The sequence below is a fragment of the Staphylococcus sp. McC-251-APC-3A2 genome, from assembly GCF_009695665.1.
Lineage (GTDB): Bacteria > Bacillota > Bacilli > Staphylococcales > Staphylococcaceae > Staphylococcus > Staphylococcus cohnii.
This window is the reverse complement of the sequence record NZ_VUNO01000002.1, coordinates 519,043-576,713: the sequence shown is the minus strand read 5'-3', so window position 1 is coordinate 576,713 and position 57,671 is coordinate 519,043. Positions and strand designations below refer to the sequence as shown.

Annotated in this window: 48 protein-coding genes and 1 pseudogene (2 of these 49 only partly in view); 32 read left to right on the top strand and 17 right to left on the bottom strand. The window is 32.9% G+C overall.

The genetic code is table 11. From position 1 onward, the window contains the following. Nucleotides 1-258, top strand: partial view of a tRNA dihydrouridine synthase gene (locus FYJ81_RS07570; RefSeq protein WP_107386335.1) — the 3' end only. Its footprint begins 720 nt before the window's first position; the window shows 258 of its 978 coding nt (coding positions 721-978); its start codon lies beyond the left edge, outside the window; its stop codon occupies nt 256-258. A gap of 56 nt (nt 259-314) precedes the next feature. Here FYJ81_RS07570 and FYJ81_RS07565 read toward each other — a convergent pair whose 3' ends face one another. Then, nucleotides 315-1,505, bottom strand: a complete 1,191-nt coding sequence (locus tag FYJ81_RS07565; RefSeq protein WP_019469153.1) for an MFS transporter — start codon at nt 1,503-1,505, stop codon at nt 315-317. A gap of 366 nt (nt 1,506-1,871) precedes the next feature. Here FYJ81_RS07565 and FYJ81_RS07560 point away from each other — a divergent pair, with 366 nt between their 5' ends. The 8 genes from FYJ81_RS07560 to FYJ81_RS07525 all read left to right on the top strand — a co-directional run bounded on the left by FYJ81_RS07560 (nt 1,872) and on the right by FYJ81_RS07525 (nt 10,921). Further along, nucleotides 1,872-2,984: a M23 family metallopeptidase gene (locus FYJ81_RS07560; RefSeq protein WP_119517542.1), complete on the top strand. Its 1,113-nt coding sequence runs from the start codon at nt 1,872-1,874 to the stop codon at nt 2,982-2,984. 173 nt (nt 2,985-3,157) lie between these two features. After that, the gene (locus FYJ81_RS07555) at nt 3,158-3,913 is read left to right on the top strand and encodes a glycerophosphoryl diester phosphodiesterase (protein ID WP_107385756.1); all 756 of its coding nucleotides are present in this window, start codon (nt 3,158-3,160) and stop codon (nt 3,911-3,913) included. Nucleotides 3,914-4,202: 289 nt separating this feature from the next. After that, nucleotides 4,203-4,631 (top strand): NAD(+)--rifampin ADP-ribosyltransferase, encoded by a 429-nt coding sequence (gene arr / locus FYJ81_RS07550; RefSeq protein ID WP_107385757.1) that lies wholly within the window; start codon nt 4,203-4,205, stop codon nt 4,629-4,631. 181 nt (nt 4,632-4,812) lie between these two features. Continuing rightward, nucleotides 4,813-5,760, top strand: coding sequence for a permease (locus FYJ81_RS07545; RefSeq protein ID WP_107504449.1), 948 nt, complete (start codon nt 4,813-4,815; stop codon nt 5,758-5,760). Between the two features lie 18 nt (nt 5,761-5,778). Beyond that, nucleotides 5,779-6,963 carry a MalY/PatB family protein gene (locus FYJ81_RS07540; RefSeq protein ID WP_119517543.1) on the top strand — a complete coding sequence of 395 codons (1,185 nt, stop codon included), beginning with the start codon at nt 5,779-5,781 and terminating at the stop codon, nt 6,961-6,963. Between the two features lie 47 nt (nt 6,964-7,010). Beyond that, nucleotides 7,011-7,463 (top strand): MarR family winged helix-turn-helix transcriptional regulator, encoded by a 453-nt coding sequence (locus FYJ81_RS07535; RefSeq protein WP_019469146.1) that lies wholly within the window; start codon nt 7,011-7,013, stop codon nt 7,461-7,463. Nucleotides 7,464-7,671: 208 nt separating this feature from the next. Beyond that, a complete protein-coding gene (locus FYJ81_RS07530) occupies nt 7,672-9,315 on the top strand; it encodes an alpha-keto acid decarboxylase family protein (protein ID WP_119517544.1) in 1,644 nt (547 codons plus the stop codon). A gap of 118 nt (nt 9,316-9,433) precedes the next feature. Continuing rightward, nucleotides 9,434-10,921, top strand: coding sequence for an aldehyde dehydrogenase family protein (locus FYJ81_RS07525; protein WP_019469144.1), 1,488 nt, complete (start codon nt 9,434-9,436; stop codon nt 10,919-10,921). 236 nt (nt 10,922-11,157) lie between these two features. On the opposite strand, the gene FYJ81_RS07520 is transcribed toward FYJ81_RS07525, so the two are convergent. After that, nucleotides 11,158-12,387 carry an NADH-dependent flavin oxidoreductase gene (locus tag FYJ81_RS07520; RefSeq protein ID WP_119517545.1) on the bottom strand — a complete coding sequence of 410 codons (1,230 nt, stop codon included), beginning with the start codon at nt 12,385-12,387 and terminating at the stop codon, nt 11,158-11,160. Nucleotides 12,388-12,691: 304 nt separating this feature from the next. Between FYJ81_RS07520 and FYJ81_RS07515 the strand changes: the two genes are divergently transcribed. The 7 genes from FYJ81_RS07515 to FYJ81_RS07485 all read left to right on the top strand — a co-directional run bounded on the left by FYJ81_RS07515 (nt 12,692) and on the right by FYJ81_RS07485 (nt 19,508). Further along, the gene (locus FYJ81_RS07515; protein WP_107385761.1) at nt 12,692-13,696 is read left to right on the top strand and encodes an LLM class flavin-dependent oxidoreductase; all 1,005 of its coding nucleotides are present in this window, start codon (nt 12,692-12,694) and stop codon (nt 13,694-13,696) included. Between the two features lie 26 nt (nt 13,697-13,722). Then, nucleotides 13,723-14,055, top strand: coding sequence for a glycine cleavage system protein H (locus FYJ81_RS07510; RefSeq protein ID WP_019469141.1), 333 nt, complete (start codon nt 13,723-13,725; stop codon nt 14,053-14,055). 3 nt (nt 14,056-14,058) lie between these two features. After that, on the top strand, nt 14,059-14,847 hold the full coding sequence (locus tag FYJ81_RS07505) for a protein-ADP-ribose hydrolase (protein WP_119517546.1): 789 nt from the start codon (nt 14,059-14,061) through the stop codon (nt 14,845-14,847). After that, nucleotides 14,840-15,724: an SIR2 family NAD-dependent protein deacylase gene (locus FYJ81_RS07500; RefSeq protein WP_107385762.1), complete on the top strand. Its 885-nt coding sequence runs from the start codon at nt 14,840-14,842 to the stop codon at nt 15,722-15,724. Before FYJ81_RS07505 ends, FYJ81_RS07500 begins: the two co-directional genes overlap by 8 nt. 9 nt (nt 15,725-15,733) lie before the next feature. Next, nucleotides 15,734-16,756 carry a lipoate--protein ligase gene (locus FYJ81_RS07495; protein WP_103211410.1) on the top strand — a complete coding sequence of 341 codons (1,023 nt, stop codon included), beginning with the start codon at nt 15,734-15,736 and terminating at the stop codon, nt 16,754-16,756. A 319-nt stretch (nt 16,757-17,075) separates the two neighbouring features. Next, entirely contained in the window at nt 17,076-18,065 is a 990-nt protein-coding gene (locus tag FYJ81_RS07490; RefSeq protein ID WP_119517547.1) for a Gfo/Idh/MocA family protein, read from the top strand. Between the two features lie 222 nt (nt 18,066-18,287). Continuing rightward, nucleotides 18,288-19,508, top strand: a complete 1,221-nt coding sequence (locus FYJ81_RS07485; RefSeq protein WP_119517548.1) for a putative glycoside hydrolase — start codon at nt 18,288-18,290, stop codon at nt 19,506-19,508. A gap of 104 nt (nt 19,509-19,612) precedes the next feature. Here FYJ81_RS07485 and larC read toward each other — a convergent pair whose 3' ends face one another. The 6 genes from larC to FYJ81_RS07455 are packed head-to-tail and all read right to left on the bottom strand — an operon-like array spanning nt 19,613 to nt 26,023. After that, nucleotides 19,613-20,788 (bottom strand): nickel pincer cofactor biosynthesis protein LarC, encoded by a 1,176-nt coding sequence (gene larC, locus FYJ81_RS07480; RefSeq protein ID WP_107385764.1) that lies wholly within the window; start codon nt 20,786-20,788, stop codon nt 19,613-19,615. Nucleotides 20,789-20,793: 5 nt separating this feature from the next. Beyond that, nucleotides 20,794-21,564 (bottom strand): nickel pincer cofactor biosynthesis protein LarB, encoded by a 771-nt coding sequence (larB, locus tag FYJ81_RS07475; protein WP_107385765.1) that lies wholly within the window; start codon nt 21,562-21,564, stop codon nt 20,794-20,796. A gap of 32 nt (nt 21,565-21,596) precedes the next feature. Further along, nucleotides 21,597-22,406 carry an ATP-dependent sacrificial sulfur transferase LarE gene (gene larE, locus FYJ81_RS07470; protein ID WP_154409512.1) on the bottom strand — a complete coding sequence of 270 codons (810 nt, stop codon included), beginning with the start codon at nt 22,404-22,406 and terminating at the stop codon, nt 21,597-21,599. 42 nt (nt 22,407-22,448) lie between these two features. Next, entirely contained in the window at nt 22,449-23,711 is a 1,263-nt protein-coding gene (gene larA, locus FYJ81_RS07465; RefSeq protein ID WP_119535399.1) for a nickel-dependent lactate racemase, read from the bottom strand. Beyond that, on the bottom strand, nt 23,708-24,871 hold the full coding sequence (locus FYJ81_RS07460) for a 2-keto-3-deoxygluconate permease (protein WP_119517550.1): 1,164 nt from the start codon (nt 24,869-24,871) through the stop codon (nt 23,708-23,710). Before FYJ81_RS07460 ends, larA begins: the two co-directional genes overlap by 4 nt. A gap of 21 nt (nt 24,872-24,892) precedes the next feature. Then, nucleotides 24,893-26,023, bottom strand: a complete 1,131-nt coding sequence (locus tag FYJ81_RS07455) for a glycerate kinase (protein WP_107504456.1) — start codon at nt 26,021-26,023, stop codon at nt 24,893-24,895. Between the two features lie 138 nt (nt 26,024-26,161). Between FYJ81_RS07455 and FYJ81_RS07450 the strand changes: the two genes are divergently transcribed. From FYJ81_RS07450 to FYJ81_RS07435, 4 genes are all read left to right on the top strand, one after another. Beyond that, nucleotides 26,162-27,241, top strand: coding sequence for a CdaR family transcriptional regulator (locus FYJ81_RS07450; protein ID WP_107385769.1), 1,080 nt, complete (start codon nt 26,162-26,164; stop codon nt 27,239-27,241). Between the two features lie 311 nt (nt 27,242-27,552). Next, nucleotides 27,553-30,189: a pyruvate, phosphate dikinase gene (ppdK, locus tag FYJ81_RS07445; RefSeq protein WP_107504458.1), complete on the top strand. Its 2,637-nt coding sequence runs from the start codon at nt 27,553-27,555 to the stop codon at nt 30,187-30,189. Then, nucleotides 30,179-30,994 carry a pyruvate, water dikinase regulatory protein gene (locus FYJ81_RS07440; protein WP_107383819.1) on the top strand — a complete coding sequence of 272 codons (816 nt, stop codon included), beginning with the start codon at nt 30,179-30,181 and terminating at the stop codon, nt 30,992-30,994. The genes ppdK and FYJ81_RS07440 overlap by 11 nt, the downstream gene beginning before the upstream one ends. 119 nt (nt 30,995-31,113) lie before the next feature. Next, on the top strand, nt 31,114-31,527 hold the full coding sequence (locus tag FYJ81_RS07435; RefSeq protein ID WP_107383820.1) for a VOC family protein: 414 nt from the start codon (nt 31,114-31,116) through the stop codon (nt 31,525-31,527). A 571-nt stretch (nt 31,528-32,098) separates the two neighbouring features. Here FYJ81_RS07435 and FYJ81_RS07430 read toward each other — a convergent pair. Further along, nucleotides 32,099-32,650: a helix-turn-helix domain-containing protein gene (locus tag FYJ81_RS07430; RefSeq protein ID WP_107385772.1), complete on the bottom strand. Its 552-nt coding sequence runs from the start codon at nt 32,648-32,650 to the stop codon at nt 32,099-32,101. Nucleotides 32,651-32,736: 86 nt separating this feature from the next. Here FYJ81_RS07430 and FYJ81_RS07425 point away from each other — a divergent pair, with 86 nt between their 5' ends. The 3 genes from FYJ81_RS07425 to gabR all read left to right on the top strand — a co-directional run bounded on the left by FYJ81_RS07425 (nt 32,737) and on the right by gabR (nt 37,193). Continuing rightward, nucleotides 32,737-33,921, top strand: a complete 1,185-nt coding sequence (locus FYJ81_RS07425) for a CynX/NimT family MFS transporter (RefSeq protein WP_119517551.1) — start codon at nt 32,737-32,739, stop codon at nt 33,919-33,921. Between the two features lie 157 nt (nt 33,922-34,078). Further along, a complete protein-coding gene (gene cls / locus FYJ81_RS07420; RefSeq protein ID WP_107385773.1) occupies nt 34,079-35,563 on the top strand; it encodes a cardiolipin synthase in 1,485 nt (494 codons plus the stop codon). Between the two features lie 238 nt (nt 35,564-35,801). Further along, entirely contained in the window at nt 35,802-37,193 is a 1,392-nt protein-coding gene (gene gabR, locus FYJ81_RS07415) for a MocR-like transcriptional regulator GabR (RefSeq protein ID WP_154409511.1), read from the top strand. On the opposite strand, the pseudogene FYJ81_RS07410 reads toward gabR, so the two are convergent. From FYJ81_RS07410 to FYJ81_RS07395, 4 genes and pseudogenes are all read right to left on the bottom strand, one after another. Further along, nucleotides 37,100-37,486, bottom strand: a pseudogene (locus tag FYJ81_RS07410) (PTS sugar transporter subunit IIC); the annotation flags it as partial. The gene gabR and the pseudogene FYJ81_RS07410 sit on opposite strands and share 94 nt — an antisense overlap. Nucleotides 37,487-37,871: 385 nt before the next feature. Next, entirely contained in the window at nt 37,872-38,762 is an 891-nt protein-coding gene (locus FYJ81_RS07405; RefSeq protein WP_107383828.1) for a fructose bisphosphate aldolase, read from the bottom strand. 136 nt (nt 38,763-38,898) lie between these two features. Next, nucleotides 38,899-39,615: a class I SAM-dependent methyltransferase gene (locus tag FYJ81_RS07400; RefSeq protein ID WP_107504461.1), complete on the bottom strand. Its 717-nt coding sequence runs from the start codon at nt 39,613-39,615 to the stop codon at nt 38,899-38,901. Between the two features lie 157 nt (nt 39,616-39,772). After that, entirely contained in the window at nt 39,773-40,228 is a 456-nt protein-coding gene (locus tag FYJ81_RS07395; protein ID WP_119517555.1) for a DUF805 domain-containing protein, read from the bottom strand. A gap of 424 nt (nt 40,229-40,652) precedes the next feature. On the opposite strand from FYJ81_RS07395, the gene FYJ81_RS07390 reads away from it, so the two are divergent. Continuing rightward, on the top strand, nt 40,653-42,275 hold the full coding sequence (locus FYJ81_RS07390; protein ID WP_107383831.1) for a BCCT family transporter: 1,623 nt from the start codon (nt 40,653-40,655) through the stop codon (nt 42,273-42,275). A 201-nt stretch (nt 42,276-42,476) separates the two neighbouring features. On the opposite strand, the gene cudC is transcribed toward FYJ81_RS07390, so the two are convergent. Then, nucleotides 42,477-43,028, bottom strand: a complete 552-nt coding sequence (cudC, locus tag FYJ81_RS07385; protein WP_107383832.1) for a choline uptake/conversion transcriptional regulator CudC — start codon at nt 43,026-43,028, stop codon at nt 42,477-42,479. Between the two features lie 204 nt (nt 43,029-43,232). On the opposite strand from cudC, the gene betB reads away from it, so the two are divergent. Beyond that, nucleotides 43,233-44,726 carry a betaine-aldehyde dehydrogenase gene (betB, locus tag FYJ81_RS07380; protein WP_107385780.1) on the top strand — a complete coding sequence of 498 codons (1,494 nt, stop codon included), beginning with the start codon at nt 43,233-43,235 and terminating at the stop codon, nt 44,724-44,726. A gap of 57 nt (nt 44,727-44,783) precedes the next feature. After that, nucleotides 44,784-46,466: a choline dehydrogenase gene (gene betA, locus FYJ81_RS07375; RefSeq protein WP_107383834.1), complete on the top strand. Its 1,683-nt coding sequence runs from the start codon at nt 44,784-44,786 to the stop codon at nt 46,464-46,466. 164 nt (nt 46,467-46,630) lie between these two features. Here the strand turns inward: betA and FYJ81_RS07370 are convergent, their stop codons facing one another. Then, on the bottom strand, nt 46,631-46,777 hold the full coding sequence (locus FYJ81_RS07370; RefSeq protein WP_154409510.1) for a hypothetical protein: 147 nt from the start codon (nt 46,775-46,777) through the stop codon (nt 46,631-46,633). 25 nt (nt 46,778-46,802) lie between these two features. Then, nucleotides 46,803-48,959 (bottom strand): bifunctional glycosyltransferase family 2 protein/CDP-glycerol:glycerophosphate glycerophosphotransferase, encoded by a 2,157-nt coding sequence (locus FYJ81_RS07365; protein WP_119517883.1) that lies wholly within the window; start codon nt 48,957-48,959, stop codon nt 46,803-46,805. A 391-nt stretch (nt 48,960-49,350) separates the two neighbouring features. On the opposite strand from FYJ81_RS07365, the gene FYJ81_RS07360 reads away from it, so the two are divergent. Further along, on the top strand, nt 49,351-49,977 hold the full coding sequence (locus tag FYJ81_RS07360) for a nitroreductase family protein (protein ID WP_107385389.1): 627 nt from the start codon (nt 49,351-49,353) through the stop codon (nt 49,975-49,977). A gap of 376 nt (nt 49,978-50,353) precedes the next feature. After that, the gene (locus FYJ81_RS07355; RefSeq protein WP_119517845.1) at nt 50,354-51,493 is read left to right on the top strand and encodes a CapA family protein; all 1,140 of its coding nucleotides are present in this window, start codon (nt 50,354-50,356) and stop codon (nt 51,491-51,493) included. 105 nt (nt 51,494-51,598) lie between these two features. Here the strand turns inward: FYJ81_RS07355 and FYJ81_RS07350 are convergent, their stop codons facing one another. After that, nucleotides 51,599-52,537 carry a nucleoside hydrolase gene (locus FYJ81_RS07350; RefSeq protein ID WP_107504465.1) on the bottom strand — a complete coding sequence of 313 codons (939 nt, stop codon included), beginning with the start codon at nt 52,535-52,537 and terminating at the stop codon, nt 51,599-51,601. A 212-nt stretch (nt 52,538-52,749) separates the two neighbouring features. Here FYJ81_RS07350 and FYJ81_RS07345 point away from each other — a divergent pair, with 212 nt between their 5' ends. The 4 genes from FYJ81_RS07345 to FYJ81_RS07330 all read left to right on the top strand — a co-directional run. After that, nucleotides 52,750-54,162 (top strand): MFS transporter, encoded by a 1,413-nt coding sequence (locus FYJ81_RS07345; RefSeq protein ID WP_119517844.1) that lies wholly within the window; start codon nt 52,750-52,752, stop codon nt 54,160-54,162. Nucleotides 54,163-54,508: 346 nt separating this feature from the next. Beyond that, nucleotides 54,509-56,005, top strand: a complete 1,497-nt coding sequence (locus FYJ81_RS07340) for a DUF6583 family protein (protein WP_107504466.1) — start codon at nt 54,509-54,511, stop codon at nt 56,003-56,005. A gap of 19 nt (nt 56,006-56,024) precedes the next feature. After that, complete coding sequence (locus FYJ81_RS07335) at nt 56,025-57,191, top strand: ABC transporter permease (protein WP_107504467.1); 1,167 nt, start codon at nt 56,025-56,027, stop codon at nt 57,189-57,191. Next, on the top strand, nt 57,188-57,671 hold the 5' portion of the coding sequence (locus tag FYJ81_RS07330) for an ABC transporter permease (protein ID WP_119517843.1). Its footprint extends 440 nt past the window's final position; the window shows 484 of its 924 coding nt (coding positions 1-484); the start codon lies at nt 57,188-57,190; its stop codon lies beyond the right edge, outside the window. The genes FYJ81_RS07335 and FYJ81_RS07330 overlap by 4 nt, the downstream gene beginning before the upstream one ends.

The following is a 57,671-nucleotide window of genomic DNA, read 5'->3' as shown; positions in this document are numbered from 1 at the left end:
GCCTTTGAAAAAGAACCAAGAGAACATACGAGTGCGGAACTTTTAGACTTGCTAAGACTTCATCTTGATTTGTTCGACAAATATTCACAAGAAGAAACACGCTTGTTTAAACCGTTGCGCAGATTCTTTAAAATATATGTGCGTGGTATCAGGGGTGCAAGTGAGTTAAGACATCAACTGATGAGCACAAATACGACTGACGAAGCACGTGAATTACTAGATGAATTTGAATCTAATATGGAAACAACAATACAATAGTAAAAGTTTGAATATATAAATAGGCTTGAAAATCTTAAAATTTTAGATTTTCAAGCCTATTTTTGCTTAATGGTAAGCGAAATAACGAATGCAATAATCATAAAACTAGTAATCATTAAAACGACACCTGGCCATTGAATATAGTTATAAAACACACCGGCTAAAGTACCTCCTACAGAAGACCCCATATAATAAAACAATAAGTAGAGGCTAGAAGCCTGTGCTTTATGATCTTCCGCACGACTGGTAACTACTGCACTTGCGATTGCATGACCACTAAAAAAAGCATAAACACTAAAGGCTAAGCCAATAATTTTGAATGTTAGCGGTGGTAATAAAGTGATGTTAATACCAAAAATTAACAATAAAACACTAAATTTCAAAGCATTTAAAGTACCTAATTTAGTACGTAATTTTGCATTTAGTATTGAGGAAATCATACCTATTAAAAACAATAAATATATAAAACTAATGATACTATCATGTAAATTGTATGGCTTTTCTGATAACACGAAACCAATATAGTTAAAGGCAGCTATGTTACAACCAAGTAGCAGAAAGCCAATCATAAAAGGTTTGAGTAATCGAATATTTGTTAGATGTTTATAATAACTAATTAATAATGCTTTGACAGAAAAACGCTGTTTATCAAAATGTTTAGATGATGGTAATAAAAATGTAAATAAAATGGCTGCAATGACACTGATAACACCTATGCAAATTAGGCCAGTTTGGTATCCATAAATACTTGAAATAAAGCCGGTGAATATTCTTCCAAAGGCACCACCAAAAGCGTTTCCACTAATATAAATGCCCATCGCTTCAGGTAGATTGTGCGAAGAAATTTCCTCACCAATATATGCCATTGCGATTGATGGTAAACCAGCTAAACATATGCCTTGTATCAATCGTACAATTAAAAAGGTATTGAAATCTGTTAAAAATGGTTGGATTAAGGCGAGTAAGGATACAGAAAGAACGGAAAAAATCATTATAGGTTTACGGCCTAACACTTCAGATATGGCTCCGAAAAATAGCATGGCAAAGGCAAGTGTTAAAGTTGCTGATGATAAAGCTAAACTTGCCTTTGTTTCGCTCACATTAAAAGATTTTGTGAAATGAGGGATTAATGGTTGAACACTATAAAGTATTGAAAATATGGTGAATCCAGAAATAAAAAGAGCCACAATTACTTTAATATATGTCTTTGATCCTTTTACTGCATAATTATTATGAACTTCATACATGTTGAATCCCTCACTTTTAATTAATAGTTCTATGTTAGCACGTAATATAGCATACCAAAAAGACACTGCTTTTAATTTTTGATAAAGTAATTTGTAATATTTAAGAAAAAAATGGATATGAAATTAGGAGGTTAAGTGTAAAAAGTTAACTGTTATAGTCGATTTACAACAACTGTAATATAGATGTATAGGGTTCAATTAAAAGTAATGGAAACGCTATCTGCTTATCTAGAAGGAATTTTCAAAAAATTTACGTTACATCACAAACAAATTACTAACAAATTAAAAAACAGTTTCTGCTATTCTCTTTATACAGTTTCTCTGATACTATTATGTATGTAAAAATTTTGGGAGGACTTATTAATTATGAAAAAAATGGTTACAGCAACAATTGCTACGTTATCTTTAGGTGCAATTGGTGTCGCACAGGGAGAAGCACACGCTTCAGAAAACAATCAATCAAATACACAATATACAAGCAATCACGCGAATAGTGATATTTTTAACTATGGTTATATCGATCAAGATGATAATGGGAACTATCATCACACATTAGATGGAAACTGGGATCAATCTATGTTTGATCAACAACAATATTATTTCTATTTAATAGATAATGAAGGGAATTATCATTACTATTATTTCCCAATGAATAATCAAAGTGCTAACACTTCAAACGTTGAAAATGTAAATGCTTCAGATGATAATAACTACACTGATGACCAAAGTCATGAAGAAGTACAATCAGAAGGTTATGACATTAACCAACCATCACAAAACAATGATGTTGATAATAGTGCAACAACGAACCAAAGCACTGAATCTGAACAAACAGCACAAAGTAATTCTAATAACGTAAACAATACAGCAAATAATGCACAAAATAATGTAGAAAATAATACACAAAATAACGCATCAACAAATAACAATTATGAAACGAATTACACACAAAATAATGGTACTAATGATGTACAACAAAACGCTACATCAAGTAATGATTCAACACCACAACAACAAGCTGCACCACAACAAAACAATACACAATCAGAAGCAGCGTCAAACAGTAGTAGTAATAATAGTACGCATTCATCCAATTGGTTAACTAAAAACCGTCAATTACAACCTTATGGTAGCTACCATGGCGGTGGTGCACACTATGGCGTTGACTATGCTATGGATGAAAATACACCTGTTTATTCACTAGCAGATGGTACTGTAATTCAAAGTGGTTGGAGTAATTATGGTGGTGGTAACCAAGTTACAATCCAAGAGAAAAACAGTGATAACTATCAATGGTATATGCATATGAATTCTTTAAATGTTAAATCTGGCCAAGAAGTTAAAGAAGGACAACAAATTGGTTTATCAGGAAGCACAGGAAATTCTACTGCACCTCATCTACATTTCCAACGTATGTCAGGTGGCGTGGGTAACGGATATTCTGTTGATCCAACTTCATATGTAAATTCAAAATCATAATATACGACACATATTGGTCGCCTTTGAAATCCTTTTAAGGATGTAGAAGGCGACTTTTTGTTTGATTTTCGACTGTAAACTATGATTTTTTGTCGATAATAACTTAGATAATTTGAATTATGGTTCATGACATATCATAATTACACTAAAATCACATTGAAAGGGAAGATGATATGTTTACAGTTTATGCTCATAGAGGATTATCAAGTAAAGCTCCTGAAAATACGTTGGCAGCATTTGAAGCAGCAGCAAATGTGACTGGATTAAAATGGATTGAGCTTGATGTTGCAATTACAAAAGATGAACAGCTGGTCATTATTCATGACGATTTTTTAGATCGAACAACAGATATGATAGGTGAAATTACACAATTAAATTATGATGCAATCAAAAATGTATCTGCTGGTAATTGGTTTAATGCAAAGTATGCAGAAGAAAAATTACCGACTTTTGATGATGTGATTGCATTTGCTAATAAATATAAAATGAATTTAAATATAGAATTAAAGGGTGTAACTGGTGGAAATGGCAGTGCTTTATCAGAAAGTATGGTTAAACAAATTGCAGAAAAATTAAAAGCATTAAATTCAAGCTCGGACGTTTTATTATCTAGTTTTAATATTGTTTTATTGAAATTATCACAGCAATTAATGCCACAATTTAAGCGGGCAGTTCTTTTTAAAGCAGCAGCTTTTACAGGTGATTGGAGAACACTTTTAGATTATTGTGGATCAACGATTGTCAATATAGAAGATGCAAAACTGAGTCAAGCACGCGTGCGTTCAATTAAAAATGCAGGTTATGAGTTAAATGTATGGACTGTAAATAGTAAAATGAGGGCAAATCAATTGTCAAATTGGGGCGTAGACGGCGTCTTTACAGATAAAGCAGATGAGTTAGTCCATTTAAATAGTGGGTTTAATGCTTAGTAAGTTAAATATCATTATCGTATATAAAACGGGGCTATCTAAACGAATTGAAGTTTAGTAGCCCCGCTTTTGTTTAGATATAAAAAAGGAGAAGTTTTTTAAATACCGCTATGTTATTCATTATTTTTTATAATTAGCAATTGTTCAAAAATGATATAAAGTTATAAAAATTTAAAATGTCCTTTGCTTTAATTATACTATGAGAATTTCAGATATTATAGTCTGTATTTTCCAATAGATATTGCATATAATAATTTAACAGCTTAATGATTATGAAGGGGGCTACACGATGAACAGTACAAAAGCGCAGTTTGGGCAAAATTTATATTTACATGGGACGAAAGCTGAATTGGAGATTGGTGATTTATTATATCCTTTGTATAAATCTAATTATCAGGACCGAATTATGAATCATATATATTTCACTGGTACATTAGAAGCAGCAAAATGGGGAGCTGAACTTGCAGTTGCTTTGTCTAAAGATATAGCAGAAGAGCATATTTATGTTGTTGAACCATTAGGAGAGTTCGAAGACGATCCGAATGTCACAGATAAAAAATTTCCTGGCAATCCAACGCTTTCTTATCGCTCTAGTGAACCACTGAAAATTGTCGCGGAATTAAGCGCATGGGAAAGACATTCGGATGACGAAATTAATCAAATGCTCAAAGGCATAAAGGAATTGCGAGACAAAGGACTAGACGTTATTGAAGATTAATATACTGATATAAATGAGACATTCAACTATGCGTACCAATTGAATCAATGTACAGATAAAGGCATAGTAAATTAAGTCAAATGAAAAAACGATTATGAAATAATAATCTTATTTTACACATAAATAGTATGGACATAGTATAGTAATCATATAACTATATAATATAAAAGGATTAAAAATTATGTTTTATAAATTGATAAAAGTATTACCAACAGCTATTTGTGGATTAGCATTAGGGATCGCGTCACTTAGTAATTTGCTGTTTAATATGACTTGGCATGGCTTAGCGGTGTTATTTTTTATATTGAGTTGTATCATTTTATTGTTATTTATACAAAAATGCATATTATATCCCAATACAGTACGGGATGAATTGAGCGATCGTAATATCTGTGCTACTTTCCCAACTTTTCCAATGGCTCTAATGACAATCATTTACATCATAAAGCATCACTTAAACGTCAATCTAGGTATACTAATATGGTTATGGTGGTTAACCATTATCATCCAATTCATCATTATCGCAGGTTTCATTTACTATCATCTAATATTACATAACAAAGGTAGTGTTTTGCCGAATACGAGTTGGTTTGTCACATTTGTAGGAATAGGTGTAATATCTGAAACTGCAAAAGAATTTAATCCAGTTTTAGGTGAATTCACGGTATATATAGCAACTTTTTGTTTTATAATATTAATAGCGATTATTTTAATCAAAAAAACTTGGCGCTTATATAACGAAAACCAATTTCCAATGGCAGTCATCATAGCGGCTCCAGCAGCACTTTGTTTTAATGGCTTTTTAATTAGTGCAAAATTTGATGACTTCATATTGACGATATTTGGCTTTATCATATCCCAATTACTTTTTGTAGTTTCATTAACGTTTATTCCTAAGTTAATGGCTATCAATTTTAAATTTTCATTTGCTGCTTTAACGTTTCCATGGGTAACAACAGCGACTGCTTATTTTAATTTTATGTATCATATGCGTTTTCCGAGCCCAATACAAACCTTATTACAATTCATGTTGATATGTGAAATTATTTTTGTGTCATTGGCCGTGGTATATGTCATTTTGGGTTATATTGTTTTTTTGAGAAAAAGAATCAACAGTAAAGTGATTTAAGATAAAGGAGTGGTTGTAATGACTTATAATTTTAATGAAGTTGTTAATAGAAAACAGACGAGATCAGTTAAATGGGATACGATGGAGGATGTGTATCATATTGATGATGCTTCAGACATACTGCCAATGTGGATTGCAGATATGGATTTTAAGGCACCTCAACCAGTAATTGATGCATTAAAAAATTGTGTCGATCACGGCGTGTTTGGCTATTCTTATTTAGATGAACACTGTAAAAATGCAATTCAATCTTGGTTTAACAAACGTCATGAGTGGCATGTTGGGAAAGATTGGATTCTTGCGCATTCTGGCGTAGTTCCTGCGATAGCGTCAATTATTGAGACATTTACAGCTCCAAAAGACAGTGTTTTAATCACGCCTCCAGTTTACCCACCTTTTTCCAATTTACCTTCAGGTATGAATCGACAATTAATTACGTGTGCTTTGATAGAAGATGATAGAAATTACTCAATTGACTTTGAAGACTTTGAAGAAAAGTTGAAGCAAGGCGTGAAAATGTTTATCTTATGCAACCCACATAATCCAGGCGGGATTGTTTGGTCTAAAGACACTTTAAAAAAAGTGATTGAACTTTGTGTTAAATATGACGTGTTAATATTATCAGATGAAATCCACGCCGATTTGGTATTTCCAGGTTATCAACATATTCCTCTTGATAAATTAGCGTCTGATAAAGAAGCACAAAAAATCATTACATGCACTGCACCTACAAAAACATTTAATCTAGCAGGTATTCATGCTGCTCTGATTATTTCGCCTGATAAAGATGTTAGACAAGCATTAGCGGCTAATTTTACGACACATGGTTTAGGTATTAACCGCATTAGTCCATTTGGAGCAGTTGCACTAGAATCTGCTTACAACCATGGAGAAGATTGGCTTAATGAGCTCATAAATATTGTTTCTTCAAATATGGATTATGTTATTTCAGAAATTACCAAAGCTATACCACAAATAAAGATTAAAAAGCCTCAAGCAACCTATTTGTTATGGATTGATTATAGAGAAACTGGCTTGACTGAAGAAGAAATAATGACAAAATTACTAGAAAAAGGTAAAGTCGCGCTTGAACCTGGGACAAAGTATGGTGAAGAAGGCAGAGGGTTTTTAAGAATGAATGTGGCTTGCGCACCCCAAACTGCTAAAGACGGCGTTGAACGTTTTATTAAAGCGTTGAAATAAATTTACCTCCCAAAATTTTAAGACATATTTAAAAAGGATTGTGACTTATGGAAATAAAAAATAATGACTATGAAAATTTGCTATTTTACTTTGCATATAAAACATTTATTACGACAGCGGATGAAATCATTAAAGATTATGGTTTGAATCGCCAACACCATAGATTTTTATTTTTTATTGAAAAAGTCCCTGGTATCTCGATTAAAGATTTATTGAAAAATCTAGAAATTTCAAAACAAGGTAGCCATGCAACTTTAAAAAAACTAAGAGATGAGGCATTCATTGTAGAAAAACAAGCGCCAGAGGACAAGCGTATTAAAACGTTGTATCCAACAGAAAAAGGCCGGAACTTAGTTCGTAAATTAAATAAAGCGCAAAATGATATGTTTAAAGAAATTCAAGAAAAAGTAGGCAATGATTGGTATGCAATTATGGAAGAATTTGCTTCGTATAGAGAAGGATTTCAATCAGTAAAATATTTGAAAGGCGACCAAGAATAATTTTTTAAGTATTTTTGTCAATAGTATAGCGAAGTTACATTTACTGAATACAATTATTTATATCAGAGGTTTGTTTTCTAGATTTTAGAAAGCAAGTCTCTTTATTTTGTTTGGAGGTATAAATAAGTCAACAAACTTGACCTAATTTATTTAACAAGTTATATTTAATGTGTAATGAAAATGAAACACATTAAAGGAGAAATGATGTATGCAAAAAAGAGTAGGACAATATTTGATGGATGCAATTCGCTCAGTTGGTGTTGATAAAGTATTTGGCGTGCCTGGTGATTTTAATCTTACATTTTTAGATGATATTATCAATCGAGATGATATGGAATGGATTGGTAACACAAATGAACTTAACGCTAGTTATGCAGCAGACGGCTATGCAAGAATCAAAGGCATTAGTGCTATGGTAACAACATTTGGTGTGGGAGAGCTAAGTGCGGTTAACGGTATAGTAGGTGCTTATGCAGAACGTGTACCAGTCATAGCAATCACAGGAGCACCAACTCGTGAAGTTGAACGTGCTGGTAAATATGTTCACCATTCATTAGGTGAAGGCACATTTGATGATTATCGAAAAATGTATAAACCTATCACGACAGCACAAGGATATATTACTCCAGAAAATGCACAAACTGAAATTCCAAGATTAATCAATGCAGCAATTAATGAAAAACGTCCCGTGCATATACACTTACCTATCGATGTAGCTGCTGTAAATATTGAAGTACAAACACCGTATCAATATACGGCGCCAGTCAAACAAGATGTTGACAGTTATATAGACATAATAGAAAACAAATTGAAAAATGCGAAGCAGCCTTTAATTATTACTGGTCATGAAATCAATAGTTTTGGGCTGCATGACAAACTAGAACAATTTGTTAACCAAACACATATACCAGTTGCTCAATTGTCCTTAGGTAAAGGGGCTTTCAATGAAGAAAATCAATATTATATGGGTATTTATGATGGAAAGATCGCAGATGAACAAATTAAAGCTTATGTAGATCATAGTGATGTAATTTTGAATATTGGAGCAAAACTTACGGATTCTGCTACAGCTGGATTTTCTTATAAATTCAATTTAGAAAATGTAATCATGATTAATCATCATCATTTCAAAGTAGATGAATTACGCGATGAAGAAGTAAGACTTGCAGATTTACTAGATAGTTTATTGGGAATTGATTATACGGCTGACGTAAGCTATCCGCGTTATCAATTAACCAACGAAACAGTTGAATTAAGTGATGAGCCATTAAAACAGTCAACATATTTCAAATTAATGCAACAATTTATTCAACCCAAGGACGTTATACTTGCTGAACAAGGAACATCATTCTTTGGTGCTTATGACTTACTTTTCTCTAAAGATAATACATTTATAGGACAACCATTATGGGGCTCAATCGGTTATACTTTACCTGCGACTTTAGGAACACAAATTGCAGACAAACAACGTAGAAATGTGCTGTTGATTGGTGATGGTTCACTACAGTTAACTGTTCAAGCATTATCAACAATCATACGTGAGGATTTAAAACCAGTTATTTTTGTAATAAATAACGATGGTTATACAGTGGAACGTAAAATTCATGGTGAAAGCGCACCATACAACGATATCAAAATGTGGGACTACAAGCAGTTACCGTTCGTGTTTGGTATGAAAGATACGGAAGTTAAGATACATGATGTTACAACAAGTAATGCGTTAGCAACAGCATTAAATGAAATCAATCAAACTCCTAACATGATGCATTTTGTAGAAGTGCACATGGATGTACATGATGCACCAGAAAAATTAGATGCGATAGGCAAAGCTTTTGCCCAACAAAACGGGTGATAATTGGAAATTTTTTAAAAACAGCACATATTCGTTTACAATGGAATTGTGACGTTAGGTTAACTATAGGTTTAAATAAAGTTATTATCAATAACACCAAAACAAAGGAGAGATTGTCATGACAGTAAATATAAAAGATTATGTTGATGAGAATTATGGATTGTTAATTGATGGTGAATTTGTAAAAAGTAATAGTGGAGAAACATTAGAAGTTGTTAATCCAGCTACAGGGGAGATACTATCAAATATTTCCAAAGCTGACGAAACGGATATCGACAAAGCTGTATCATCAGCCCAAAGCGCCTTTGAATCATGGAGTTTAACTTCTAAAACAGAGCGTGCGAATTTATTAAGAAAAATCAGTGAAAAATTGATGGCAAATAAAGATAAACTTGCAACAGTGGAAACCTTGAATAATGGTAAACCGATTCGTGAAACTTCAACGATTGATATACCATACGCTGCAAGACATTTTAACTATTTTGCAAGTGTTATTGAAACACATGAAGGTTCGGTTAATGATATTGATAAAGATACTATGAGTATCGTACGTCATGAACCTATTGGCGTTGTTGGTGCTGTAGTAGCTTGGAATTTCCCAATGCTCTTAGCAGCATGGAAAATTGCACCAGCCATTGCTGCAGGGAATACAATTGTTATTCAGCCATCTTCCTCAACGCCTTTAAGTTTATTAGAAGCAGGAAAGATTTTTCAAGAAGTATTGCCACAAGGTGTGGTTAATATTGTAACTGGTAAAGGTTCAGAATCAGGTAATGCTATTTTTAATCATGAAGGTGTAGATAAATTATCATTTACAGGTTCAACAGATGTCGGCTATCAAGTTGCCGATGCAGGTGCAAAACGTATTGTCCCTGCCACATTAGAACTTGGTGGTAAAAGTGCCAATATTATTTTGGATGATGCAAATTTAGATTTAGCTGTTGAAGGTATCCAACTCGGTATATTATTTAATCAAGGTGAAGTATGTAGTGCAGGCTCACGTTTATTGGTTCAAGAAGGTATATACGACACGTTAATTTCTAGATTAAAAGAGGCATTTTCAAATATTAAGGTTGGTGATCCATTAGATGAAGATACTCAAATGGGCAGCCAAACGAGTGATGAACAGATGAATAAAATATTGTCATATATCGATTATGCTGAACAATCAAATGCTGAGGTGTTAACTGGAGGCAAACGTATTGTTGAAAATGGATTAGATAAAGGATACTTTATAGAACCAACGCTGATTGCAGTTAGTGATAACCAAAATAAATTAGCGCAAGAAGAAATATTTGGTCCAGTTTTAACAGTAATTAAAGTGAAAGACGATCAAGAAGCGATTAAAATTGCTAATGATTCTGACTATGGTTTAGCAGGTGGGGTATTCTCACAAGATATTACTCGCGCATTGAATATTGCTAAAGCAGTTAGAACAGGCAGAATTTGGATAAATACGTATAACCAAGTGCCTGAAGGCGCACCATTTGGTGGTTATAAAAAATCAGGTATTGGTCGTGAAACGTATAAAGCAGCATTGAGTAACTATCAACAAGTTAAAAATATATTTATTGACACAAGTAATGAATTAAAAGGTTTATATTAAACATTTGCCAATACACTTTGTGAAAATAGTATAAATAAGCAGGCTCGAAAATTCGAACATTAATTTTCGAGCCTGCTTTTTTAAAAAATGTTTAACAAAACATGATTGAAATAAATATCAAAGCGCATTTTAGTGCATTTTGTAACTAGTTATTAAGTATTGAATTTGTTGAATACATGCATGATGATTTTCATCGTGTGTGCTTTTAGAATCATAATTTTTATATCGTGGAAGCCTTATGTCCCATTTTTATGATCTACTTCTTTATAATTTACTTCATCATAATTTGTTTCAAGTTTACGCAATTCATCTCGAGTTTCTTTCTTTAAACCTTCACCATAATCCATCATTTTTACAATATCTTTAAAAGCAGCATAAGGGATAGCTAATTCATCTATATCTTCCAGAGTTACATGTAAACCAATGTCATTTGGTCTTTGTTCTTTTAATTTAGTAACGAAGTCTGGTTCAGTGACGAATGGTGATGACATGCCCACCATATCCGCATTTTGTAAGGCGTCCAAAGCACTATCAGGAGAATTAATACCTCCGCTAGCAATGAGAGGAATGCGTCCGTTGAGATATTTATAAACGACCGCATTGACATATTCTCCGTTATATTTTCCTTCAGAACGTACTTTATTTTGATAGATTTGACGTCCCCAACTTGCAATCGCTAAATATTGAATATTGGCTGTTTCTAACACCCAGTCTAAGTGACGGTTAAACTCATCAACAGTGTAACCTACATCACTACCACGTGTTTCTTCGGGTGTGGCACGATAACCTAAAATAAACTGTGAAGGTGCTTCTCGATCAATAACATTTTGAACAGCTTTTAATATTTCTAATTCAAAGCGTGATCTATTCTCTAAATTTTGGCTACCATATTCATCGGTCCTTAAGTTAGAGAAAGTCGAGAAAAAAGTTTGGATTAATAAACGTTGTGCAGCTGAAATTTCAACACCATCAAACCCTGCTTTAATTGCACGTGATGTTGCATCTGCATATTGCTGTATAACGGATTTGATTTTGTCTGTAGTCATAGATAAAACTTCATGCTTAATTGGAGAATTTAAGGTCATCGCACTTGGACCAAATACTTGACCAAAGTTTAAAATAGCTTGATTTGAAAAACGACCGGCATGCGTAAGTTGTAGTATTGCTTTGTTGCCATTTTGTTTCATAGCATTAGCTAAAGTTGTTAAGCCAGGGATACAACTATCATCAGTAATGCTAAAACCATATTCAAATAATTGTCCATAAGGTTCAATATAAGCGGCGCCAGTAACTTGAAGTGGTGCTGAGTGTGCACGACGTCGTGCATAATTAATATCTGCTTCTGTGATATGTCCGTCTTGTGTAGAAGAATTAGTTGTCATTGGAGATAAAACAAAACGGTTGTTTAAGACAATACCATTTGGCAATGTTAGTGGCTTTAATAATGCATTGTAATTCATATTCATAATTATAACCTCTATCTTCGTTGTTATTAATAATTTTAAAGTAACACTTAAATATAAAAGGGTCAAAACGATTAAAAAGTAGAAATTTTTTAAGCAAAATCTAACAAAAATTCTCTATATCCGTTATCCTATAAGGTGTAGACAATTTAAAGTGGACGCATGTTGTATTAAGTAGAGTGTATAGTGATGTTACGTTGCATTTATCTTAACTGAAAGTCATAAGATACTCAAATATACTTGCTTTAAGAACAATCGTTAACAAAGCGTATTGTATAATGTATGATTGGTGGAGGTGGTAATTCACGTGGTTCAATTTAATGTGTTAGATTATGCTGTGATTGACGAAGGCAAATCTGCCGAAGAAGCTTTACAAGACACTGTTCGATTAGCACAGTTAGCTGACAAACTCGGCTATAAACGTTTTTGGTTAACAGAACATCATAATGTACCAGCATTTGCATGTAGTAGTCCTGAATTATTAATGATGCAAATTTTAAATAAAACAAAAAACATTTCTCTGGGGTCAGGTGGGGTGATGTTACCTCATTACAGCCCATATAAAGTTGCTGAAAACTTCCGTATGTTAGAAGCACTTCATCCTGGACGTGTCGATTTAGGTATTGGCAATAATGCAGGTACTGCTCAAGTGAAATCGGCGATGAATGAAACAAAATCACACTTTTTAGACTACGGGCAGTCTATTGAAGATGTGAGACATTATTTAACAGAACAACAGACGCAGCAGCGACATCATCGCGTTGTAGCACAACCAAGTACGAAATTCATGCCCAGCATGTGGTTGCTGAGCACCAGTGTAGCATCGGCTAAAAAGGCGGGGGCACAAGGTATAGGTTATACATTAGGTACTTTTCTATTACCTAATGCTAAAGCAATAGCTAAAGCAAAAGATAGTGTGAAAATGTATAGAGACGCATTTCAACCATCGTCATTAAATATGGCGCCATCTGTGATGATTACTGTCTTTATTGCATTAGCTGATACAGTAGAAGAAGCAGAAACTTTGGGCCAAAGTCTAGATATATGGTTATTAGGTAAGGAACAGTTTGCTGAATTTGAACGTATGCCCTCGCCTGAAACAGCACAATCTTATCATTGTACAGAGAAAGATGAGCGACAAATAGCTCAAAGTCGTGCACGCATCATTGTTGGCACCAAAGAAAGTGCGAAGCCACAAATAGATCGCATGATACAAGATTTTAATGCAGATGAAGTCATGGTGGTGCCTTTGATACCGAGTATTGAAGCACGTTGTCGAGCTATTGAATTGCTTGCAGAAATATATTTATAAATTATTTATGAAGGGAAGTATTTATTATGAAAAAATTAGCGAATTATTTATGGGTAGAAAAAGTAGGCGCACAATATGTTTATAGTATGACGCCAGAGTTACAAGACGATATAGGTACAGTTGGGTACGTAGAATTTATAGGTAACGATGAAGTGAAAGTAGATGACGAAATAGTAAGTATTGAGGCTTCTAAGACAGTGTTAGATGTTCAATCTCCATTAGCTGGTACGATTGTAGAACGAAATACAAAAGCAGAAGATGAACCAACAATTTTGAATTCAGAAAAACCAGAAGAGAATTGGTTAGTTAAATTAGAAAATGTTGATGAAGCAGCATTTAACGCACTACCAGAGGCATAATATATGCAACAACAAGAGCGCTTATCTTATTTAATTGAATATTTATGGCGTGAAGCAAATGGTGAAACAACTTTAAATTTACCGGAAGATGAAACATCACGTTGGGAAATGTATAGAGGGCTCGCCAATGTAAGATTACCTCGACCTATTGCTGACACTTATTTAGATGTACAAGATGCATTTTTACAAACGATGAATCGTCAACATGTTACTCATATTGATACATTGTCGCCAATGATTGGTGATGATGTATTTTTATGGCAAGGAGATATCACTCAACTCAAAGTAGATGGGATAGTGAATGCAGCAAACAGTCAATTATTAGGTTGTTTTGAAGCTAATCATAATTGTATTGATAACATCATTCATACTAAAGCTGGGGTACAGTTACGTTTGGCATGTCATGAAATTATGGAAGCACAAGGGAAAAAAGAAGGTATAGGAAAAGCTAAAATAACATCAGCATATAATTTGCCAGCCCAATATGTAATTCATACAGTAGGGCCACAAGTTCGCAAATTACCTGTATCTGATATGAATAAAGATTTGTTGGCACGCGCATATCGAAGTTGTTTAGAAATTGCAAAACAACATTCGCTAAAAAGTATAGCGTTTTGCTGTATTTCTACAGGTGTGTTTGGCTTTCCTCAAGCAGAAGCTGCAAAGATAGCCATTAACACTGTATTGGATTATAAAAAAGAGCATCATATGGATGATACGAAGATTATTTTTAACGTGTTCACTGATACAGATGCACAATTATATAAGGAGGAGCTAAAACGTTATGACTGAAACAACATGGCGTGTTATGTCAACAAATCAAAGTAGTCAATCTGATGTATTAGCACAAGCTATAGATGAAGCAGATGCAGTAGTTGTAGGCATAGGAGCAGGTATGTCTGCTTCAGATGGGTTTACGTATATAGGAAAAAGATTTACCCAAAATTTTCCGGATTTTATAGAAAAATATGGATTTTTTGATATGTTGCAAGCAAGTCTTCATACATTTGAAAGTTGGCAAGAATACTGGGCATTTCAAAGTAGATTTGTTGCATTGAATTATTTAGATCAACCAGTAGGTGCATCCTATGTTGCGCTGAAAGAAATACTAAAAAACAAAGCGCATCATATTATTACCACTAATGCAGATAATGCGTTTGCAGTTGCTGGTTATGATTTGGACAAAGTATTTCATATCCAAGGTGAATATATTCTATGGCAGTGTAGTCAACATTGTCATCCACAAACCTATAGAGACGATGAGGCAATCCGTCAAATGATCCAAGAGCAATCAAATATGGAAGTGCCGCGCGAACTTGTACCACATTGTCCCAAATGTGATGCACCTATGGAAATTAATAAGCGAAAAGCACAAGTCGGTATGGTAGAAGATGCAGATTTTGAGGCACAATTATCTCGTTACAATCAGTTTCTTGAAAATCATAAGGAAGGAAAAGTTCTATATTTAGAAATCGGTATTGGTTATACTACACCTCAGTTTGTGAAACATCCTTTTCAACGTATGACAAGACAGAATTCTGATGCATTATTTATGACATTAAATAAAAAAGCATATAGGATACCTCAAAATATACGTGAACGAACAATACATTTAACGGATGATATTTCGACATTAGTTTTAGAAGCAAATAATAAATTAGCAAAGTAGGAGAAAACTATGTATTTAATTGAACCGATTCGAAATGGTGAATATATAACAGACGGTGCAGTTAATACTGCAATGCAAGTCTATGTAAGTCAAAATATTTTTTTAGATGATGATATTTTATTACCTTATTATTGCGATCCAAAAGTAGAAATAGGTCGTTTTCAAAATACAGCAGTAGAGATTAATCAAGATTATATAGATGAACACGGTATACAAGTGATGCGTCGTGAAACTGGAGGTGGCGCAGTTTATGTAGATCGTGGTGCTGTGAATATGTGCTGTCTTTTACAAAATGATAATTCGATATATGGTGATTTTCAAAAGTTTTATGAGCCAGCAATTAAGGCGTTACATAATTTAGGTGCTACTGAAGTCGTTCAAAGTGGGCGTAATGATTTAGAGATTAATGGAAAGAAAATTTCTGGTGCTGCAATGACTTTGATCAATGGACGTATCTATGGTGGTTACTCACTCTTATTAGATGTTGATTACGAAGCAATGATTAAAGTGTTGAAACCGAACCGTAAAAAAATTGAATCTAAAGGAATTAAATCTGTTAGGTCGAGAGTTGGAAGTATTCGTGACAATTTAGCAATTGAATATCAAAATATTACTATACATGAGTTTAAAGACTTAATGATTAAACAATTATTGGGCTTAGACGATATCAATGACGTTAAACGTTACGAATTAAGTGAAGCAGACTGGCATGTAATAGATGAAATGGTGGCAAAAAAATACAAGAATTGGGAATGGAACTATGGACGTTCTCCACGTTATGAATATAATAGAGATGCGAAATTAGCTGCAGGCACCATTGATATCACACTAGCCGTTGAACAAGGTCGTATTGTTGCATGTCGTATTTATGGTGATTTTTTCGGACAAGGTGAGATTAAAGAAGTTGAACAGCAACTTATTGGTGTTCGAGTTGTTAAAGCAGATTTGCTTGATGCTTTAAGTGAAATTGATATTCCTTACTATTTCGGTAAAACGTCAGCAGAAGAACTCGTTGAATTAATTTTAAGTTAATAACAAGAGTGAACATTTGCTAAAATCAATGTAGTGGTAAATGATTTGTACACAAGCAGTTATTTCTTGGGAAATAGTACAAGACCACGTAATAAAGTGATATTAACTCAACATTTAAAATTGTCCTGAAACATTCAAATATAATTATATACAGATGATAAAATGGACAAACAAACTATGACGTATTATGCATTATAAGGCTGAACAGATAAATATTACAGCCTTTATGATCGTAATGGATGATTTGATTTTTGATTCGAAAAAGTCATAGTTATTTCAATATAGACAATAAATTTTTATGATAAAAAAGGGGAAATTTATGAATATAGGTATAGTTGGAGCCGGAAAAATTGTAAAAGAAGCGTTGCCAGTGATGTCAGAGGTACCTGAAATTCATATACAAAGCATAGTGACTACTGGACGTAATCCTGAGAATGTAGCTCAATTGCAAAAGCAATTTGATATTAAACAAGTCTATGAAGATTATCAAGCGTTTATAGAAGATGAAAAGATAGATACTGTTTATTTGGCTGTTCCCAATCATCTTCACTTTGAATACGCACGTAAAGCAATAGCGCAAAATAAGCATGTGATTTGTGAAAAACCATTTACATTAACTGCAGAAGAGCTCATCACACTAAAAGATTTAGCCGAGCAACAACATGTGATTATAATTGAAGCTATTACAAATTTGTATTTAAGTAATTATGACGTACTAAAGCAAAGCATACCAGAAATTGGGAATTGCAAAATTGCTCAGTTTAACTATTCTCAGTATTCTTCAAGATTTGATGATTTTAAAAATGACATTATTCAACCAGCATTTGACCCAAGTAAGGGCGGAGGCGCATTAATGGATATAAATGTTTACAATATCCATTTAGCAGTAGGCTTATTTGGTAAACCTAATAAAGTGACATACTTTGCAAATATTGAAAAAAATATCGATACTTCTGGAATCTTACAATTAGAATATGAAGATATGAAAGTGGTTTGTATCGGAGCTAAAGATTCTAGTTCTGATAATCAATCTTATATTCAAGGAGACAAAGCTACAATTAATCTTAAAGGTCCTACAAACGAGTTGAATGCATTCGAATTAAAATATCACACTGGTGGTACACAGTATTATCAAGTAAATGCACACAAGCATCGAATGTATGAAGAATTTGTGAAAATCGAAAAAGTGATTCGGGAACAAAATACTATATTTGCAACAAGACAATTAGAACACAGTATTCATGTACTAGATGTCTTAAAGCAAGCATTAACGAGTGCAAATTTAAGCATAGGACCTTCAATTAAATAAAATTTGGACACAGTTGATTTCATAATATTAAAAATAACAGCTAAAAGACAGAAATAAGTCGTCAATACGTCAGTTGATCACTATTTCTGTCTTTTTTGTAAATAAAAGTTTTGAAATTACGTTGTTTAAAATATTAAAATACTATAATATGTGTAGTGTAAACTTATTTGTCATTGAAATGTTTTTGTCGTTGAAATGATTAAGGGGAAGGGAGATAATTTAATGAGGGTTTGGAAATTTATAGTGATGCTACTTGTGGCTGTATTAATGATGTCAGCTTGTAACAGTGGTTCTAACAATGAAAAAGAAACAAATGGAGGAAAAGAAAGCACAAGCAAATCGAATAAGCATACATATAGTGATATTGACTATCCAAAAGACGGTGTGAAAGGTATCTATGTCACACCTAATTCAGCAAATGGTAAAAACTTTGAAGAGCTCATTCAATTTATAAATGAAACAGAATTAAATGCCATGGTAATTGATGTTAAAGATGATGAAGGAAATATAACGATGGACTTTAAAAGTGACAATAAATTGATTAGCAGTAATACAGTGAATAGTGTTGATGTGAAAAAAATCATGAAAGCGATGGAAAAAAACAATATTTATCCAATTGCACGTATTGTTACATTTAAAGATTCTAGATTATCTCAAAAAAAACCGGATTGGTCATTTAAAACGTCTGATGGTAATGTTTGGGAAAATGAAGGTGGAGATAGTTTTTCAAATCCTTTTAATGATAAAGTATGGAATTATAATATTGCAGTTGCAAAAGAAGCGGCTAAAGCAGGATTTAAAGAAGTACAATTTGACTATGTTCGATTTCCTGAGGGATTTGAAAATAAGGATAAATCACTGCAGTATTCAAATGGAAAATATAAAAATAGTGATTTAAATCATGTTGAGCAACGTGTGGATACGATTACTAATTTTTTAAAAACAGCACGTAAAGATTTGAAATCATACGATGTTCAAACATCCGCTGATGTTTTTGGTTACGCAGCTACTGTTAAAGAAACACCAGGTATTGGGCAAAGTTTCCCTAAAATCGCAAAGAATGTAGATGTCATTTCATCGATGATTTATCCTTCTCATTGGAGTCCAGGTGATTTTGGATTAGAAGCTCCAGATACAGAACCTTATAAAACAGTGGATCGTTATCTTGATAAGGAAAAAGAAGCACTCAAAGGTATCGATCATAAAAAGGTTAAATCTCGTCCATGGCTTCAAGATTTTACAGCATCTTATTTAGGAGAAGGGCAGTATAAAGTCTATGACAAAACAGAAGTAACTGCACAAGTACAAGCGTTAAAAGATCATGATATAAATGAATTTTTATTATGGGATGCTTCTGCTGATTATACGAAAGGTGCCGATTACAATCCATCAAAATACACCAATCCGGATGCTCAAAAGCCAGAAAACACAAAAAATAATTAATCATATTAAATGCTAAAATGAAATAAGCCTATAACTGAATTTTACAGAATCTCAGTTATAGGCTTATTATATTAGGATTTATGTGTCATAACTTTTTAAGTAGTTCAATCAATCTGTATATGTTTTTGAATCTCTTGATTAATATGATTATATACATGTAAGAATGGTTTGTTGGCTTGAATTGCGGCGTTTCGCACATCTTCAAATTCTGGTTTTGCCTTAATTATTTTGCCGTTTAACATTGCTGTTTTTACTAAAATCGCTCCATAATTTGTATGAATTGTTTCGAATTGTCTATGGAGTACTTTACGATTAACCGTGTAACTTCTAATACCTAATGTCGATGTATTTTTTAAAACATAGTCTTCGAAAAATTGTGCATTTTCTATCTTACAAATGACTGTGATTTGAGTGGCTGGCCTACTTTTTTTCATAGTGATAGGTGTGAAGTATGCATCTAATGCACCATCTTCTAAAACTTGTTCAAGAAAGTAACTTAGCATTTCAGCAGACATATCATCAATCTGACTCTCTATTACTTGGACTTGCGTTGGTGTATTATCTTTAGTTTTGAATTGAATTGCTCTCAATATGTTTGGGAAATCAAAGTCTTTGGTGCCACATCCATAACCAATCTGCTCTATTGTGACAGAAGGTAAAGGGCCAATTTTAGATGTTAATGCTTTAATGAAAGCTGCTCCGGTTGGTGTCGTTAATTCGCTATTAATATCAAAAGAAGCGAGCGGTATGCCTTTTAAAATTTCTGCCGTTGCAGGTGCAGGAACAGGATATAATCCATGAGCGATATTTACTTTACCTCCACCTGTTGGAATTGGAGAAGCGTGTAATTCATCAATTTTCAAATTTTCTAAAGCAAGACAGCCCCCGATAATATCGATAATGGAATCCATTGCGCCTACTTCATGAAAGTGCACCTCTTCGACGGACATCCCATGAATTTTAGCTTCTGCATGAGCAATCGTATCAAAGACTTTTTGGCTTCGTACTTTAACTCTTTCAGGTAAATCGCTATCCTGTATCATATTTGTAATATCAGCAGCTGTTCTATGATGTGTCGTTTCACTAAAATCAATGTTTAGATGCTTAGCTTGAATACCTTGCTTGTTTTGATTAGAAAAGCGCAGCTTAAAATCATTAAGTGGCAACTTTTGTAAATGAGATTCAATGTAAGCTATATTTGCACCTAAATCTACTAGAGAAGATAGCAACATATCACCTGCAATACCAGCGTGACAATCTAAATATATTGTATTTGTCATATCATTCACTCCATCCCTGAATGTTGTTCCAACATATTGACAATCATAGCAGCATTATAACCACCACCGAAGCCATTATCAATATTAAGTACACTAGAACCAGGTGCACATGAATTAATCATTGATAACAATGTTGTGACACCATTTAGATTCGCACCATAACCAACACTAGTCGGTACGGCATAGACAGGGTGGTCAACTAAGCCAGCAACTACGCTTGCTAACGCACCTTCCATGCCAGCTATTACTACAGATACGTTGCAGTTGCGAATATCATCAATATGAGCGAAAAGTCGGTGGATACCAGAGACCCCAACATCGTAAAACCTTTTTACGGATATCCCCATTACTTCTGCTGTTATAGCAGCCTCTTCCGCTACAGGAAGATCAGACGTGCCAGCGCAAATGATGGCAGCTTGACGTTGTGTTTTGGTAATATGCTCTAATGATGTACAAACGATTTGTGCTGTTGCATGATATACCAATTGAGGATATGTTTCACAAATAAAATTGGCTTTTTCATTATTGACACGAGTAATTAATATTGTTTCTTCGTGTAATATTAATGAGTGGATGATTTTCACTAATTGTTGTTCAGTTTTACCTTCGCCAAATATTACTTCTGGAAATCCTTGGCGCTTTCTACGATGCAGGTCAATTTTTGCAAAACCTAATTCATCATATTGATTTAATTCTACTTTAGCCTCAGATATTGATAGTTGATCTGTTTTTACAGCTTGCAATAATGATTCAATGGAATCATATTTACCTGTCATAGTTAAACCACCTTTATATTATAGCGTTAAAATTAAGATTGTATGACCTCATTCATACTACCTGTACGATAGCCTTCTAAGTCAATTGTGACATAGTCAAAACCCAGTTCTTTAAGGCGTAGTGAAATTTGGTTTCTATGTTGAATAATTGGAACAATATCCGTTTCATCAACTTCGATACGCGCAATGTTGTCATGATAACGTACTCTAACGTTATTAATATCTAAACTCAAAATAAATTTTTCCGCTTCATTAACTTTATTAACTTTGTTGAAACTAAGTGGTTCACCATATGGAATGCGAGAAGCTAAGCTACAGAGTGCTGGCTTATTCCAAACAGGTAAGCCATTTGATTTACTAAGTTCTCGCACTTCTTCTTTATAAAGTTCAACTTCTTGTAAAATGCTTCTCACACCATATTCAGATCTCGCTTTAAGACCAGGTCTGAAATCTGAAATATCGTCCATAATCATGCCGTCTAACACATAATTGAATCCAAATGTTTTTCTTAAATCTTCTAGTTTTGCGTATAATAAACATTTGCTGTAATACCAACTGTCGGGTGTGTTTTTAATGATGTGTGGTTCTTTTAATTCTTCGATTTCAGTCTCTAAGATATCTGCATTTAACGTGTTACCGAGTTGAATAGCTTGATTAAATTCTTCGTTTCTAAATAATTCTGATTTAACTATCACTGCTTTTACATTATTGATACCTAGTACATCAATTGCTTTTTTTAGGACTAAGCTACTATCAACACCACCTGAAAAAGCAATAACGACTGTTTCCATTTCTTTTAAAATCATTTCAAGTTTAACTTCTTTATCTTGTAATTTAGTCATTATTTAAATTTCCTCCTTGAATATTTTTGGACTCATTGAAAATTATGATTCTACATACGGTATAGTAAGGGGACCTAGTGGCATAACTCCAATACTCATGTCTTTTCCATATTGTTGTTCTAAAGATTTTAATGTTGCTTCAATATTTGAAATAGGATGTAACATAGCATCTTTTGCTTGTTGATCAGTTAATTTGGAATATAAATACACATCTGCAAAAGTCTGAATCACAGCCTGTTTTTGTACTTGCCACTGGTCTAGCATGGCGAAGTTTGGGTCATTAATCATTTTGACAAGTGCTTCTGGGGTGTCTGCCATCTTCAGTATTTCTGCATAATTACCATGATTTGGGAAACCATCGCTGCATTCAGATAACATGATAATACTGCCTCCTTCTTTAACCACTTTATGAGCAGCACTCATTCCCTTGACTGTTTGATATAAATTTTGATCAAGTGGATAACCAGAATTAGATGCGATAACGACATCAAAACGATGGTCACATTTGAACATAGCGTGTTTTTTAGCATAAGCACATCCCAAATCATGTGCTTTATACAGTTCTCCAGCAAAGACTTCTGTAATTTCTTTTTCTTTGTTCAATGTTACATTGAGCATGAAGTCAGGTTTGCACATGGCATTAATTTCTCGAGTCATATCTTGCACTGGATTATCTGTCATATTCCCCCAAGTAGAACGAATATCACCGATCATTTTAGCATTGTGAAATGTCATGATTGTTTCTATACCTGCAATACCAGGCATAATTCCTTTTGGACCTCCTGAAAATCCAGCAAAGAAATGTGGTTCTATAAAGCCAGTTACAATTTTGAAATCAGAATCTACATAATCTTTGTTTAAGTAAACATCACATCCGTATTTACTATGACCAACTTTTTTTAAAGTTTGTTTATCATTGCAATGATTATGTACAATTCTAATGTTGTTTACGATATCTTCACCTAGCATTTGTATTAATTCATCTTCGGTTTGATCTCGATGTGTACCAGTGCCGTTGATGATGACAATATTTTCTAAAGGTACATGTGCAAGGGACTCTACAATAAGTGGTACAAGTATATGATTCGGCGTAGGGCGAGTGATGTCACTAATAACGATTGAAACTGTTTGATTGGATTGTACTAAATCTTCAAGCGGATCCGAATCGATAGGATTCCTTAATGCATCGCGTATGGCTTGTATATCATTATCGAGTGCAGGTATAGGTTTTGGCTCTATTAAGACGCTATTTTCAGGTAATTCTATATTAAGGTTTGACTTTCCATATAATATCTCTGTATTCAAGGTCGATCTTCCTCCTTATATGAAGCGCTTTCATAAAAGCGTGTGTTTATTTGCGCATTAGAATGTGTTTTGGCCGAGTGAGCAACATATTCCTTTGTTCCATATATTCCTTTACTTTTTTGATACCTATCGACCAATATGACTGCTATTGGGCACAATATTGCTGTAGTAATAGCTGAAATTGAAATTTGTGCTGTCGCGATAGGTGCTACTTTCTCAATCATAGCAAACTCACTTTGACTCAGATTACCATTTGCGAGCGCTGTAGAAGCAGCAGCAACTACTGCAGCAGGTGTAGATACTGCGTTACCTGCTGTAGATGATTCAGAAATTGGTGCAATTACACTCTTTTCTTTAAATATTTTAAAGGCAATGATACCAGTAAATGCGGTACAAATAAAGGTCAATAGTGCTAACGTTAAGCCTCCTGATAATACGGAAAAATTAAAGAATTCAGCTAAATTCATACCAGCACCTAAAGAAAAGGCGAAAAAGGGGATGAGTATGGTTTCACCAGGACGTAAAAATTCTGATATTTTAGGGTCAAGATTTCCTAATATCATACCTATACTTAAAGGTAAAAGTACAGAAATAAATGAAATGATTGGAAAGGTTGTACCAATAAATCCCAATGAAATCAAAGTTAACAATGGTCCATCATTAATAGCAAGTATGGACAGACCACCTACATCTGAACGATTCCCATAAGTACTGGTTAAAGCAGCATACATACCACTATTGCTATTTGTCATTGCTGCAATTACAGCTATTATAGACAAACCGAATAATCCACTCCAAGGATCAAATATTGAGCCTAATAAGAGTCCTACCGCTAACCCAGAAAAATATTTTGTTGTTGTTAATAGCATACCTTTTTTTAAGGCTTTACCGCCAATTTTTAAATTCATTTGACTTCCTACACAAAAGATAAAAAGTGCAATTAAGACAAGTGCACTATCTTTAAATAGTTCTTGTGAAAATCCCCCGATTTGAAGCATTTCGTAATAGCCTTGTTCAGTTTTGGGTGCACCGAGTGACTTAAGTAGATTCATTATAGGGCTTAAATGTAATTGATCAACGGTGTTTATAGTAGCGCCTAAAAGTAATGGGACTACCATCAATCCTCCAGGTATTTTTTCTATTGTATCTTTAATTCTCATAACTAACATCCCCTTAATATGTTATTGGTTATGGAAAAATGTTTTTACAATATTCTTGGTTGTTTGTTTTATCAATTTTTCCGATTTTGAAAATGTTTCTTCTAATGACATAGGTCCGTTACTTAAACTAAAAGCGCTGAGAATACCACTGTCTTTTAGGTCTTTTGCATCAACTTCTACTGATCCTCCTATAAAAATAACTGGAATATCATATTTTTTGGCACATTGTGCAATGCCGATTGGTGCTTTTCCATAAAAAGATTGTTTATCAATTTTTCCTTCTCCAGTAAGAATTAAGTCTGCTTGTTTTAAGTATTTTTCGAATTGTATATATTCCATAACTACCTGAATACCTTCTTTAAAGTAACTTGGGAAAAACGCTTTGAATGCACCTCCTAAACCACCTGCTGCACCAGCACCAGGTAAATCGTGTAGTCTAACGCCTGTGGTATGTTCAACTAGATTAGCCCAATGCGTGAGATTATCATCAAGTTGTTGCATATTTTGTGCAGATGCACCTTTTTGTTTCCCAAAAATAAATGATGCACCATTAGGTCCTACTAATGGATTTTGAACATCAGTTGCTATAATAAAATTGCAATGATTTATTCGAGGATCAAAATTTGATAAGTCAATTTGAGCTAAACTTTGTAGTTCGCCACCCCCAAAATTTATTGAGTGATTTTGATTATCTTTTAACTCTGCCCCTAAAGCTTGTAACATGCCAGCGCCAGCATCATTTGTAGCTGAACCACCAATCGCCAGTATGAAATTTTTATATCCTTGATTCAAAGCGTGTAAAATTAATTCACCTGTACCATATGTTGTTGTAGATAAAGGATTTAATGCCTCTTGGGCTAAATGCTTTAATCCTGAAGCTTCTGCCATTTCTATGACACAAGTATGATTATCTAAAACCCCGTATTGAGCTGTTACTTTGTCACCAAGAGGTCCGGTTACACTGACCGTAGTAAACGTCCCATTTGTTGCATTTACTAATGCTTCCATTGTGCCCTCACCACCATCACCGATTGGTAAATCATGAATGGTAGATTCAGGGAAAATTTCCAGTATGCTATCTTTCATATACTTTGTTACTTCGCTTGCCTTCATACTTCCCTTAAATGAATCAGGTGCTAATATGATTTCCATTGTGAATTTCTCCTTTTAAGAAAGCGCTTTCTAAAATGTGTTGTTTTAAGTTTAACGATTTTATTATATTGAAAAAAGGGTTAAACTATACAAAAATAATACTTTGAATTTGTATATAAATAACAAGTGGTGAGATAATTGGATATATTGACTGAAGAAATGGCAACGCTAATCGTTAAAGAAACAGCTAAAAGAACCAAAACTAATATTAATATTATGAATTTTAATGGAGTAATTATTGCATCTTTCGATAAAAGTCGTATCGGTACGCTTCACGAAGGTGCTATTGAAGTGTTGAAACAAGAAAAAACAGTGGTAATCAACCAGGAAGATAGTTTGCATTTTAAAGGTACTCAGGCAGGTATAAACTTACCCATAATTTTCCAAGATAATATCGTTGGTGTTATTGGTATTACAGGCAATCCTAATCAAATAACACATGTAGCAGACTTAGTTAAAATGTCTACAGAATTGTTACTTTATCAAAATTATTTTACGTACGAATTGGAGGGACAAATACGAAGTCAAGAATTATTTATAGAGGAGTTATTAAAAAGTGAATCATCAAAATCCTTTATTCAATATTTAATGAAACAACTTAATATTGATTTATTAACTTATAGAAAATGTATCATTATCGATATCGAAAAACAGATATTTTCTAGAAATAGTATTGTTCGTTCATTAACGAGCAGGATAGATGCTAGTTCATTTACAATTGCATTTACGAATTATAACCGCATCGTTATTCTTGCTACTGCTCATTCGATGCAAGCTTTAGATAATAAAATCAATAATATATACCAAATATTTCAAAACTTAGAGCTGAAAGTCCAAATTGCCTCAAGTCTTATGTTTAAAAGATTAAAAGACTTTAGAAATGCATATGAAGAGTGTGAGTTGGTATTTATGTTAGCTGAAAATGGAAAGATCGTGACTTCATTTGAAGATGTGGAAGAAAAAACACTTTTATATCAAATTGATAAAAATATAAGAGAACGATTTAAAAAAAGGATATTAAGTAATGTGGATCAGCAGAGTATAGATACACTAAAAGCTTTCTTTCAAAATGATTTAAATATAACGCAAACTTCTAAAAAATTGTACATCCATAGAAATACTTTATTGTATAGGTTAGAAAAATGTGAAAAAGAAACAGGGTTAAATCCTAAAAAGTACTCTGATGCTGTCAAATTACAGATTGCAATATGGTGTTAATAACGAAAACAATCGGAGCGTTTTATAAAAAAGTTTAACAAAAATGATTGGAACAAAATTAAAAATATTTTTAGTAATTAAAGTTAAATGTATCTTTATTTTAATTATGTCATACATTAAAAATTAAAAGTCCTAAGCATATCGTGAAATCGTATTGCTTAGGGTTTTTTTATATGGATTTAATTTAACTGAACAGATTAAAGAAAGTGAACGATAAAAGTAATCGTAAAAATTTAGTTGTTTTTTATAAAGTAATATGACATACTCAATAATAATTAGTATGACATATTAAAAATTTGAGGTGAATCTGTATGACGAAATATATTTATGCATTTGATGAAGGTAACAAAGCTATGAAAGATTTATTGGGAGGTAAAGGGGCTAATTTAGCTGAAATGAAACGTTTAGGGTTACCTGTACCGGATGGTTTCACCCTTACTACTGAAGCGTGTATTGAGTATTTAAAGCAAGGCGCTCATCTTTCAGATGAATTAATTGGACAATTACATGAGCAATTAGAAGCATTTTCTCAACGTACACAAAAATCATTTTCTTCTAAAGAATCACTTTTATTAGTGTCTGTAAGAAGTGGTGCAAAAATTTCCATGCCTGGAATGATGGATACTATTTTAAACTTAGGGCTGAATGATATTAATGTTAAAACGTTAGCAGAAAAGACAAATGATGCACGTTTTGCATATGACTGTTACCGTAGACTGTTACAAATGTTTGGCGAAGTAGTATACGGCATACCGATGACGTCATTTGATACATATTTTAATCAATATAAAGAACAACACCATTATCAAAATGATGCAGATATCCCAGCTGAAGGTTTAGAAGAAATATGTGATTATTTTAAAGGTGTTTATTTGGAAGAAGTATATAAACCATTCCCACAAGAGCCGATTGTGCAATTAACAGAAGCAATTGAAGCAGTTTTTAAATCATGGGATAATGATCGCGCACGTGTATATCGCCAATTAAATGAAATACCACACGATATTGGCACAGCAGTTAATATCCAAGAGATGGTCTTTGGTAATAGTGGTGCACAAAGTGGTACAGGTGTTGCATTTACGCGTAATCCAGTGACTGGTGAAGCAAAATTATTTGGTGAATACTTGTTAAATGCCCAAGGGGAAGATGTTGTTGCTGGTATTAGAACGCCAAAAGATATCAGTACATTGAAAGCACAAATGCCTCAAGTCCATCAACAATTTATAGAAGTTTCCCAACAATTAGAAAAACACTATAAAGATATGCAAGATATTGAATTTACTATTGAAAACGAGCAATTATATGTTTTACAAACGCGAAGTGGTAAAAGAACTGCTAATGCAGCGATTCATATTGCAGTAGATTTAGTGGAAGAAGGTATAATTTCTAAAAATGAAGCAGTTATGAATGTTGAAGTAAAATCAATTGACCAATTATTGCATCCTAATTTTGATGATAATGCCCTTGAGAAAGCTACAGCTGTTTCGAAAATGGGACTTCCTGCTAGCCCTGGTGCTGCGAGTGGTGAAATCGTATTTTCTGCGGAAACTGCAAAATTGAAAGCAGAGCAGGGGGATAAAGTGATATTGATGAGACCTGAAACTTCGCCTGAAGATATAGAAGGTATGGTCGCAAGTGAAGCGATAGTTACAACACATGGCGGTATGACTTCTCATGCGGCAGTTGTTGCCAGAGGAATGGGTAAATGTTGTGTGACTGGATGTTCAGACGTTGAAATTAATGTTATAGATAAAAAAGTAACATATCCTAATGGAACATTAAATGAAGGAGACATTATCTCAGTTGATGGTGCTAAAGGTGATATTTATTTAGGTGAAGTTGAAACGATTAAAGCTGAAAGAAGTAAAGCTTTTGAACAATTTATGCAATGGTCAGAAGCAATAGCAAGATTAGATGTACGCATGAATGCCGAAACACCACAAGATATTCAAGCAGGTTACCAATTTGGTGCGAAGGGCATTGGTTTAGTTCGTACCGAGCATATGTTTTTTGGTCCTGAACGTTTAATTGAAATGAGACGTTTCATTTTATCTGATACACAGGATAAAAGAATTAATGCTTTAAATAAAATTAAGGAATATCAAAAAGAAGATTTTGAAACTATCTTGAAGTTATCTGGAGAACGTCCAACAATTATTCGTTTGCTTGATCCGCCTTTACATGAATTTTTACCTAAATCAACTGAAGAAAAAAATAGTGTGGCAAGTCAACTCAATGTCACTGTTTCAGAGTTAGAACATTATATTGAAAGTTTAAATGAAGTTAATCCTATGCTAGGGCATCGTGGATGTCGCTTGGCGATTACTTACCCTGAACTTTATATTATGCAAGCAGAAGCTATTATGGAAAGTGCATTGAAACTTAAACAACAGGGCATTCATTGTCAACCTGAGATTATGATTCCGCTTGTATCTACTGTTTCAGAATTTACAACGTTAAAGTCGCAAGTTGTTGAACGCATTGAAGCTTTACAATCTGAAATGGGAGCAAGCGTTCATTACATGATTGGAACGATGATTGAAACGCCAAGAGCATGTCTGATTGCTGGCGATTTAGCACGAGAATGTGACTTCTTTAGTTTTGGGACAAATGATTTAACACAATTAACGTTTGGCTTCTCACGTGATGATGCTGGTAAATTTATTAATGCCTATTCAGAACAAGGCATATTAACGATAGATCCATTCCAAACACTCGATATAGATGGCGTTGGACAGTTAATTAAACAAACAACAGAACAAGCAAAAGCGGCAAATCCAACGATAAAAATTGGCGTATGTGGAGAATTAGGCGGTGACCACAAATCAATTCAATTCTTTAATCAACTAGATTTGGATTATGTATCATGTTCTCCATTTAGAGTGCCAGGTGCCTTATTATCAACTGCTCAAAGTGAAGTCGAAGGCGGTAGATTGCGTGTTAAATGATAATGAAAAGAAACAGCTAACGCTATTCGTTGTATCTGACTCTATAGGTGAAACAGCACAGCGAATGATTCATGCGACATTAACACAATTTCCAGATGTCACGCGTATAGAAATTAAAAAATTTCCTTTTATAAAAAATCAAGATGAACTACTCAATGTACTTTCATTGGCTAAAGCGCGTGGTGCAGTTGTTATAACGACTTTAGTTAATCCAGAATTTAATAAAAAGGGGCAGGCATATGCTCAAGAACAACAAATTCCGTATGTTGACTATATGTCTGATTTAATTAACATTATTCAAGAACATACGAATTGTTCACCTATTTTAGAAAGTGGTGCTTTGCGCAAGTTGGATGACAACTATTTTAAAAGAATTGAGGCAATGGAATATTCTGTTAAATATGATGATGGTAAACATTTCACGGATATAGGAGAAGCTGACGCTTTAATTTTAGGTGTTTCTCGTACGTCAAAGACGCCTTTAAGTATGTATTTAGCGAATAAAGGTTATAAAATAGCTAATATTCCTTTAGTTCCAGAAGTTGATATTCCAGATGAGGTCTTTAGAAATAAAAATTTAAAAGTATTTGGTCTGACAGCGAGTCCTACTTATATCTTAAATATTCGTACGGAACGTGTGAAAGTTTTAGGTTTACATGGACCTACAGATTATAATAGTGTCGATAGAATTAAAGAAGAGTTGATGTATGCCGAAGAAATATTTGCTAAATTAAATGCTACAGTCATTAATACGGAGTTCAAATCAATTGAAGAGTCAGCATTTTATATTGAAAAGTTTTTATAAGAATGAAAATTATAATTAAATATGGAATTCAAAGGTATTGTTAAAACTTCAGTTGTCTAAATTTATGTTCAAAGGGTATGTTTGATATTAGAAAATAATATTTAAAAAGAAGGGATATTATGTTGAAATCGACAGTGCCGTATTTGTTTTTTAACGGTCAATGTAAAGACGCTTTGGCATTTTATAGTAAGGCGCTGAACGGGGAAATTAAAGCTACAATGACGTATGGTGAAGCGAATGAAAGTGTTGCAGATGATCCTAATCGTGTCATTCATGCGCAGTTAGACGTTGATGGAAACTTATTCATGTTGTCAGATATACCCAAAGACGATGACACAATGTTACAAGATAGAAATGTTTATATTGTTTTGGAATTTGATAGTGAAACAGCAATCGAAGAAGTGTATGAACAATTGAAAGACGAAGGCGATGTTCAAATGGAGTTAGACACTATGTTTTGGGGAGCGAAATATGCCAAGTTGGTTGATAAATACGACATCGGTTGGGATTTAAGTTACACATTTCCACAATAACTAAAGTTGCAATTCGAATATAAATATTCACGAACATGTATCATAATCTGATTAAATGTAAAGAGATGTTTATTAAAGTATAACTTCATATAATAAAAAAATGCATTTTCATTTTTGAAGAGAGCCCCTCAGTTGCATAGCTATTTAATGCTATCAACTGAGGGGCTTTACTTTAGAATAGATTTGCATTTTTTATTTGAAATGGTACGTAAGCTGATTCATTGAAGCGACGAAATATTTAAAAGCAGCTGAGTTTTTTACACTGCTTTCAAAATTAAATTATCATTTTATATATGTACGAATGATTTTGGATTTGGCTATCATATATATGATCAATCCTGTAATTATTGCAATGATTGTAGTCATAGGTAATTGGGCACTTAACGCTGTGATTTCAGGAAGTTCTTGGTGCATGACAAATGGAATAAGATAATTATTGATGTTGAACGTTGTAAACATAACAAGAGCAAATATGATACTGCCGTTACATGCTTTTTTGATATATTTTTATTTTCCACTGTGTATGTAGCATTGATAGTATCTAATGTTGGATAAGATTTTAATTTGATTGCTATTGTGCTTGATAATGAATAGTGGCGGTGAGTATAACAACTTCATCAGTTGGATTATAGTAACGATGTGCTACATCACTATTAAAACGAAAAGCTTGGTTACTGGTAATTGTATAAGAAGTTTGACCAACTTCAATTTTTAAAGTACCTGAGTTAACGATGATAAACTCTTCAGATTGTATATGATGTGGATCAGAAACCATTTTACCACCTGGTTGAATTTCCATTTTAAACATTTCGAAATGCTTTCTTTCATTGTAAGGAAAGTATGGAAAGATCTTAACTTTATCTTCAACAATAGGAATAATATCAGATTCATCTACAAAATCTACAGGCTCGTGCATTGTTGATGTCAGTTGTGACAGGGGTAAATGAAGCCCATTAGCAATTTTCCATAATGTTGTAATTGTTGGATTAGATGTGCCTTTTTCAATTTGGCTTAACATGTTTTTGCTAACGCCAGTCAGATTGGCCATTTTATCTAAACTAAGTTGGTGTTTACTACGATAAGTTGCTAAATTTTTGGCAATAATATTTTGAATATGATACATGTGAATCGCTCCTATTTACATTATAACGTACATATTGTACCATATATAATGTTGTTTAGAAAAATTTATGATGTAAGGTGAGCAAAATGGAAAATTATAGAAAAGTAAAACCATTTAATTGGCTATTATTTATAGGTATTTTGTTAGTGGGTGCAAATTTAAGGGCGCCAATTACTTCAATCGGAGTTGCGCTACCTGATATAAAAAATGATTTGGCGATGTCTAACAGTGCTGTTAGTGTAATTACAGTCGTCCCATTAATCGCATTCGCAATCATTTCACTATTTGCAGCAAAAACAAGTTATCGGTTTGGATTAGAACGAACGATTTTTGTAGCTTTATGTCTAATACTGATTGGCGTAATCGTACGTTCTATCACAGGTGTTTCATGGTTATATATAGGTACCATCCTTATAGGCGTTGGTATTGGTTTTGGTAATGTACTTGCACCTGCAGTAATCAAAGCGAAGTTCCCATTACATATAGGTGTGATGACAGGTTATTATACTGTCGTTATGAACGTATTTGGAGGATTATCTTCATATGGAACGGCACCGTTTGTCAAAGCGTTTAATTATAATATTGCCATTAGTGCGATTGGTGTCATTACATTGATTACAATTATTATATGGGCATTTCAATTGAAAAATAAAGAAGAAACAACAGCATCATTACCTCAAGAGAGTGTCAATGTTTGGAAGTCGCCATTATCATGGCAAATAACAATACTTATGGGCGGACAGTCACTTATTTTTTATTCTCTGATTAATTGGCTACCAGCATATTTATCTCAAAGTGGCATGACTATCAGTGAAGCGGGGATGTATTTATCAATTATGCAAATCGCTATTATACCGTTAACATTTATTACCCCTATATTTGCTACTAAAATGAAATCACAATTTTTATTAACTTTTATGACTGGTTTATGTTTTGTGGTGGGTGTTTCAATAATGTTATTTTCACCGCAACTTGCTTTAATTGCTACGATTTTAGTTGGTGTTGCAAGTGGTTTAGCGTTTGGACTTGTGAATACATTCTTTAGTTTGAGAACGGAACATAGTCAAACGTCGGCGAAGTTATCTGGCATGGCCCAATCTGTAGGATACCTTTTTGCAGCAATAGGACCTTTACTGTTTGGTATACTACATGATGTCACAGGTCAATGGATAGGTTCATTAAGTATTTTATTAATCACTGCACTATTAATCACATTATTCGGCTCACAAGCAGGTCGTAATCGCACAATAGAAAAAACAATAGGACAATAGACAGTATAATGCAAATATTGTACGATATTTTACAACATGTTTTGTTTTTCAATGAGCTTTTAAAATAATTGGATTTGATAAGTTGAACTATATCTTCGTCAATTAAATGAGGAATATAGTTTCATTAAAATCTAATAAAAAACGATGAGGTGTCATTATGCAACTTATTTTTGATCCAAGTGTAAGCCCGATTTATAGAGGTATACTTGCATTTTTCTTTGTTATTAATATAGTGCTTGCGTTTATTATTGTATTTTTAGACAGGGATCGTAGAGATGCAACAGCGACTTGGGCTTGGTTATTTTTACTATTTGTAGTACCTATTTTAGGATTTGTTATTTATATATTCTTTGGACGAGCAGTGCGAAAAAAACGTGAACAAGGTTTTCATCATAATCAGATAGATGACATGAAGGAACGAATGAAGACGCAGTTATCAGATGCTACCAACAAGATTAATCATTCAGATTATCGATTAGTTAAAAAACATGCAGATATTGTTAATACATTGCTAACGAAAGAACCAACATTTTTAAGTTACGATAATAATGTTGATATTTATACTGACGGGCATGCGTTATTTGACCAAATGAAAGAAGATTTACGCAATGCAAAATCGTATATTCATTTAGAGTATTATGTGTTGAAATTAGATAAGTTGGGTTCTGAAATTGTCGATATTTTGCAACAAAAAGCTGAAGAAGGATTAGAAGTTAAAATACTTTATGATGCAGTAGGGTCTAAAACGGTACATAAATCAAAATTCAAAAAATTCCAAGAAGCTGGTGGACAAGTTGAGGCTTTCTTCCAAGCTAAAATTCCATTAGTAAATTTTAGATTAAACAATAGAAATCACCGTAAAATTTTAGTGATTGATGGTATGACTGGTTATGTGGGCGGATTTAATATTGGTGATGAATATTTAGGTTTAGATGAAAACTTTGGCTATTGGCGAGATACACATTTAAGGGTTAAAGGTGATGGTGTTGACGCGTTACAGCTCAGTTTTATCCACGATTGGAATTCTCAATCACACCGTGAACAATTGGAGTTTAATGATAAGTATTTCCCAGATAATGCAAAGCAAGGTGGAGATGTGCCGATGCAAATTGCGCTTAGTGCCCCAAGTGATAATTGGCATCAGATAGAATTTGGCTATATGAAAATGATCATGAACGCCAAAGAATCTATTTATATGCACAGCCCGTATTTTATACCAGATAAAGGTTATATCAATGCATTGCGTATAGCCGCAAAAGCTGGAGTAGACGTGCGGTTAATTATTCCTAATAAACCAGATCATATTTTTGTTTACTGGGCCACAATTACAAGTGTTGCGCAGTTGATTAGAGATGGTGTCAAAGTTTATACGTATGAAAATGGATTTATCCATTCGAAAATGATGATTATTGATGATGAAGTCGCAAGTGTAGGTTCATCAAACATGGACATACGTAGTTTTGAATTGAATTTCGAAATTAATGCATTTATGTATGATGAAAACATTGTCAAAGAGCTTAAAGCTGCTTTTATAGAAGATATGAAAGTATCTAAGGAATTGACAGAGGAACGCTATGAACAGCGATCAAATTGGATTAAATTCAAACAAGCGATTGCTAAATTAGCGTCACCAATTCTATAAAAATATAGAGAACATTGAAGTGACAGTGCATACGATTGCATGTATTTATCAATGTAGCAATCGATTGTGCCACTGAAGTTTCAATAACATATTGTTGTTTTTAAATCATAAGATTAGTCTGACGAGGGCGGAATATGAAATCAAATTTACGCTTTGATTTCAATACCGTCCTCGTTTTCATTATAATGAGTGATATGAAATAACAGGAGAATGGATGAAGTGAAATGGGGGAGATTGGATGCAACGAGAAAGCGGTCAATTTATTTATCGTCAATTATATAGACAATTAAAAGAGGATATTCTCGCATTCAAATATGAGAGTCATGAAAAGTTGCCTTCCAAAAGGGATATGGCTCAACATTTAAATATTAGTGTGAATAGTGTAAAAGCAGCATATGAACAGTTATTAGCTGAAGGCTATATTTATACTGAAGAGCGAAAGGGCTATTTTATTGAGCCTTTAGAAAAATTGATTATCGATCCAAATGCGCAAATATCTCTGGATGTGCAAGAACATCATATTGAAGCTACATACGATTATTCATTTTCACATATGAGTACCGATATTTCAGCATTTCCTGTAGAAATATGGACCAAACTCGTTAAACGTGTATTTCAAAATTATGATTATGAATTGTCTTCGATACCTCAAATTAAAGGTCCAATAGAGTTAAGACAATCGATTGCTAAATTAGTGTCTTATCAAAGAGGCATCCAATGTCATCCGGAACAAATTGTCATTGGTTCTGGAACTAATACACTGTTAACCAAATTAATTCAATTATTACCAGATGAAATCACAATAGCAGTGGAAAACCCTGGATACTCAAGGTTTAGAACATTAATCAATCAAACATCTGCGCAGTTAAAACCGATTGCTTTAGACCGTAAGGGGATATCTATTGAAGATATTAAACAAGCTCAACCTGATGCCACGATAGTGACACCTTCACACCAATTTCCAATGGGGATAATCATGCCTGTATCGCGTCGAATTGACCTTCTGAATTGGGCAAGTCAAACGCAAAGTTATATCATAGAAGATGATTATGATAGTGAATTCAAATATGAAACAGATAATATACCTTCACTGTTTAGTTTTGATAAAAATGAACGCGTGATTTACCTAGGTACTTTTTCAAAAACTTTGATGCCAGGATTACGCATGAGTTATATGATTTTGCCTATAAATTTAGTGAAGAAATTTGATTGCTTTAATTTAAATATGATTCCTGATTTTTCAACGATTCATGCACTTACACTAAATTTAATGATCAAAGAAGGTTATTATGAAAAATATGTGAAAAAGATGCATCAGATATATGGAAAAAAACGAGAAGCACTCATCACACACTTATCAAATAGCTTTAAAAATGACATTCGAATTAAAGATACACAAGCTGGTTTGCATTTTATTATAGAAGTGAACACACCATTTTCTTACCAAGAAATTGAATCGCGTGCTAAAGAAAAGAAACTTGAGCTTTATACGTTAAATCGATTTTCCGTGAAAGCGCTTGAAAAAAATAATGCATATAAAACGCTTATCATAGGTTTTTCAAAAATCAAGCAAGACCAGATTCCCCCATATAATCTACTCAGTTCAACAACGATAACTGTAGCAATATAAGCGCCTACTGGACCCCCATCAAAAGTCGTATAACCTAAGGTACCTACAATAACACAAGAAAATGTAACAAGTGGTTTTGCGCCTAAACCGTAAGCAATCGCCACACCGATGGCAGCACCCGTCATGGACATTGCTACTTTACCGATTTCTGATAGAAATGTCAGATTTAATTGTGGTAGTAATGTTTGTTCTCCAAGCGTTTCTAAAATTAAGCCGATAATCAAAGAGCCAAATAAACCTAAAGCCATATAACTTAGCGCTTCAATAATCCATCTATGTAAATAATTTTTCATATTTCCTCCCCTTAAAATCATTGGTAATTAGCAAATTAATATAATTATATAGTTTGTTGTTATTTATGGCTAGACTATTTATCGATTTCTCATAAAGTTACATTGATTTTACTTACTAAGAAAGTATTGATGAAATAAGGTATAGATTCGGGGTGCAAACATTTTTTAATAAAGTACTCACTATTTTGATAAATGACATATGTGTACGTTAGATTGCGTACAGAGGACAATAAATATAGGTTGAATTTGTAAATCGTTGATAGAACTGCATTTAAACATTACTATATAAAAACACACACTAACTTTTAAAGGTCAGTGTGTGTTTTAAATGTTTTTTATGTTTGCTACTTTTCCTGGGAAATATAAAGGTATTACTGATTAATCATTAAGCTTTGTTTACTGATGCATCATAGATAGAGTCGATTGTATCTGCTAAAATTTTATCAAATTCTTCATCTGATTGATTGACATTTAAGTCATTGATTAATGCACGAGAGAAACTAGCAATTAAGTCTTTGTTTTGTTTTAAAACTTCGTTAGCATGCTCTCTGCTATAACCACCAGATAAAGCAACGACACGAACCACATTAGGGTGTGCGATTAATTCTTGATATTGGTTTGCTTTAGTTGGGATTGTTAATTTTAGCATTACGAGTTCATCGTCATTTAATTTATTTAACTCTGCTAAGATTGCACTTGCTAAATATGATTCAATCTCTGCTTTGTTATCAGCATTGATATTCACTTCTGGTTCGATAATTGGTACCAAACCGGCAGAGATGATTTGTTTTCCGATTTCGAATTGTTGTTGTACGACTTGATCAATACCAGTTTTATTAAATTCTAAAATATTTGAACGCATTTTTGTACCAAAAATTTTATGGTCATTTGCACGGCTTAATAATTTATCTAAGTCTGGAATTGGCTTCATTAACTGTACGCCGTTTTGTTCTTCAGCTAAACCTTTATCTACTTTTAAGAAAGGAACGACACCTTTATCAGCTAAATAGTCACCAGTATGTTTACCATCTACTTCACGATCCATTGTTTGTTCGAAAAGAATTGCACCGATGATTTTATCAGAACTGAACGAAGGTGATGAAACAATTCGTGTACGCATATCATGCACAAGTTTAAACATTTCATCTTCACTGTTATATTGGTCTTCAGTTACACCATAGTCACTTAATGCTTTAGGGGTACTTCCACCACTTTGGTCTAACGCAGCAATGAAACCTTTGCCATTTTTTACTTTATCAAATTGTTCTTTATTCATTCTTACCACTCCTTTTACTTTTATTCATATATAGTATGATAAAAAATAGATGCCAACGCAAGTTGTAGGCTCTAAGTGAAACGAATTATTCATATTTTAATAGGATAAGCGATGTTTTATTGTTCATTGGCACATATTATTTCGTTAGTGCTATTAAAAATATAGGTGTTGGATTATAAAATTCATCTTGTGTTTGATAAATACGTTGATAAATAGTCGTATCTACATGAATGGACTTCGTATTTATTTGCTTAAGGATATTTAAATCGTATTGAGGGCGGCTGTAGTGATTAATTGAAATACTTTGCTTTATATTTTCGCTCTCCGCTAACATCGTGTCTTCTAAAGCATGATGTGCGTGGTGATTTGGTAAATTACTATAATCGGTAAAAGCAACTTTTCCATAATCTCCATCGATATTAATGAGTGTAGCATTTGGTTTTAAAACCCGTAACCATTCTTGGTAGGCAGCTTTTGTATCTGGCAATAACCAAGTGACATTTCTAGAAATGACTAGGTCAAAACATGCGTCGTCAAAGTGTAAATGCTCAGCATCCATGACTTGAAAGTTGACATTCATATTAAAACGTAAAGCATTTTGCTTTGCAGATTGAATCATTTCAGGGGAAAGATCAATGCCAGTAACTTGTGCGCCTTGTTGCTGGCATAGTATTGCCAAAAAACCTGCACCTGTGCCAATGTCTAAGATTTTCATACCAGGTCTAATTGTTATAATCTGATTTATCTCAGCTAACCATCTTTCTGCGTGCACACTTTTTAGTTCTGCTTGTTTATCTTGACTGAAGGATGACGCACGCTTATTCCAATAATTAATTATTTTATTTTTGTTCATGATAAATACCTCATTTATTATAAATACACTATATATGGATTATAAGCTATTTTAGCTGAAAAGTATGGGCTTAATATTTTTTGTAAAAGGAAAAACGGGACAGGAATTGCTTGTAAAGCATGATTTCTGTCCCGTTCTTTATGTGCGTCTATTCTAATTACTTACGTGGTAGACCGTATTGATTACCTGCTTTGTCACTGTCAGTAATCATGTAAAAGAATGCGACGATATTTAAAATGAAGAAAATAATACTGCCAATGCCTAAAAAGCCTTCTAAGATATTGAAAAATATGCCTTCGCCGTATGTGGTATATGAACCAATAAAAAATAATACGAAAAAGATACTAAATATAATTGGAAAAGTCATTGTTCGGCCAATATCATGCATGCGTCTTGTAGCTACTGAAAAATCTGGAATAAAGATAATAATTGTAAATAAAGCGCTAATTGCGTCACTCATCGACATAGGTATTTTGAAAATATGATCTAATAGTATAGCCAATAGGATAGAGATTAACACATTGACCAAAAATGGGAACCACAGTTCTTTTCTTCTGGCACGCCCTTTAAAATTAAACGCATTTTGCCAATACAATTTATAATAATGCCACATGATATAAACTCCCTTGTCAAATATTGATAACAAACAATATTATTCTAACAAAATTAAAATCTATTGCAACTTAAAAACGTATTAAATTTGTGATATCAAAAAGAAAATAACAACTTTTTGAAAAAATATAAAACTAATATTAATACATTATTTATGAATAATGATACAAAAAGAAAGTTTGTTCCATTTGTTAATTTCGTTAAATTTAAACTTAACACTGTGATTAGAACGAATTTCAAGACTGTGGATGTTATAAAAATTATATATTCATTCATCTTTTGAGTTTGTGATTTTTGAATGTAATTTGCATTATTATTAAAAGTTCGTTAGGCTCATGTTTGTAATTTAATAAATGGTTTTGCTAAAAAATTATACTAATTAGCAAATTTTTTACATATTTTACTAACAATAAGGGGTGTCTATTGTGAAAAAAGAAAGAGTAAAAGTAATGGATTGGACGACCTTTATAGGGTCTTCACTGATATTACTTATTGCAGTTATTCCGATGATGGTTTTTCCTAAGGCCAGTCAGGACATAATAACGCATTTAAATGATGTCGTGTCGAGTACACTCGGCTCAGTATATTTATTGATTGGACTTGCAACGTTAATATTTGTACTCTACATCGCATTTGGTAAATATGGCAATGTAACGCTTGGTAAAGCGACAGATAAGCCAGAATTTAATAATTTTAGTTGGGCAGCTATGCTGTTTTGTGCCGGAATTGCTTCAGATATCTTATACTGGGGGGTTATTGAATGGGCATTCTATTATCAAGATCCACCACATGGCGGTAAAGGAATGACGGATAGTGCATTGAATTACGCTACTATGTATGGCATGTTCCATTGGGGCCCAATTGCTTGGGCTACATTTGTACTGCCAGCATTAGCAATTGGTTATCTTGTTTTTATCAAGAAAAAACCAGTTTACAAAATCAGTCAAACAATGCGTCCGATCTTAAGAGGTCAGACAGATGGCATTATAGGAAAAATAGTTGATATTCTATTTATCTTTGGTCTACTTGGTGGCGCAGCTACTTCACTAGCACTTGGTGTACCAATGATTTCTGCAGGTATAGAAAAATTAACAGGTATAGGAGACAGTATGTTGATGCGTAGTATTATTCTATTCACAATTACAGCTGTCTTTGCATATAGTTCTTACTCTGGTTTGAAAAAGGGAATTAAAGTTTTAAGTGATGCAAATGTTATTTTATCTTTTGTATTATTAGGCTTTGTATTTATTGTTGGACCAACGGTATTCATCATGGAAACCTCTATTACAGGCATGGGTAACATGATTAAAAACTTCTTCCAAATGGCTACATGGATTGAACCATTTGGTGGTATAGGTGGTCGTAAAGAAACGAATTTCCCACAACAATGGACGATTTTCTATTGGTCATGGTGGATTGTATATGCGCCATTTATAGGATTGTTTATTGCACGTATTTCTAAAGGGCGTACACTTAAAGAAATTGTGCTTGGGACAATCATTTATGGAACATTAGGATGTGCACTGTTCTTTGGTATCTTTGGTAACTATGCAGTTTATTTACAAATCACTGGTTCATTCGATGTGATACATTTCTTAAATACGCATGGCACAGAGGCTACTATTATAGAAGTTATGCATCAATTGCCGTTCCCTAATTTAATCATTGTGCTATTCTTGTTATCTGCATTCTTATTCTTAGCAACAACATTTGATTCAGGTTCTTATATATTGGCTGCGGCTTCTCAAAAGAAAGTCATAGGCGAGCCATTAAAAGCAAATAGATTATACTGGGCTTTTGCTCTATGTCTATTACCATTTGGATTGATGTTAGTAGGTGGGGAACAAGCTTTAGAAGTCTTAAAGACAGCTTCTTTATTGGCAAGTGTCCCTCTGTTGGCTATATTTGTCATGATGATGATTTCATTCTTAAGAACATTGTCCGAAGATAGATTGAAACTTGAAGATAGAGCAGAAAAATATAGAGAAGTAGAAAGACGTTCGTTACGCATAACACAAGTAAGAGAACGTAGAGAAAATGATGAATAAAAAAGTAACAAGCGCACCAAAATCTTATTTTACCGTAAGATTTTAGTGCGCTTTTTTATAATAACTGCGATTAGACAAACTTTGTAAAGTGAGTGTATTCGCGATATTTCAATACGTATGAACACATACTTAAAGCTGAGACATAATGAACTGTCTCAGCTTTTATTCAAAAATGTTAAAAATAAGCTTGTAACATTTTTGTTAGTCTTTTTTTTCTGGAATTGGGAAATATTTAAATATTTCACCAGATTCTAATGCATTACTTAAATTGTCTAGCCATTCATAATAAGGCAAAGTATCAAGTAATTGTTGTTTAACTTCTTCTGCTTCCGATTTTGTAGCTTCGTCTGCTTTGCTGTTATCAATAATCTTATCAAGTATAGCTACTGCATCGTGAACGCCTTCTGAATTAATAACAATCTCCCGACGCCATTTGCGAGAAAAGAAATTACTAAAGAAATTAAAGAAATCCTTTTCAGCGACAAAATGTTGTTTTCTACTTCCACGTGTGAATTGTTGCTTAACAATATCAAATTCTTGAAGTCTTTTAACACCAGCACTCATGCTGGGTTTGCTCATTTGTAACTGTTCTCTCATTTCATCAAGTGTCATACTGTCTTCAAAAAGCATTGTTCCAAATAAGTTTCCTACACTTCTATTGATGCCATATAGATCCATGGTTTCGCCTATAGCATTAATAACGATATCCTTAGCTTCTTCTAATTGATAATCAGGGTTGGTCGAATGTACCAATTGTCCACCTCCGTTCAAGTCCATATATAGTTAAGTGAAAAATAAATAGTGAGTTCCTATAGTTTACATTCCATACTCAAAAGATGCATGTATAAACCCCTATCATATTTAAACACATTTGACACTTTTTCAACTACTATGATAACATAAAGTTCATAAAATTCGTTAAATAAAAATTTAACAAACTTAACGGAGGTAATTTTAATGGAACTTGTAGATCATTTATCTCGTCTTCAATATATAGATGGAGAATGGGTGGAAAGCTCAAATAAGCAAACGAGAGAGATTATTAATCCATATAATCAAGCAGTTATTCTTGAAGTAGCAGAAGGAACTGCAGAAGATAGTGAACGTGCAATTTTAGCAGCAAGACGTGCTTTTGAAGAAGGAACATGGGCTAATGAAACAAGTGAAAATAGAGGTAAGAAAGTTAGAGCAATAGCTAATTTAATCGAAACACATCGTGAAGAATTAGCGAAACTTGAAACGTTAGATACAGGTAAGACATTAGAAGAATCTTATGCTGATATGGACGATATTGCAAATGTATTTAACTTTTTCGCTGGGTTAGCAGATAAAGATGGAGGAGAAATTATTGATTCTCCAATCCCAAATACAGAAAGTAAAGTCGTTAAAGAACCAGTAGGTGTAGTAACACAAATCACACCTTGGAATTATCCTTTACTTCAAGCATCTTGGAAAATTGCGCCAGCATTAGCGACTGGTTGTTCTTTAGTAATGAAACCAAGTGAAATTACACCATTAACAACAATCCGTGTGTTTGAATTGATGGAAGAAGTTGGCTTCCCTAAAGGCGTTATTAATCTAGTATTAGGTAAGGGTTCTGAAGTAGGAGAACCACTATCAGCACATAAAGATGTCGATTTAGTATCATTTACAGGTGGTATTCAGACAGGTAAACACATTATGAAACAAGCGGCAGATCATGTAACGAATGTTGCTTTAGAACTAGGTGGTAAAAATCCTAATATTATATTCGGTGATGCAGACTTTGAGCTTGCAGTTGATCAAGCGCTAAATGGTGGCTTTTTCCATGCAGGACAAGTTTGTTCAGCTGGTGCCAGAATTTTAGTAGATAACAAAATTAAAAACCAATTTGAACAAGCATTAATTGAAAGAATCAAAAACATTAAATTAGGCGACGGTTTTAACCCAGAAACTGAAATGGGTCCAGTAATCTCTGTAGAACATAGAGAAAAAATAGAGAAATATATGGAAGTAGCTAAATCAGAAAATGCCACTATTGCAATAGGTGGTAAACGACCAGAACGTGAAGACTTACAAGATGGCTTATTCTTTGAACCAACAGTGATTACTGATTGTGATACTTCAATGCGTATCGTTCAAGAAGAAGTGTTTGGCCCTGTTGTAACAATCGAAGGTTTTGATACAGAAGAACAGGCAATCACATTAGCTAACGATTCTATATATGGACTAGCTGGTGGTGTATTTACTAACGATGTTGGTAAAGCAGAACGTGTCGTTAATCAATTAAGAATGGGTACAGTTTGGATTAACGATTTCCATCCATATTTTGCGCAAGCACCATGGGGCGGATATAAGCAATCAGGTATTGGTAGAGAACTTGGAAAAGAAGGTCTAGCAGAGTATCAAGTTGAGAAACATATCCTTCGTAACACAAATCCAGAGCCTGTGAATTGGTTCGGTAAAGCGTAACGTTAATCACTAAAATTAACTATGAATCTTAGAAATATATATCAGGAGGCTATAAAAATGAGAGAAGCGTATGATTATATTATTATTGGAGGCGGCAGTGCCGGATCAGTATTAGGTGCGAGAATTAGTGAAGATGTATCTAATAATGTACTTGTACTTGAAGCAGGACGTAGCGATTACCCTTGGGATTTATTAATCCAAATGCCAGCTGCTTTAATGTATCCAGCAGGCAATAAGCTTTATGACTGGATTTATGAAACTAACGAAGAACCACATATGGATGGTAGAAAAGTAGGTCACGCCCGTGGTAAAGTGCTTGGCGGTTCAAGTTCTATTAACGGCATGATTTATCAAAGAGGTAACCCAATGGACTATGAAAAATGGGCAAAACCTGAAGGCATGGAGAATTGGGATTTTGCACATTGTTTACCATACTTTAAGCGTTTAGAAACAACATTTGGTTCAAGTAAAGATGACCCATATCGTGGCCATCATGGTCCGATTAAGTTAAGAAGAGGTCCAGCAACAAATCCACTATTCCAAGCATTTTTCAATGCAGGTGTAGAAGCGGGCTATAATAAAACACCAGATGTTAATGGTTTCCGACAAGAAGGATTTGGTCCTTTTGATAGCCAAGTTCATAATGGTCGCCGTGTTTCAGCTTCAAGAGCTTATTTACATCCAGCTATGAAACGTAAAAATTTAGACGTACAAACACGTGCTTTTGTTACTAAATTAAATTTTGATGGAAATAAAGTAACTGGTGTTACATTCAAGAAAAATGGTAAAGAACATACAGTTAATGCTAAAGAAGTTATTTTATCAGGTGGTGCAATTAATTCACCACAATTATTACAATTATCAGGTATTGGTGATTCAGAACATTTACGTTCTGTAGGTATCGAACCTCGTTTACATTTACCAGGTGTTGGGGAAAACTTTGAAGATCATTTAGAAGTATATGTACAACATGCATGTAAACAACCTGTATCAATGCAACCAAGTTTGAATAAATTGAAAATGCCATTTATTGGTTTGCAATGGATATTAGGTCGTAAAGGTGCTGCTGCATCCAATCATTTTGAAGGTGGCGGCTTTGTGCGTTCTAACAATGAAGTAGATTACCCAAATCTAATGTTCCACTTCTTACCAATTGCAGTAAGATATGATGGCACTAAAGCGCCAACAGCACATGGTTACCAAGTGCATGTTGGTCCAATGTACTCTAATTCACGCGGTCACTTGAAGATCAAATCTAAAGATCCATTTGAAAAACCTGATTTTGTCTTTAATTACTTATCTACTGAAGAAGATAAACGTGAATGGGTAGAAGCAATTAAGGTCGCTAGAAATATCTTGTCTCAAAAAGCTTTAGATCCTTTCAATGGTGGAGAAATTTCACCAGGACCTGAAGTTCAAACAGATGAAGAAATTATCGAATGGGTAAAACGTGATGGAGAAACAGCATTACATCCATCTTGTAGTTGTAGAATGGGACCAAAATCTGATGAAATGTCAGTAGTAGATCCTGATACATTTAAAGTACATGGTATGGAAAATTTACGTGTTGTAGATGCTTCAGTTATGCCACGCACGACAAACGGTAATATCCATTCTCCAGTATTAATGATAGCTGAAAGAGCTGCTGATGTAATCAGAGGTAAAAAACTATTAGAACCTGAACATATTGATTATTATCGTCATGGTGTACATGATAAAGATGCAGGAACAGTAAAATAATTTATAAGTTAAGAGACTATATAGCACATCCCTTTTTCATTCATTGTGAATGAGAAAGGGATGTTTATGTTTAATATGTTGAATCGAGGCCAACTGTTGTAAAATAGTGTTCTCTTTAATATATGAAGCTTAATACGCTTAGACAAAAATGTGTTTACTTTATACTATAGCGCATCAGTTACAGTGATTTTGAAATGTACTTCTGCCCAAGTAGCGTATGCTCGTTCAAAAGTATAAGATTTTAAAAATAATAGAGCGCTAATCCATAATGGATTAGCGCTCTTATTTTGAGCATAAGCATGTATATCCATGCGCTTTGCATCATTCATTCAATATTTATTGATTTTTGGTAATTAAATCAGCGATTGCTTTAGAAGCATTACCATTTTCAATTGAACAAAAATCGTTATAAAACTTATTAATTTCAACTTTATAGTCATTTTCAATTTGATCTAAGTGTTGTAGGTCCTCTGCTAGTTTATGAGCATCTTGATAAATAGGTCCCGGTAAATCTTTGTGATAATCTAAATAGAAGCCTCTCAAGTCTTTGGCATATTTATCTAGGTCATAAGCAAAGAAGATTTGAGGTCTTTTTAGCACACCATAATCAAACATTACTGAAGAATAATCTGTAATTAAGCAGTCAGAAATTAGATATAATTCCGAGATATCACTATAATTTGATACATCAATTGCAAAATCTTCATAACCTCTTAAATCTAATGCGTTAGCGATAAGGTAATGCATTCTTAATAGAATAACATAGTCATCACCAATTTTTTCTTGCAAGTTATTTAAATCGATTTTTAAGTCGAATAAATATTTTCCTTTTTTGACAAATTCATCATCACGCCAAGTTGGTGCGTACATAATTACTTTTTTATCTTCAGGCAAGTTTAAGTTTTCTTTAATTTCTTGAATGTAAGCTTGATCATTTGCACGATTAACTAAGACATCATTTCTAGGATAACCAATTTCAAGTATTTTTTCTGGCGGCATCCAAAAAGCTGTTTCAAATATCTTAGATGAATAAGCGTTTGGAGAGATAAGATAATCCCATCTGCTTGTTTCTTCCTTGAAATTACGTTTATAGTTATCAGTTGTTGTTCCAGGCATACGGATGACTTTCATATCATTTGCTAAACGTTTTAAAGGTGTTCCATGCCAAGTTTGAATATAAACTTGATTAGCTTTTTTATTCAAGTATAAAGGCAGTCTTGCATTTGTTACCCAGTATTTAGCGCTAGCATATGCTTCATAATATGCTTGTGAACCTTTTTTAACTTTTTTAGCAGGTCCTGGTAAATATACTTGATCAGGTTTTCTGAAAACCCAAATAAATTCATAGTTTGGATGGTACTTCATCATATACTCATAGATATATTTTGGACTGTCACTATAATTTTTACCACCAAAAGCTTCAAAAATGATTGTATTCGGCTTAACTTTGTTTTCATTATCTGTAAGTTGATATAATGAACGATTTTTATTTTTTCGACGTAAAACAACATTTTTGGCTAAGCGAGCACGCTTTCTAAATCTATTAACTTTAAATGCTGGTGTTTTCTTATTAAACATAAGCATTAATGATTCTAAAATAAATAAGGGTTTTTCACTCTTGAATATTGTAGTCATTAACTGCCTAGTGACTTTTGGTAAAAGTTCGCTATTTGATTCATATCTTTCTGGTGTTTTTCTTAATGATGGTTCAAAAGAATCTCTATACAAATTCTTCATTTTAGTTTTTATGAATTTTTTATTTTCTTTTAAAGGCGCACGTTTTACAGCGTCTGAAAAGCTATATACATAGTCATTAAAAATAATATTGAAATCTTGAGTTGATAAAGTCGGTTTTTCGAAAGGATCATAGATTTCTCCTTTAATATAGAAAGGGAATCTACTGATTCTTACAAAGCCATTAGAATATTTAATGAATTCTAAGACGAAAGACCAATCGATAAAGATATCTAAATCTTCATTGAATTTAATATTATGTCCACGTATGATGGCTGTTTTAAAAACGATGTTACAAACAGAATGTTTACGCAGAAACTGATTTGATTTTGTTTTAGTGTTTAAATATTGCACTTTCACTAAATTTTGGTCAACGTATTGTGGTACATCTAAAGTGAAAGAATGAATAGGTGCAATTAAAGCATCGTATTGATTTAAATGTTTCATATAAAAAGCGAGCGCGTATGATGCAAGATAATCATCAGAATCTATAAATATAAAATAAGGTGATGTTACTGCTTCTAACGCGATATTTCTTGCGTAAGCATGCCCGAAGTTTTGAGTTAAATCAATTTCTTTAATTGAGATGTTCCAATCTTTGATTGTTTCAGTTGCAATAGATTTTGAATTATCAGTTGAACCATCGTTAACTATTATTAATTCAAAATCTTGGAACCTTTGATTTTTTAAGCTGTTTAAGCATTTTTCAATATAATCTTCTGAGTTATAATAAGTTACAATAACAGATACAGATTTCATTATTTTACCTCTTTTTCCATTAACTCTATTTATTATTTGAACAGCACACGTCGTCTGCTAATGTTCAATATAATAGGGTGTTTTTTTAAAAGCAATTTCACCGTTTGTGAGTTAAAACGGATTTATTTATTTTACTACAATATAAATATATATTCAAAACATCAACTATTGTTAATTCTAATTATACTTTATAAGACTTATTGAGAAAAATGTTTTTCTTAGTTTATTCATTGTTTTGATAAATCAAAAACTTCATTATAGGAAATTCATGAGTCAAAATAATGTTGATCTCGAAGTTTAAAAATCATTAAATTTTTAAACAGATGATTTGTAAAATATAACAAATTGCGTATAATTTGATTTTGTAAAAAAGACTAAGGAGAATTTTGAAATGAAAAATAATGATTTTGAAGATGTTGTACTAAATAGAAAATCTGTAAAAGTGTTTGATGAGCAAGTTAAAATTCCTAGATCAGAAATGGATGAGATGATACAAAAAGCAACAAAAGCGCCATCATCTGTGAATATGCAACCGTGGAGATTTTTAGTGGTTGAAAGTGAAGCAGGGAAAGAAAAATTGAAACCACTTGTTCGTTTTAATACACGCCAAAATGATACATCCGCAGCTATGGTTATTATATTTGGCGACATGCAAAATTATGAATATGGAGAAGATATTTATCATAATGCAGTTTTAAATGGTTATATGCCTGAAGAAGTAAAGGTTGAAATGTTAGGAAAAATATTGCCCTTATATAAAAGTTTAAATCGTTCAGAAATGAATGATATTATTAAAATTGATAGTAGTTTAGCAGCAATGCAATTTATGCTCGTCGCTAGATCTTATGGTTATGACACAAATCCAATTGGTGGTTTTGAAAAAGATCAAATTGCTGAAGCATTCGATTTAGACCCAGAACGCTTTGAACCAGTAATGATTGTTGCAATTGGAAAGGCTAAAAATCCTGGACATGACTCATACAGATTGTCAGCAGAAACTGTTACAAAATATGTTTAATAAATATAGTTTTGATAAAATTCGTCTAATTATTAGTTATAATTTAGATAATAGACAAGTCATTATTGATAAGTAACGTTGTCTAAATATGAATTTGCATTTTTAAAAGGATTAAAATTATAAATTAATAAAGACAATAAGAGTTTAGACGAAAAATTTGATACTCAAAAATAAGCACGCGAACCCTATTTGGGTTCGCGTGTTTATTTTTAAAGTACTTATTACACAATATAAAATTCATTTGAATATATGTAATAAAAGCTTAACTTGTTAAAGTTTGTTATGCTATAAATAGTTTATAAATATATGAAGCGATTGAATTTATAATTTGAAAAACATTTCAACAATTTATGTTGTATTGAAGGGGTTTTAGGTGATGAGATATAAAGTTTTACTTCCTTTATTGTTTTTATGTTTTATCGTAGTTAGTGCCTGCTGTTTATTAAATATTAAGCATTTGAACCATAATGTTTCATTTTATGCAGTGGGAGATAATTTAATTCATCCAGAAGTATATAATGATGCTTCGGTGAACAATGGAAATTTTGATTTTAAACCAATGTATAGTCATTTAAAAAAAGATATTGAAACTTCAGATATAGCTTATATAAATCAAGAATCTCCCATTGGTGGAGATAGTAAAGGTTTGTCCGGATTTAAGCGATTTAATACGCCAGAAGCTATAGCAAAAGATTTATCTGATACAGGGTTCAATTTAGTGAACGGTGCTAATAATCATGCATTAGATCAAGGGACGAGCGGACTTATGAATGAAATTGCGCTTTGGAAACAATTTGATGATATTGAATATTTTGGGACATACAATTCGCAAAATAATAGAGATGAAATTCAAATCATGAATAAGAACGATATTAATATAGCTTTATTGAGTTATACATATGGCACGAATGATATTCAATCTGATAAACCATATTTCATTAATTATTTTGATGAAAAACAAATTAAAAAAGATGTAGCTAAGGCCAAAAAACAAAGTGATGTTGTTATCGTTTCAGCGCATTGGGGTAATGAAGGCAAACATAACCCAAATAAAACACAAAAGAAATATGCGAAAGTGTTTGCGGATGCTGGGGTAGATGTAGTGATTGGGACACACCCCCATGTCATTCAACCTGTGAAGTGGGTTAAAGGTAAAAATAATCATAAAACACTAGTGGCTTATTCCCTGGGAAATTTTTTGAATGGTCAGGCAACAGGTGATGAAAACAATGTACTGGGAGGCAATTTAACGTTCAATATTGAAAAGTCTCCGAAACAAACTAAAATTAATCAGGTCAAATGGAAATCACTGGTAACACATTATGAGCTAGAACCTACGTTGTATAAAAATAAGAAACAAAATTTTAAAATGTATCCATTGAATCAATATAATAATGAATTAGCTCATAGGCATGGGTTAAATCAAACAAAGCAAGGTGACGTTAACGTACAACGTTTAGAGGAAATCACTAAAGCACATATTGATCCTGCATTTTTAACAGAAGAAAGTTTCTGATTATTAACTGCTTATAAAATCAAAGCATATATTTTTAAGTATAAAAAGAAGAAGCATAATCAATTCACATATTTTGATTATGCTTCTTCTTTGATTTACATATATTTATTTTACTTGCTTAGCTAAATTTGTGATGTAATTAAAGAAACTATCATGTTCAACATGATGTACCACAGAAACTAATCGGCCATTTTCTTCATCGATATATGTACTTCCTTGACTAGGGCCATCAACATGCACAGAAGTTTTAACGTCATGTTGTTTTACTAAGTCTGGTTTGCCTATGTAAGCAGTTGTTAAAACATCCCATAAGAAATATGTAGAATTTGTTTGGAAATGTGTGAGCGGAGGCACTGCAGCATAACTTACACCTAAAAAATCAACACCGGTATACGCACGTTCGTTTGCCCACATTTGTCTGATATCCCAAGTCATAGGTACTTGATTTGTACTTTCTAAAGCGACCATATCAATTTTTAGCGTTGAATCAAAAATAGTTTTAACTGCTTCAGGATCCCAAAATGCATTCCATTCAGCTGTACCGTCATGTTCGGGTTCTTCAACATTACCTTTATCTAAAAATGTGCCTCCCATCCATACTAAGCGTTCAATGTTATTTACGAGTTTTGGTTCGATAGTGATAGCTTTAGCTAAATCCGTAAGCGGTCCAGTAAATAATAAAGTGACTTTTTCATCGCTTGCGCTCACTTTTTCTATAATATCTTCATATGCTGCGTGTTTTAGCAATTTGGAGTGTTGCGAAGTAGGTTCATTCAGTATGGGTAAAGCATCCATAAAGAATGCATGCATACGCCAATCTTTAGGAAATGGATTTTTGCCGCGTTCTTTCGATGCTGCTACATGGATAGGCGTTGATGAAAAACGATTTATAATTTTTCGTGAAGCACTCACAGCTGGTTCTACATAGCTATCAGCGCCAATTGCACTGACACCAATCAAATCAATTTCTTCCATTTGAATTAATAAAAAAAGTGAGACTAAATCATCTACACCACCGTCATGGTTAAAATAAACTTTTTTCATAAAATGTAATCCTCCGAATTTAATGATTTTTAATCATTATACCAAACTCAGTTATTAGAAATAGTTCATTCAACAAAAGTTCATAAATCTTAAGAACGCTATATTAATAGTCATTGAGTAGGAAAATTCTGAAAATAGAGAATGAAAGTGTTTATATATACGCGTAAAGGTTATGTTATATCTATGGAAATAAATAAGGGGTGTTTTTATTTGTGAAGTTTAAAAAAGAAAAAGTGAATCATGTAGATTCTAATCAAGCTAAAAAAGGTGTAGTAGCAACGGGGATAGGTAACGCAATCGAATGGTTTGATTTTGGATTGTATGCACAATTGGCAGTAGTTATCAGTGCGAATTTCTTTGGTAATTTACCACAAGAAATGCAAATTGTGTCAACCTTTGCCGTCTTTGCTTTTGCATTTATTGTAAGACCAATTGGAGGAATATTTTTTAGTCATTTGGGAGATAAATATGGTAGAAAAATCGTTTTATCTACAACCATTTTATTGATGGCTGCCTCTACATTAATGCTAGGTTTGTTACCAACGCAAGAACAAATTGGAATTTGGGCACCAATACTCTTATTAGTAGTTCGAATGATTCAATCATTCTCCACTGGTGGTGAATATGCAGGAGCAATGACTTATATTGCTGAAACATCTCCAGATAAAACAAGAGGTAAATTAGGTAGCGGACTTGAAGTAGGAACACTTGCAGGGAATATATTAGCTGCAATACTTGCTGGTACAATGTATAGTTTGTTGAATGACCAACAGATGGCTGAATGGGGATGGAGAATTCCATTTATCATAGCAGCACCATTAGGTATTGTAGGTATTATACTTCGTTCAAGTCTTGACGAAAGTCCAGCCTATGAGTCTACACTAGAAGAACAAAAAGAATTAGAATATTCATATTTAGATATCTTTAAATATTACTGGAAAGATGTTGTTGTTTGTTTTACTGGTGTAGCTTTCTTAAATGTAGCTAATTACATGGTATTGTCATATATGCCTTCGTTCTTGAATACGACGATTAATTTAGGTGGAACGATGGGCTCAATATTAAGTACGATTACCATGTTACTCATGATACCAGCCGTATTTTTCTTCGGATGGTATAGTGATAAAATTGGAAATAAACGGACGATTATATTTGGTTTAGTAGGCTTTAGTTTATTCTCAGTGTTAGCTTTTTGGTTAATGAGTATCCCAATTTTGCCTTTAGTAGTCTTAGGTTTATTTATTATTGCACTATTTATGTCAACATTTGAAGGTGTTATGCCTTCAGTGTTACCAAGTATGTTCCATACTAAAGTTAGATTGCGTACACTGTCGCTTGTATATAATATAGGTGCTGCTATTTTTGGTGGTCTAACACCATTTATCCTTTCTACACTAGTAGAAACAACCGGCCAACAAATTGCACCTTCCTACTATTTAATGTTTATAAATATAGTTGGACTAATTATCTTTGTAACAATGTTCAAATCAACATCTAATAAATCTTTAAGAGGATCATATCCTAATGTAGAATCACAGGAAGATTACGAAGACGTGATTCAAAATCCAAAAGATGCATTATGGTGGGAAAAAGAAGTTAAACATGAAAAAAATAGCACAACATAGAGTGACTGAAATCACAATTTTTCAATTATACATTTTAAAATTTAGAGCTTAAGATTGAGCCTCAAAGATTGCTGATGAAAGTAATCTTTGAGGCTCATTTTATTCTCATATTGTAATTCGTTGGTTATGAATATATTACAAATTAAGAGAAGATGTAAAAATATCAATTATATATGTATTGTGTGCACAATTGATTGGATGTAATGATATATTACATTTATTAAAAATGTTTAGTAATTAATTTAAAGCGCAAGTAAAAAATAAAAGAAAAATCAAATAAATAAATTATTATTAAGCCTTTTGTGGTATTATTAAAACAATCAAAGTTAATGGGAGGTTGAAGGGTATGTCTAAAACAGTAAAAATTATTATCTCAGTTGTAATTGGTGTGCTTTTAATTGCCGGTATTGGGGGCGCCGCTTATTACTTTATTACCAAAAATACACCTAAAAACACATATTTATTGAGCGAAAAGGAAACAGCTAACCAATTTCAAGAATATGCTAAGGATCGATTTGAAAATGAATTTAAATTTCAAGATAAAATGAAAGATGAATCATATTTAATCGATTTAAAAGCAAATGCTGATGTTCCAAAAAGTTTATTAGAATCATCAGGTATTCCTAAATCTGTCGCGGATGCTTCTGAAATAGGATTGACAGTGGGACACGATCCTAAAAAAGAAAAATCAGTTTTAGCTTTAAATCCAACGATAGCTGACAATGAAATTGGGAAGTTTCAATGGGCAGCAGACAAAGATAATCAATATTATGCATCACCATTGTTTAATGATATTTACAAAGCTAAAAATGACGAACTTGTAGACGTTTATGAAAAAATAACTGGAGATACATCAAGCACAACAGGTAAAGAGAGTGTATTGACAAATGATACATTAAACTTAAACTCATTATTATCAGGGTCTCAAATTTCACAAAAAGATATAGAAAAAATAAGTAGTAAATATACAGATGTTGTCATAGATAAATTAGACAAAGATAATTTTGAAAAAGAAAATGCTACGATTGATGTAGATGGTGATGAAAAAGATGTTAAGAAAGTAACTTTGAAACTTAGCAAAGGTGAAACAAAAGCAATCGTGAAATCAGTTTTGGAAAAAGCTAAGAAAGATAAAGATATTAAAAAAATTGCAGAAGATCAATTCAAAACAGAAGATTATGAAGATAAAATTGATGAAGCTATACAAGAAGTGAAAGATCAAGATAAAAATGATTTTCCAAGTATTAAATCTGTGATTTGGGAAGAAGATAATCTGATTTTAAAACGTGAATTAACTGCTAAAGATAAAAATGATTCAGAGGTAAAATTAGCAGGAACGAATCAAATTGATGATGACAAATTAGCTATGAATTATAAAATTACTGCAGATGATACTGAGCTATCATTGAAAGGTAAATCAACAAAAGACGATGATAAATATAAAGATAATTATACTATTGGAGCTAATGAAAGTTACAAGAAATCTACGATAAAACTATCAAACAATGAAACTCAAGATGGTGACAAACGTACAGATAAAGGTAAAGTGAGCGTCGATGCAAATTATCGCAAAACTGAATTTGAATATCATAATAATTTAGAAACCGACGTGAAAAATAATACACAAAAACAAGATTTCAAATTAACTACAGACGTTCAATATCAACCAGTAACATTTAATATCAAAGGTGAGACAAAACTTAAAGACGATATTAAATTTGAAAAATCAGGTGCTAAAGATTTAAATGAATTGTCCGATAGTGATTTAAAAAAATTACAAAAGGAAATTTCTAAAAAAACAGAAGGTATCGTTAAAGATTTAGCAAAAGATTTTAAAAAATAACTAAAAGGAGAGTGGTAAAATGAAAACATTACAATTGTTTCGCATTTACCACTCTTTTTTATTAAAAAAATGGCATTTACTACTATACTTATTAATTATAGTTGTAGGGTTATTTGCTACTTTAATAGTGATTCAACAATTAAATCAAGATAATGAGAAATTTAGAATTGGTGTTGTTGATAAAGATCAGTCTCCAGAAACGCAAATCATATTGAAATCACTAGGTGACGGTGCCAATTTGGGGAAGGATATTAGCATAAAAAAGTATAATCAAAAAGTAGCTGAAAAAAAGTTAGAAAATAAAACTTTAGAGGGTTATTATGTTTTTGAAAAAGGTATGACACATGATTTTTATAAAAATGGAAGTTTGCCCATTTCAGTACATACATATGATAAACAATCTACAAAAAGTCTAGTTATTAATCAGTTAACAGATTCAGTATATCAAAGACTCATGCTATCGATGGGTGGCGGTCTAAGTTATACAACATTGTCATCACATAATGATAAAGATCATACATTGATGTTATTAACAGATCTATTGTTTACGGGACTAAACCGTACTGGTGCATTTGATTATGAACCTATACATATATATGACAGTGTAAGTTATTATGTAATCACGACTTATTTAGCGTCTATTTATATTTTCGCTTTGTCATTATTTACCATTTTAAAAATGAACCAAACGACGGCGTTGTGGTCAAGGTTAAGCATGCATCATTTTTCTTTTGAAAAATTAACGTTGATTAGAAGTATATTCACGCTATTTTATACAGGATTATGGACATTTTTCGGTGCGCTTTGGTTGATTAAATCCATACCTAATCAATTTGAAAGTTATAATTGGTTAACGATTGTAATTCAACTTAGTTACTATGTCTTGATGATTATTATTTGGTTAACCATTATTGATTTAATTGCTTTTAAATGGATGAACTATGCACTAAAAATTATATTGAGTACATTGATTATTGTATTATCAGGGATGACGATACCAACAATTTATTTTAAACATTCTATTTTGGGTATGGTTGATTACTTACCGTTTAGTTTTGTAACAAATCAAATGCTAGAAATTGTATTGAATAATTATATTTTAGATGTACCAATAACTTTTTATAGTAGTCTATTTATATCAATTTTTATCTTAGTCTTGATAGTGATTGGGAGGTATCGCTCATGATTCAACCCTATTTCTTCATAGTTGTTAAAAAACAGTGGAAACAACATTTAGCCTTTATCTGTATCTTATTAATCTCTTTAATTGCTATATGGGGTGTATATAAAACGCTAAATAAATCATTTCAAATTCCTGTGGCAGTTCAAGATTTAGATCAATCAGAAGCTTCAAAAAGCTTAATCAAAAGCATCACAAGTAACGAATACATTACTAAAATCGAAGTGCCAGCAGAAGAAACATATTTGGATGAATATATAGAAAGAAAAGAAGCGATTGTAAGTTTACAAATACCGAAAAATTACAGTCAACAGTTACATGACAATCGTTTGAAAGAAACCATTTTATTGTATGGAAGAGATGATTTTATTGGTGATATTACTTTAGAAATTATAAGTATGTCATTATATGAACAACAGATACCTAACATCGTTAAAAGTCATCTAGATGATAATGGTGATCGTACATCCTTGACTAGAGTGAATA

Coding starts and splice junctions, on each gene's coding strand:
- FYJ81_RS07565 (WP_019469153.1), bottom strand. CDS start 1,505: ATGTATGAAGTTCATAATAATTATGCAGTAAAAGGATCAAAGACATAT.
- FYJ81_RS07560 (WP_119517542.1), top strand. CDS start 1,872: ATGAAAAAAATGGTTACAGCAACAATTGCTACGTTATCTTTAGGTGCA.
- FYJ81_RS07555 (WP_107385756.1), top strand. CDS start 3,158: ATGTTTACAGTTTATGCTCATAGAGGATTATCAAGTAAAGCTCCTGAA.
- arr (WP_107385757.1), top strand. CDS start 4,203: ATGAACAGTACAAAAGCGCAGTTTGGGCAAAATTTATATTTACATGGG.
- FYJ81_RS07545 (WP_107504449.1), top strand. CDS start 4,813: ATGTTTTATAAATTGATAAAAGTATTACCAACAGCTATTTGTGGATTA.
- FYJ81_RS07540 (WP_119517543.1), top strand. CDS start 5,779: ATGACTTATAATTTTAATGAAGTTGTTAATAGAAAACAGACGAGATCA.
- FYJ81_RS07535 (WP_019469146.1), top strand. CDS start 7,011: ATGGAAATAAAAAATAATGACTATGAAAATTTGCTATTTTACTTTGCA.
- FYJ81_RS07530 (WP_119517544.1), top strand. CDS start 7,672: ATGCAAAAAAGAGTAGGACAATATTTGATGGATGCAATTCGCTCAGTT.
- FYJ81_RS07525 (WP_019469144.1), top strand. CDS start 9,434: ATGACAGTAAATATAAAAGATTATGTTGATGAGAATTATGGATTGTTA.
- FYJ81_RS07520 (WP_119517545.1), bottom strand. CDS start 12,387: ATGAATATGAATTACAATGCATTATTAAAGCCACTAACATTGCCAAAT.
- FYJ81_RS07510 (WP_019469141.1), top strand. CDS start 13,723: ATGAAAAAATTAGCGAATTATTTATGGGTAGAAAAAGTAGGCGCACAA.
- FYJ81_RS07505 (WP_119517546.1), top strand. CDS start 14,059: ATGCAACAACAAGAGCGCTTATCTTATTTAATTGAATATTTATGGCGT.
- FYJ81_RS07500 (WP_107385762.1), top strand. CDS start 14,840: ATGACTGAAACAACATGGCGTGTTATGTCAACAAATCAAAGTAGTCAA.
- FYJ81_RS07495 (WP_103211410.1), top strand. CDS start 15,734: ATGTATTTAATTGAACCGATTCGAAATGGTGAATATATAACAGACGGT.
- FYJ81_RS07490 (WP_119517547.1), top strand. CDS start 17,076: ATGAATATAGGTATAGTTGGAGCCGGAAAAATTGTAAAAGAAGCGTTG.
- FYJ81_RS07485 (WP_119517548.1), top strand. CDS start 18,288: ATGAGGGTTTGGAAATTTATAGTGATGCTACTTGTGGCTGTATTAATG.
- larC (WP_107385764.1), bottom strand. CDS start 20,788: ATGACAAATACAATATATTTAGATTGTCACGCTGGTATTGCAGGTGAT.
- larB (WP_107385765.1), bottom strand. CDS start 21,564: ATGACAGGTAAATATGATTCCATTGAATCATTATTGCAAGCTGTAAAA.
- larE (WP_154409512.1), bottom strand. CDS start 22,406: ATGACTAAATTACAAGATAAAGAAGTTAAACTTGAAATGATTTTAAAA.
- FYJ81_RS07460 (WP_119517550.1), bottom strand. CDS start 24,871: ATGAGAATTAAAGATACAATAGAAAAAATACCTGGAGGATTGATGGTA.
- FYJ81_RS07455 (WP_107504456.1), bottom strand. CDS start 26,023: ATGGAAATCATATTAGCACCTGATTCATTTAAGGGAAGTATGAAGGCA.
- ppdK (WP_107504458.1), top strand. CDS start 27,553: ATGACGAAATATATTTATGCATTTGATGAAGGTAACAAAGCTATGAAA.
- FYJ81_RS07435 (WP_107383820.1), top strand. CDS start 31,114: ATGTTGAAATCGACAGTGCCGTATTTGTTTTTTAACGGTCAATGTAAA.
- FYJ81_RS07430 (WP_107385772.1), bottom strand. CDS start 32,650: ATGTATCATATTCAAAATATTATTGCCAAAAATTTAGCAACTTATCGT.
- FYJ81_RS07425 (WP_119517551.1), top strand. CDS start 32,737: ATGGAAAATTATAGAAAAGTAAAACCATTTAATTGGCTATTATTTATA.
- cls (WP_107385773.1), top strand. CDS start 34,079: ATGCAACTTATTTTTGATCCAAGTGTAAGCCCGATTTATAGAGGTATA.
- gabR (WP_154409511.1), top strand. CDS start 35,802: ATGCAACGAGAAAGCGGTCAATTTATTTATCGTCAATTATATAGACAA.
- FYJ81_RS07405 (WP_107383828.1), bottom strand. CDS start 38,762: ATGAATAAAGAACAATTTGATAAAGTAAAAAATGGCAAAGGTTTCATT.
- FYJ81_RS07400 (WP_107504461.1), bottom strand. CDS start 39,615: ATGAACAAAAATAAAATAATTAATTATTGGAATAAGCGTGCGTCATCC.
- FYJ81_RS07395 (WP_119517555.1), bottom strand. CDS start 40,228: ATGTGGCATTATTATAAATTGTATTGGCAAAATGCGTTTAATTTTAAA.
- betB (WP_107385780.1), top strand. CDS start 43,233: ATGGAACTTGTAGATCATTTATCTCGTCTTCAATATATAGATGGAGAA.
- betA (WP_107383834.1), top strand. CDS start 44,784: ATGAGAGAAGCGTATGATTATATTATTATTGGAGGCGGCAGTGCCGGA.
- FYJ81_RS07370 (WP_154409510.1), bottom strand. CDS start 46,777: ATGGATATACATGCTTATGCTCAAAATAAGAGCGCTAATCCATTATGG.
- FYJ81_RS07365 (WP_119517883.1), bottom strand. CDS start 48,959: ATGAAATCTGTATCTGTTATTGTAACTTATTATAACTCAGAAGATTAT.
- FYJ81_RS07360 (WP_107385389.1), top strand. CDS start 49,351: ATGAAAAATAATGATTTTGAAGATGTTGTACTAAATAGAAAATCTGTA.
- FYJ81_RS07355 (WP_119517845.1), top strand. CDS start 50,354: ATGAGATATAAAGTTTTACTTCCTTTATTGTTTTTATGTTTTATCGTA.
- FYJ81_RS07350 (WP_107504465.1), bottom strand. CDS start 52,537: ATGAAAAAAGTTTATTTTAACCATGACGGTGGTGTAGATGATTTAGTC.
- FYJ81_RS07340 (WP_107504466.1), top strand. CDS start 54,509: ATGTCTAAAACAGTAAAAATTATTATCTCAGTTGTAATTGGTGTGCTT.
- FYJ81_RS07335 (WP_107504467.1), top strand. CDS start 56,025: ATGAAAACATTACAATTGTTTCGCATTTACCACTCTTTTTTATTAAAA.